Raw genomic sequence first — 57,671 nt, forward strand, 5'->3', positions numbered from 1 at the left:
GCTCGCAGGCATGAAACACTTCGTAAGTCAGGTAGCCGAGGACAAGAAGGCCGCCGACCAATCCGGCGACGTTGGTATTGATGTGCTTGAGCAGCCACCAGAGGGGCAGGGCGACGGCGAGGGTGTGCAGCACGATCAGCCACGCCGGAAACAGAATCACCCGCCAGTCGCGGGCGCTGTCGTAGGTCATGTGGCCGGGGGTGAAAAAGCTGTGGTGGTCGCCTGCGTGACGGGCATAAAACAGCCGGGCGAAGCTCTTTTTATGATGCCCCAGGTGGCGATGCACCATGTACACACCGAGGTTGAACAACAGCAGCGTGACGGGCACCGCCAGCCATTCCGCTGGCCGCACCTGATGTACGTTGCTCCAGAAGACGCTGATCGCCAGTGCCCCGAACACCAGGACAAACGTGCCATGCAGCCAGGGGTTGTAGAGCGGATGAATGTCGGCGCGGTAACGGCCGCGGAATCCTTCGGTGGTCTGCCTCACTGCAATCACCTGTCGTTTTTGTTATCTCTTTCAGATTAGCCGATCCCGGTGATTTGACGGACCGAACCTTAAGGACACAACGGCCATGATCCGGTGCAAACCGGTCTCAGGTCAGCGGATCCCATCGCTGCGACCAGTCTTCGTCGGAGTCGATGACTTTGCGCAGCAGGTCGAAGGCGCGTTGCAGCGTCGGCGAGTCACGATCGCGCGAGTAGACCAGATAGGTCGGATAGTTGAATTCCGGCGCCTTGGGCACCCGTTCCAGGGCGCCGCTTTGCAGATAACTCTGCACGACGCGGGTGCGGAAGTAGCCACTGCCGCCGTTTTCGAGAAGATACTGCAAGCCCAGCGGGCCCAGATTGAAACTCAGCGCAGCCTTGGCCTTCTCCGGCAACGCGGCGTCGTGCTGGCGTCGAAAATCAGCGCCCCAATCGATGTAAACATAAGGATCGGGCTTGTCGGCCAGGCGCACGAGAATCAGTTTTTCTTCGAGAATCTGTTCGACCTGCAGACGCGGCCAATATTCGGGCTGATACACCAGCGCGGCATCCAGAACGCCCAACTCCAGTTGGCGGAGCAGGTTTTCGCCGTCGCGGATTTCCATGCGCAGGGCATGGCTGGGGATATTCTTGCGAATTTCGCCGGCCCAGCCGAGCATCAACGGGTTGCACAGACTCACCTCGCCACCGATGTGCAGCACATCGCGATAACCTTCGGGCAACGGCAAATCACGCCGCGCGGCTTCCCAGGTTTGCACCAGCTGATTGGCGTACACCACGAACGCTTCGCCATTGGGCGTCAGGCGGGCGCCGGCACGATTGCGCACGAAAAGGGTGCTGCCCAGTTGGCTCTCGAGTTTTTGTACCCGTGCGGTGATCGCGGTCTGGGTGACATGGAGTTTTTCCGCGGCGGCAGCCAGGCTGCCATGGCGGACGATTTCGAGGAAGGTGCGGGCGAGGTCGATGTCCATGGGGGGGCCGGTGGTGTAAGTGCCCGCATTGTAAGAGCACCACCTGACCTGTGGCGAGGGGGCTTGCCCCCGTTGGGCGCGAAGCGGCCCTTGAAGTCCTTCCGATAAGTCGAAATCTCTGGTTGTGCGACTGCTTCGCAGTCGAACGGGGGCGAGCCCCCTCGCCACAGGACCAGCAAAAACGACGAATCCCGCCACTAAGGGCGGGATTCGTTTGCAGCAGGCACGCTCCCGAAGTTCGGGAACCAGGTGCTTACGACGGGAACAGCTCGGACAGTTTCATCGCCAGCATCATGTCGCCTTCAGCGCGCAGTTTGCCGCCCATGAACGCTTGCATGCCGTCAGTCGAACCGTCGACGATGCCTTGCAGGGTTTCGCCGTCCATCACCAGGGTCACCTGGGCGTCCGGGTTCTCGCCTTCCTGCAGCTCGCAGGTGCTGTCCTTGACGATCAGCGAGAAGTTCTTGGTGTCGTCGATGCGGAAACCGAAGACCAGGTCCAGACCGGCGGCAGCGGCTGGGTTGAACTTGGCTTTCATTGCTTGTACGGCATCAGCTACGGAGGTCATGGTTCGATCCTTTCTTGGGTAATAAGAGCTGGGTGATTACAGCCAGGGTCACAGTAATCCGGACTCAGCGAAACGTGATGAGTTCCGGGGCCTTCAACAGTTGCAGGTGCGCATGGCTGTTGAAGGAAGCCAGGGACACCTCGCGACCACGAAACTTAAGCTGGTTGAGCGAGGTGTTGACGATTTGCCAGTTCAATTCAAAGGCCTGCCGGGCAGGCATTTGCGTAATCAGGTGGAGCAGGGCGGTGATGGTGCCGCCGGACGTGAACACGGCGATTTTCTGGGTGTTGTCGGCCTGGTCGAGAATGCGGTGCAGACCTGCCCGCACCCGCTCGACAAACCCCAGCCAGCTCTCCAGGCCCGGTGTGTCGTAGGTGCCGGCCAACCAGCGCTCGATGATCAGGGCGAAGATACGCTGGAACTCACCACGGTTTTGCGCGGCGTTGCGCAGGATGTCCAGGGCCTCGGGTTCGTCCGGCAGCATGGCCGGCAACAGCGCGCGGATCACTGCATCGGCGTCGAACTCATTGAAGGCGGAGTCGGTTTCCAGCACCGGCACCGGCAGGCCTGCCGCGGCGAATTGTTCCAGCGCGCTGTTAGCCGTGTGCTGCTGGCGGCGCAGATCCCCCGCCAGGCAGCGGTCGAAGCTGATCCCGAGTTCGGCCAGGTGCCGACCCAGAATTTCAGCCTGACGAATACCGGTCGGCGACAGCACGTCGTAGTCGTCTGCACCGAAGGAGGCCTGGCCATGTCGAATCAAATAGATACTGCCCACGTCCGCGTCTTCCCGGTACGTTGAAGGTTTGGCGAGGTTATGAGGATGGCGGTGTGCTGTCAATGAAAAAACATACGCTTGTTTGAAATGCCCGTTACAGGCCTGTTACCAGAGCTTTCACGGCTGGTAGCAAGGTCGGCGCATGGGTATGCTGGAGGTATCCCGCGCGCGTTCAAGTCGCGCATCGTTTGAGGAGTCCCTGTGGAGTTTTTTTCCGAGTACGCCATTTTTCTGGCCAAGACCGTGACCCTGGTGATCGCCATTCTGGTGGTCCTGGCCAGTTTTGCGGCCTTGCGCAGCAAGGGGCGGCGCAAGTCGTCGGGCCAGTTGCAGGTCAGCAAACTCAATGATTTCTACAAAGGGCTGCGCGAACGTCTGGAGCAGACGTTGCTCGACAAGGATCAGCTCAAGGCCTTGCGCAAGACCCAGGCTAAAACCGACAAGAAACAGAAGAAAAAACCCGAGGCCAAGCCCCGGGTGTTCGTGCTCGATTTCAATGGCGATATCAAGGCTTCGGCCACCGAAAGCCTGCGCCACGAAATCACTGCCTTGCTGACCCTGGCCACACCGAAGGACGAAGTGGTTTTGCGCCTGGAAAGCGGCGGTGGCATGGTTCACAGCTACGGCCTGGCCTCCTCGCAACTGGCGCGTATCCGTGAGGCCGGCGTGCCCTTGACCGTGTGCATCGACAAGGTCGCGGCCAGCGGTGGCTACATGATGGCGTGCATCGGCCAGAAGATCATCAGCGCACCCTTCGCGATCCTCGGCTCGATTGGCGTGGTGGCGCAGTTACCCAACATCAACCGCTTGCTGAAAAAGCACGACATCGACTTCGAAGTGCTGACCGCCGGTGAGTACAAACGCACACTGACCGTGTTTGGCGAAAACACCGAGAAGGGCCGGGAGAAGTTCCAGCAAGACCTGGACATCACCCATCAACTGTTCAAGAACTTCGTGTCGCGCTATCGCCCGCAACTGGCGATCGATGAAGTGGCCACCGGCGAAATCTGGCTCGGCGTGGCGGCGCTGGAAAAACACCTGGTCGACGAACTCAAGACCAGCGACGAGTACCTCGCCGAACGCGCCAGGCAGTCCGAGCTTTATCACCTGCACTATGCCGAGCGTAAAAGCCTGCAAGAGCGCATTGGCATGGCCGCCAGCGGCTCGGTCGATCGTGTGCTGCTGAGCTGGTGGAGCCGTTTGACCCAGCAACGCTTCTGGTAACGGGGCAGGAGATATTGCAAAACATCCAGCCGGGGCATTTGCCCCGGTTTTTTTTGCCTGCGAATACTTGCCTGATGTCCTCCACGACCCGGCGAAATCTCTGTAGGCAGCAGGCGACCGTTCCTGCTTTCGGTAATGCGGCGGTTGGTTATGTTGGTGTTCCGGAATAATTGCCATGGAACGCATATGAATGACCATCAGACACCGCTTCATCCCGATCTTGCGCCGCTGCGCGAAACACTGAAATCCGTGGTGGGCGCGGCTTTGCCGCAGTCTCCCGAGCAGTTCGGTGCCCAGTTGATCAAGGCAAAATGGGGGCAAGACATCGACCCGCAAAAGGCCCTGTTGGTCACCCTGGATTACCGCTATCGCGGGCACCCACCGCAGGACGGTATCGAGCAAGGCCAGGTGGCAAACACGCAAACCCTGGTGCAGGCGTTGCTGGCGAACTACCAGACCGTCGGTGACGGGCGTTTTGCCGAAAGCGCATTTGGCTTGTACACACCGCCCGATGTCGGTCCGTCCGTTCGCATCGTGGAGCATGTCGATGAATTCGCCGATCACGGCAATGGCAATCACCACACCTACGAAGGCATTTATCGCCAGACCACGCCACAGGTGTATGGGCCGGCAACGCAAATTGCCCTGAGGCCAGCGGCGTTCAAACAGTGGGTGTGGGAGCTGGATCTGCAAACCCGCTATCAGGCTTACCTTGATCGCGCGTGGCCCTCCGATAAGCGTATCGTCCAGGCGGCGCCGTACGACCTGAGAACCTCAGCCAAGGCCGCCTTTATCATGAGCGCCTGCCTGCAACATCAGGAGGGCAGTTTGAGTCAGGAAGGCCTGGTCTTGGCCATGCAGGCCGCCGGGTTGCCAGCGCAGCAGACCTGGAATGCGTTGACCATCGGCCAGGTGCAGGCGCCCACCCGCATCAGTGCGCCGATCGAGGTCGGTCGGCTGACGATCTATCGCTATACATCGGACGATATCTGGTGTTACCGCCACCGTCATAGCGGCCGGGTCTTGCTGAACATTCCCGGCAACTCCTCACCCTTGCATGAATTCGCCGACTTCCGGCACCTGCGCCAATGGATCGTGGACCAAGGCAGGGTTGCCGCCACACGGCAAGCGCTGGTCGCGCATTTTGCCGAGGACGATCGTGAAGACGGTACCTTCCATGCGGGGGTGTCGACGGCGTTGGAGGGCATGGCGGTTTACCCGAAGGAACACTGGCTGAAAAAGAACGCAGGGTTGTTCAACAACGACGGTTTCTGGGACCCGCAGGACTATATCGACCTTGAGCGTCCGCCTGCCGACACCGATCCGTTCGCGCAATTGGTGCTGACCATGAAGCAGGCCTCCATGGCCAGCGTCAAAACCATCCGCGACGATGCCCAGGTCAATCGCGACAACCTGAGCGCGGTGGTGGAACCGCTCGTGCAGTGGATCAACCGGCTGGGGCCATTGGCACTGTTCATTCCGGGAGGTGAGGGCGTCCTGGTACTGGCCGGCCTGATCGACGCCGGTTATGGCCTCGATCAGGCCGTCAACGGTAAAACACCGGAGCAACGCTCCGAGGGCGTGACGCGCACGGTGTTCGGCTTGCTCAATGCACTCCCGCTGGCCGGGGCGGTGGCGGCACTCAAGGGCGAAGAAAAAATCGCCGGAACGTTGTACGAACCCCGGGAACCCGGGAGCGAGCCGCATCCCGAAACGCCGACCGAGCCCGCACCCGGATCGGCTCCGGTGCCCGTGTCGACACGTGTGGAGCTGATGCGTGGCGTCTGCACACCCCTTGCTGCCTTCAGTGATGAGGTATTGGCGCAGATCGCCCGGGTCAGTACGGTCGACGACGATATGCTGCGCCTGATGCAGACTGGCCGTCCGCCGACGCCGTTGCTCGCCGACACCATCACACGCTTCAAGCTCGATCAGGAACTCGAAATCGTCGCCGACCCGCAAGCCCGGGCCGGATTGTTCAACGCCCGATATCAGGCGCTCCAGCACTCGGACAAAGAGTGGGTTCGCCTGTTTCAGCGTGAGTACCAAGGTTTGCCGAAAAGCGCCGTGGAGCAGATCCTCGACCGTTCGGGAGTTGACATCAATCGGCCCGTCGATGCTGACGAGGCGCTGCTACTGTTCAAGCGCCTGGACAGCAAGTCGCGGGAGTATCAACAACATGCACGACTCAACCGGGCTTATGAAGGTCTGTACTTGCGTTCGATCGTCCATCCGGAAACCGATGTCCTGGCGTTGCATTCCCTGCCACGCCTGCCCGGTTGGCCGAAAGACTTACGCATCGAAGTGCACGACGGGTCAATCAGTGGCCGGGTCCTGGACCGTTGCGGCCCGCCCGATTCGGCGGATTGCCGGCGCTTGATCAAGACCGGTGATCGCTATCGGTATTCCACGATGGCGGCTACCGACGGCGAGGGTTCGGATCTGTTTACCGCACTGGTCGATCTATTGTCAGGGGAGGAGCGCGCGGCGATGTCGCTGCGCTCCCCAGACGCGGCCAGCCAGTTGCGCCTGCGTATTGGCACACATGCCTTGCCCCGCTCCGAGCTGATACTCGGCTTGAATCGAATGGATTCGCGGTTGTCCTTCGAAGCCACGGGGTTGCGCGGTGGCGGCTTTCCGAATACGCCACAGGCCGCTGCGCTGACCCATGAAATCATGCGACTGCAGGTCAAGAATCTGTATCCGGATTTCACCGATGCCCAGGCGGATGAGCTGCTCCTGATGGCGGGTAACGGCGCTCAAGCGCTGGTGGATCGCCTGATTCTCGAGATGCAGCAGTTGCATGCCGATCTGCGCCAGTGGATCGACCAGGCCGTGCTGGATGTCGATGACATGGACGTGGATTTTCTTGCGGTGGACGATGATGACGCCGCAGGCATGAGCCCTGAGCAGGTGGCGGCACACAATGTCGAACTGCTGCAAACCGTGATTGGCTATGAGCGTGAAACGCGAATTGAATTGGGCGACGAACTGATGGGCATCTGGCAAAAATGCCCGCCCCAGATCAATAGAGTCATGTCCGGTGAGACGTTCTCTGGTTACAGGCTGGATCTGGGTTTCGAGGACTACCATAGGTTGCCAACGATGAACGTGCGCTTCAATGAGGTCGTCGAGCTATCGATGCGGGGCTTGCACCTGGTCGAGCGCGAGAGCCTGAGCGTCTTTCTCGAAAGTTTTCCGAACCTGCGTTCCCTGAACCTGGAACGTGTCGACCTGCGGCGGCTCAACGCAGACGGCGTGCTGGAAGGTGTGTTGCCTCCACCGATTCGGCAAATGACCCACCTCACTACGCTCAACCTGAGTTCCACCTTTTTGCAGCTTCAGGAGCGCACGGCTTCGCAGTTTCGTGAGCTGGTGAGCTTGCAAATGCTGGATCTGAGTGACAACCCGTTGACTGTACCGCCCGTGGTATTGGGGATGAATGAACTGCGTGTGTTGAACCTGAGAAACACCGGAATCAGCCATTGTCCGATAGGCATCGCCGATCAGCCGTACTTCACCTCGCTCGACTTGCGAGGCAACCGGATCGGTCGGGTTCCCTACTCGATACTGATTCAGGCGGTGTCCCGGGACCGGGTGAAATTGTGGGGTAATCCGCTGACGGATGAAGACACGTTGTTGCGCCTGGTGAGTCATCGTGAGCGCACCGGTATCAATTTGTGGTTGAGTGAGCCGGGTGCCGATTACGGCAGTGCGACGCCCTGGCTGGAGGAGGGTGATGAAAGCGTACGCGAGGCGCGGCAACAGATCTGGCAACGATTGGCCGTCAAACCATCGGGCAGTGCGTTGCTCCGGGTCGTGGATGGATTGAGCCTGACGGCGGATTTCCGGGTCGGTTATTGGTCGCTGCAGGCGCGTGTGTGGCGCTTGCTCCACGAAGCGGATGCGTCAGAAGAGTTGTGGGGCTGGTTGCTGCACTGTGTCGAAACGCGGATGGCCGATGCGGACAATCCGTTCAGGCTGTTCGTGGTGCTGGAGGATCGAGTCCGGCTGTACTGCGACTGGGTCGCCATGGGGCGTCCGATTCCGCTGGTGGATAATCCGGTGTTTTAGCGCGAAGGGTAAAACCCCTTGAACCCCGGGTCGGGGTTCAAGGGGTGACGGTCAGCGACGACGGAACAGCGGCAGCGGTTCGTCGGCAGCGGCCTGGTAGGTCACCGAGAAGTCCTTGAGGCCTTCAAGGGCTTCGTGCGGGTCTTTGTCGGCGCGAATGGCGAACGCGTCGAAACCACAGCGATGCATGTAGAACAACTGGTCACGCAGCACGTCGCCAATGGCCCGCAATTCGCCCTTGAAACCGTAACGGTCACGCAGCAGGCGGGCATTGGAGTAGTTGCGGCCATCGGTGAATGCCGGGAAGTTCAGGGCGATGACCTGGAATTGCGCCACGTCTTCACCGATTTCCTCGGCTTCTTCATCGGCGTCCAGCCAGATGCCCAGGCCGCCATCGCGGGCCAGGAGCATGCGGCTATGTTCGCGCCACAGCTGCAACGGCACGATGAGGTCGTCGCAGTTGCTGATCTCGTCGATATTGAAGTCCTTGGGCAGCAGGTGCCAGGTTTCGTCGACGACCTCGTTGTTCTTAATGATTCGCTGCATAGACACGCTCCTTGAAGAGGTCGATACCAATACGCTGATAGGTGTCGATGAAGCGTTCGTCTTCGGTACGTTGTTCGATGTACACGTCGATCAGCTTTTCGATCACGTCAGGCATGGCTTCCTGGGCAAAGGACGGGCCGAGGATCTTGCCCAGGCTGGCGTCACGGCTGGCGCTGCCGCCGAGGGAAACCTGATAGAACTCTTCGCCTTTCTTGTCCACCCCCAGGATGCCGATGTGGCCGACGTGGTGGTGACCACAGGCGTTCATGCAACCGGAGATGTTCAGGTCCAGTTCGCCGATGTCGAACAGGTAGTCCAGGTCGTCGAAGCGGCGCTGGATCGATTCGGCGATCGGGATCGACTTGGCGTTGGCCAGGGAGCAGAAATCACCGCCCGGGCAGCAGATGATGTCGGTCAGCAGACCGATGTTCGGCGTGGCGAAACCTTGCTCGCGCAACTCGCCCCACAGGGCGAACAGCTTCTCCTGCTCGACGTCGGCCAGGATGATGTTCTGCTCGTGGGAGGTGCGCAGTTGACCGAAGCTGTAGCGGTCGGCCAGGTCGGCCACGGCGTCGAGCTGTTTGTCGGTGATGTCGCCCGGTGCAACGCCGGTTGGCTTCAGGGACAAGGTCACGGCCACGTAGCCTGGCTTCTTGTGGGCCAGGGTGTTGCGCACGCGCCAGCGGGCGAAGCCCGGGTGCTGCTGGTCGAGCTCGGCCAGGGCGGCGGTCTGGTTGCCCAGCGCCTTGTAGTCCGGATCGACGAAATGTGTGGCGACGCGCTGCACTTCGGCTTCGGTCAGCGTGGTCTGGCCACCGCGCAGGTGCTCCATTTCCGCATCGACTTTCTGCGCAAAGACTTCAGGCGTCAGCGCTTTGACCAGGATCTTGATTCGCGCCTTGTACTTGTTGTCGCGACGGCCATAGCGGTTGTAGACCCGCAGGATGGCGTCGAGGTAGCTCAACAGGTCTTGCCACGGCAGGAATTCATTGATGAACGCGCCCACCACCGGCGTACGACCCAGGCCACCGCCGACAAGTACGCGAAAGCCCAGTTCGCCGGCTGCGTTGTGCACCGGCTCAAGGCCGATGTCGTGGACTTCGATGGCGGCACGGTCGGAAGTCGAACCGTTGACGGCAATCTTGAATTTGCGCGGCAGGTAGGCGAATTCCGGGTGGAACGTGGTCCACTGGCGGACGATCTCGCACCATGGGCGCGGGTCGATCAGTTCGTCGGCGGCGACACCGGCAAACTGGTCGGTGGTGACGTTGCGCAGGCAGTTGCCGCTGGTCTGGATCGCGTGCATCTGCACGGTGGCCAGTTCAGCGAGAATGTCCGGAATGTCTTCCACGGCCGGCCAGTTGAACTGCACGTTCTGCCGGGTACTGATGTGGGCATAGCCCTTGTCGTAGTCGCGGGCAATCCTGGCCATCATTCGCATCTGGCGCGAAGTCAGTTGGCCGTAAGGCACGGCGACTCGCAGCATAGGCGCGAAACGCTGGATATAAAGGCCATTTTGCAGGCGCAGGGGGCGGAATTCTTCTTCGCTCAGCTCGCCTGCCAGATAGCGTCGGGTCTGATCACGGAACTGCTTGACGCGGTCCTCGATGATCCGCTGATCGTATTCGTCGTATACGTACATATAAGTCCTGTTCTCAGGCTTGGGCCGGTCGGAAACAGCGGCGTTTTTTGGCTTGCTGGCGTCCGATAATACCTCGGCAATTCTGCGCGCACGGCCGCGCACTCCCTACGGAGCCGGGGCACGATACCAGTTTGCAGTTATGCGTAAAAGTGATGTTTGAGCATATGTAAAGAACCAAATCGACTAATGAGGGGCGCTGTTACAAAGACCCTGTTTGTGATGCGGGCAATCGTCGTCTTTACTCTGCTCGAGTCTTTATGCAATCACCGATAAAACCGACAAGAGGCGATGCAATGAGCAACCCAACCAAAGCACGGAAAAGCGATAGCACCGTTGATGCATGGGCCATTTTGTTCCTGATCATTCTGGTCGTGGGGACCGCGGTATTCTGGGTCAGTCATCAGTAAGCGACCCCGTCCGGGCCCGGTTCCGACGATTGTCTGACAAAAACCGGAAAAGTCGCCGTTTTACGGACGTTCGCTGGCTATAATGCGCGGCGAATTTCCGGGGGCTCGGACGACACATGTTGAAGTTTCTAAGTGGTGTATTACTGGCGCTGGGCATGGTCGCGGGACCGTGCGCTCAAGCGGCGTCAGTGCTGTTCCTTAACCCGGGAACCACCAAGGAAGCTTTTTGGGTCAGTTACTCGCAGTTCATGCAGGCCGCCGCCAGGGATCTGGGCATGGACCTGCGGATCCAGTACTCCGACCGGGTGCCTGAAAACATCATCAAGCAGGCGCGCGAAGCCCTCCAGGGACACAATCGTCCCGACTACCTTGTGTTCGTCAACGAACAATCCGTTGCCCCCGAAGTGCTGCGCCTGGCACAAGGCAGCGGGGTGAAGTTGTTTCTGGTCAACAATGCCTTGACTGTGGATCAGGTAAAACTGCTCGGCGCCCGACCCGACAAGTATCCCGACTGGATCGGCAGCCTGGTGCCCAACGATGAGGAGGGCGGCTACCTGATGCTCAAGGAGTTGATTCGGTTGCATCCCCCGGTGGCCCCGGGCCAGATGATTGACCTGCTGGCTTTTTCCGGTTTGAAGGTCACGCCGTCGGCGCAGTTGCGTGAGAAGGGCATGCGTCGGGCGCTGGCCGAACACCCGCAAGTGCGTTTGCGTCAGTTGGTGTATGGCGGCTGGACACGTCAGCGCGCGTATGAGCAAGCCAAGCTGTTGTTCACGCGTTATCCGCAGACTTCACTGGTGTGGGCGGCCAACGACGAAATGGCGTTTGGCGTCATGCAGGCGTATGTCGAATCGGGCGGTGTTCCGGGCAAGGATGCATTGTTCGGCGCCATCAACAATTCACCCGCAGCATTGCAAGCGCTGCTCGACAACCGCCTGAGCGTGTTGCTGGGCGGGCATTTCACCTTGGGTGGCTGGGCACTGGTTGAACTGCATGACTATGACCAAGGGGTCGACATCAGCCAGTACGGCGGTCGGGACCGACAACTTCCGCTGTTGCAACCGATTAACCGAGCGCAAGCCAAACAACTGCTGGCGTTGGGCAGCGCACGGAATTTCGGGGTGGATTTCCACAAGCTGTCGGCGAAGGGGCGACCAGCGTCCTACCGCTATCCGTTCAGCCTGCAAATCCTGATGCACTGAGCCGTTTCAGATCCCTGCCAGCAGCAACACCAGTTTGACGATGCCAAACAGCGTCAGGGCAAACACCGTGGTGAACAAAATCCCCAGGATCACGAAATGACTGGGCTTGCCGTGGGTAAAATCCCGCGCCCGGTTCTTGTTGCTCTGCACTCCGAACGCTGCCGCCATGACACTGTGCAACATCTGCCAGAAGGTTGGCGGCTTGTTGTCGACCGGATCGTCCATAAATCCCTCGCCTGTCAGTAAGTCCTCAGAGCATAGACAATCTGCCGGCCAGTGGTGCGGCCGGCCTGCGAATCGACGCATTTTGAAATCAGTCTGGGCCGATGCGATAACTATCTACCGCAGATACGGTTCACTGAAATGATGTTCTGTCGTTCCATTTTTCAGGAGCGACACAATGTCTACCCATCCCCCCTCTGTGCCCCGTCAACCTCTGGTTGCGGGCCAAACCAGCATTCACCGCGAACTACTTGAACAGCTGACGCCTGATTGGTTGGTCGATGCCACGCCGCAGCGGCGGGCGGCCATAAAAGCCAGCGGCTCGCTCGCGCCGAACTGGTACACGCGAGCCTCCCGCGAGCAACAGCAGGCACTGAAAGACCGTTTCAACGACAGCCTGGTTTGCCAGACCCTGCTCGACAAAACCATGTCGTCGCTGCCAGATGCCGAAAGCTTTGCCGAGCCGATACTGCAAAAGGCGCTGAAGGATCAGTTCGGGGTCGAGGCCGATGTCAACAAAACCCTGGTGTGCCTGAGGCGAGCGCTGGAAGTCAGCGATCTTGAAATCGAGATCAGCACATTCGAGGTGATGAAGCTTTCGTTGTTGCAGGCGGCACTGCATAACTTCGAAGCGTCCGAATGCGAGGCGGGCGCCTTTCATCGCGGGTCGGGCTTTGTAGTCGAGACTTCCACGCCTGGTACGTTCGAGGTCACTGCCCTCAACATGTCGGTCACGCAATTCCTCTCACTCTGCCGCAAGCTGGATATCGGCGCGCAGTATCAAACCCGTGTCGAGGCGTTTTTCCAGGCAACGGCTGCGCAGAAGAAATCGACAGTGTCCGAGCAATTCATTGCCAGTCAGAAAGCGGCAATGAGAGCAGCCGCTGAATTGGCGCTGCTGAAAAAAGACATCGAATCCGACGATTACGCAATGATCCTTTCGGTGGTTAATGGCGAGGTCCATCCCCGTGTAGGCAGCAGGCCAGTCTGGTTTCGTGACCTGAACCTGATGAAGCGCAGGATGACGGGCTGCGTCGTGTTCAGCATCAGTGAACAATATCGCTATACCAGCGACTACATCGTCTACATTCCCCACGATCCCGAGCACCCGCTCAAACGCTATACCTCTGAGCAGCTGCGTGAAGAATTCAAGCGTCAGTTCACCGCCCAGGACGCATTGCCCGCCAGTGGCAGTGGGCCGACCGCCCACCAGCGCTTTTTCAGCCAGTTCGTCGCCTACGCCGACCGCCCTTATTACTTCAGCCAGTTCACCCGCAAGGCCGCCGACTCTCCGACTGATCCTTTGCATTCATTCTGGTTGAAGGTCCTCCAGTACGTGCCCCCGTTGTCGTCCGTCGCCCGCATCAAAGAGCTGCCGCCAGAACCTGCGGGCAAACGTGAGTCGGTCGAAGATCCTTATCTCAATCCATTCGGGATGATTCGCGAAGGCGTGGCGGGCATCTGGTCCGCCAACAGTGATCTGTGGACTTATCTCTACGAGCAAAACCGCAAGAAAGTCATCGCCGACGCACGCAGCCATGCGGTGCCCACGGCGGACGTCGATGCGCGAGTGCGGGCGCAAAAGCTCAATCATCTGCTGGAATTAGGCATGCTGGGCCTGAACATGGTGTCGATGTTCGTGCCGGTGCTGGGGGAGATCATGCTGGCGGTCATGGCGGGTCAGCTGCTGTACGAGTCGTTTGAGGGGGCGATCGAGTGGAGTGAAGGAGATCGAACGGCGGCCAAGGCGCACCTGGTCGATGTGGCCGAGAATCTGGCACTGGCCGCGGTGATGGCCGGTGCGGGCAAAGGCTTGGCCAAGCTGACGGCGGTGAAACCCGAACCGCTGGTCGAGCGCCTGCAATCCATCAAGCGCGACGACGGCAAAACCCGCTTATGGAAACCTGACCTGAGCGGTTACGAACGCAACCTCATCCTGCCTCGCCATTCAGTCCCTGATGCGTCGGGGCTGCACCGGATAAATGGCAAAACCTTCATTCGGCAGGGTGGCAAGGTCTACGAAACAACCTTTGACCCTTCGCTGAAGAAATGGCGCATTCGGCATCCGACGGATACCAGCGCCTGGCAACCCATACTCGAACACAACGGGCACGGCGCCTGGCGCCATGCGCTGGAGCGTCCCCGGACCTGGGATCGGCTGACACTGCTGCGGCGCATCGGCCATATCACCGAGGCTTTTTCCGATGAGCAACTGCTCGACATCGCCGAGGCCTGTGGTGTCGAGGACAATGCCTTGCGCAAGATGCACATGGATCATCTTGCGCCGCCGCCGGAGCTGTCCCACGCCTTGCGGCTGTTCGAAGCCGACCCCGGCATTGGCGGACCACTGCTCGAAAAATTGCAACGCGCCAGCCCGGGGCTGAGTAATGCCGCCGCTCGCAGGGTTCTGCTCGATGCCAATGCCGAAGAGCTCACCCGCCTGAAAACAACGAGTCGAATTCCCCTGAAAATGCTGGAGGAGGCCCGTTGGTATGCACAACAGGGGCGTCAGGCCCGGGCTTTCACTGGCCTGCGCATGGAATCCGCGCTGTCCGCTGACAGCCGGTGGCTCGCACTGCATGCCCTGGAAAAAATGCCGGGGTGGTCCGGCGAGGTGCGGCTGGAGATTCGCGACGGCCACATCGAGGGTCCGCTCATCGACGGCATTGGTAGCGAGGCCGCGACAATCCGTAAGTACGTGGTTAAAAACGGCCCGTCCTATCAGGCATTTGATGAGCGTGGCGAGACGCTCAATGGCGTGCCCGCCACCGGCGATAACTTTTACGCCTCGATCATGCACGCATTGCCCGATGAATCCCGTCGCGCATTGGGCGTTCCACACGTGGGCCAAAGCGTCGATCTGAAGCAGGCTGTCATCGACTCGGCCTTCGAGCATCGGGCGCAATTGTCGCAAATGCTGGAACAGCGCAGCGGTAACGGCAAGGCGTTCAAGCCGCCCGTACGCGTAACGGAGCGTCGGGTGGGCTACTACGCCAGCGGGCGCGGGCAAGGTTTGAATCCCTCTCTGGTGTCGCGGGTACAGGACGTGTATCCGGCGCTGACGGATCAGCAGGCCAATGGGTTTATCCTGGCGCAGCTGCGCACGGGTAAAACCGATGCACAGATTTATAGCCTCCTGCAGGAGCGTATGCGCGAGTGGGAGACCCTCGAGGCGACGCTCGATCAATGGGTCGGCGAGCCGATAGCGGGTTCTGTCCTGGAGTCGATGCTCGGAGGCAAGGCCTCGGTCGCGCAGAGCCTCAAGCAATCCTGGCGTAATTCGCCGCTGGCCGGGGAGCATCCGCGCTACAGATTGCTTGAGTTGGTCTGTGACGACCCGATCCCTGCGCTGTCGGCGGACTTCTCCCATGTGGGTGATCTGTATGTCCGGGGGCGAAGCATCACCGACGCCAATGTCGATGCGTTGTTGGCGAATTTTCCCAAGCTCAAAAGACTGCGGATCAATGCCACGGGCAACGATTTCAGCACCGTGCCCCAAGTGCTGAGCAGCATGCCGGACCTCAGGGGGCTGAGCCTGTATTCAGCCGCGCCCTTCGCCGCAGACATGCCGTCGAGACTGGGTGCGTTGACGGCGCTCGAGGAGCTCAGCGTGTATTCAACCTGGGGCGTTCCCGTGCCGTTGGACGTAAGCCGGCTGCGCAATCTGCGTCTGCTCGACGTGATCGCGCCGTCAATGGATCAGTGGCCAACCGGGGTTCTGGAACTGCCCCGTCTTGAACGTCTGAACCTCACCGGGACAGCCATCAGTACATTCCCCGAAGGCATTTTCGAAGGGCATGAAAAACTCTGGTCCGGGTTGTCGCTGGATTGGTCGAACATGCCGCGCCCAAACTTCAAGCAGGCCTATGAGTATCTCCGGCGTCAGCCCCGGCACCTTGTTGATCTGGAAGAAATGGTCAGGGATTACTGCAAGGGCGAGTTGAAACGTCTTGCTGAAGGCATCAATGACCCGTCCGCGGGATTATTCAATCAATTTGTCGAACAGTGGCAAGACGCAGGGGCGAGATTCGACGCCGTCGAAGCATTGAGTGAGCAGCATCATCAGCTCAACCGGCATCTTGAGGACTGGTCCCAACGCGCGCTGCGAATGCCTGCAGCGGCCAACGAAATCATCGGGCGTACATGGACGGCAGATGCCCTGAGAATCTGCTGGCGCAATGGCGCATTCAAACGCTACGGCTCGACGACCGATGCTTCGGTACTGGATCTGCCGAGCCTGGCGTTGAGCGAGTTTCCAGAATTGCCGGACGGTGCCTTCCCTGAAGTACGAACCTTGTATCTGAAGGGTAATAGTGCCCCCGTCGAGCAGACTCGCAAGTTCGTCCGCGGTTTTCCCGGGCTTGAAAAACTCGACGTGAGTGGCAGCGGTTTGACCGAAGTGCCCTTTGCGCCCGGTGATCTTGAAAAACTGACTGATCTGGATCTTTCCAATAACCGGATTGTTGGCGACGCCGGGGTTCAGCAGGCTTTTGATGGATTGCAGGCACTGCAATACCTGGACTTGAGCAACAACCCGTTGAATACCTTGGATGTCAGTGCAATGACCCGCCTCAAGTCCTTGAATCTAAGTGGCACGGCGCTGCAAGAATGGCCGACCGGGGCACAGGAGCTGCCAGAGCTGTATTGGATGGACTTGCGGGATAGCAAGGTCAACGCGCTGCCGGAGCCGCTTGCGGATGAGATGCTGCTCAAGGCCAACCTCACGGGCACACCTTTAACCTCTCAAGCCGTCGCCATGCGCAACGCAGCCCGGCATCGAATGGAAATGGCCAAAGGTCTTCCGGCCGGCGCGCTGGAACGGTTCGACCTGGAGCAGGTGCCACAGGATTTCCCGCCGTTCGAAAGCGCCAGTTCGATCGCACGTCAATTGTTGCCGCTGTCGGAAGTCCCGGCGGGAGAAGGGGTTGCGGTTTTGACAAAGCGCCTGCAACGGCTGAAACCGACACTCGCCGATGATGACGCCTTGCAAATGATCGAACAGATGCAGGGCAGCGAAGCTGCGAGCGTGAAAATTGGCGAATGGGAGAAAACCTATGAAACGCTCACGCGCCAATTGAATGGCTGGCTGTTTACCCGGGGATCTCGCGGAAACGGCTGGATGACATCTTCCAGCATTCGCAGGCAGGCTGCCTTGCGGATCGTCGAATGCTGGCAAAAAGGTCTGAGCAGCACGGGCGCGGTGGCTGATGCGGTGCTGGATCTGAACGGTCTGCAACTGGGCGACCTGCCTGAGGTGCCGGCATCGTTCGAGCATGTCGGCACGTTGAAACTGACGAGCGTAAAACTTACCCGGCAAGGTTCCGACGGGTTCCTCAAGGCCTTTACCCGCCTGAAAACCCTGGACCTCAATGGCAATGGGCTGGATGGCGTTCCAGAGCCGGTCTGTGACATGGACAGGCTCGAGCGTCTGGAGTTGTCCTCGAACCGGATGGACGATGCCGAGCTGCTGTATGCCGCATTGAGTAATCTGGAGTGTCTGCGCTGGCTGGACTTGAGCTACAACGAACTGGATACCTTTGATATCGGCGTTTTCGAGCTATTGGAGACGCTGGATCTGCGCAACAATAATTTGACCGAATGGCCGGACGGGGTGTTCGACAGCCAGCACCTTGGCACGCTCAATCTCAGTGGCAATGACATCACGTCGATCCCCGAACAGGCCCTGAGTGGCGACCATGACGTTTTGACGGCCGGTACGGATTTGAGCGACAACTTCAACCTGTCGCTTGAGAGCCTTGAACGACTCAGGGATTACCGTGAAGCGGGTTTCCACGACAGGGTGCTGGGGATCTCGCGGGCCGATCTTGACGAGTTGATCGATGACGCCAACGGCGATGGCGACGATAGCAGTGAAGGCATCGATACGGATGAGGAACTGCCTGAGACTGAGCCGGATACCGAACAAAAAACACCCTGGTTAACCCATCTTCCTCCCGAGGAAGTGGCCAGTAAAACCGGGATGTGGAATCAACTCGCGGCGGAACCGGACAATGCGGCGTTCTTTCACCTGCTTTCGCGACTGCAGGATACGCAGGAGTTCAGGGTGGCAAACGCCGATCTGACGCGGCGGGTCTGGACGGTCATTGAAGCCGCCGCCAGCAATACCGAACTACGGGAGATCCTGTTTGCCAGTTCCAGCACCCACGGCACGTGTGTCGACGGTCGAATCCTGACGTTCAGTGGGCTGGAAAGCAGAGTCTTCACCCACAATGCCTTGCTTGATATTCCCGTCGGGCGCCCGAGTGTGAAGGGGCATGCACTGCTGAATTTATCCCGGCAGCTGTTTCGACTGGACAAGGTCGACGACCTCGCGAGGAAAATCGCCGCGCAAACCGGGCAGGATGAGGCCGAAATACGCTTAGGCTATCGAATCGGGCTGACACAAGGATGGGCGGACGGCCTGGAGCTGCCAGGCCAACCGAAACACATGACCTATGGCTCGGGAGTGACCGCTCAACAACTGGCGGACGCGCGCATCGAGATCGTCAACGCAGAGCAGTCCGATGGTTTCTTTGAAGACTTGATCCAGCGCGACTATTGGGAAAGTTATCTCAAGGAAAAACATCCTGACGTGTTCAAGGCGCTGGATGAGATGGATGTTCAGGAGGAAGTTGAAAGCGCTGACGATGCGGCATTACTGACTCAGCTTTTCGAGCAGAGGGCGGCGCGCAACGCGAAGATGATCGAATTGTCCCGACAGGAGGTCGCGGAGCTGACGGTTGCCTCAAACAGGTAAATCACCTGTGGGAGTGAGCTTGCTCGCGATGGGGGCTTGATGTTCAACATCAATGTTGACTGATACGCCGCTATCGCGAGCAAGCTCGCTCCCACAAGGTTTTTTCCAGTTGATCACTCAGTTGTCGTAACCGAGATTCGGCGCCAGCCAGCGCTCGGTAACGCTCAGTTCCTGGCCTTTGCGCGACGTGTAGCTCTGCACCTGGTCCTTATCGATCTTGCCCACGGCGAAGTACTGCGCCTGCGGGTGAGCAAAGTACCAGCCACTGACCGCTGCCGCCGGGAACATCGCGTAGTGCTCGGTGAGGAATACACCACTGCGGCCTGCGCGCATTTCCTGGGCCTCTGGGTCTAGCAGGGCGAACAGCTGAGCTTTCTCGGTGTGATCCGGACAGGCCGGGTAGCCCGGAGCAGGGCGGATACCGCTGTACTGTTCCTTGATCAGTGCCTCGTTATCCAGCGCTTCATCCTTGGCATAACCCCAATAGTCTTTACGCACCTGCTGGTGCAGCCACTCGGCGCAGGCTTCGGCCAGGCGGTCGGCCAGGGCCTTGACCATGATCGAGTTGTAATCGTCGCCGGCGTCCTGGTAGGCCTTGGCCACTTCTTCGGCGCCGATGCCGGCGGTGGTGATGAAACCACCCACGTAGTCAGTCACTTCACTGTCCTTGGGCGCGACGAAGTCGGCCAGGGAGAAGTTCGGTTTGCCGTCGGTCTTGATGATCTGCTGGCGCAGGTGATGCAGCTTGGTCATTGGCTTGCCGTCATCGCCATAGAGCTCGATGTCGTCGTCATGCACCTGGTTGGCCGGCCAGAAGCCGAACACCGCACGAGCGCTGATCAGCTTTTCGTCGATCAATTTGCGCAGCATTTCCCTCGCGTCGTTGTACAGCGAGGTGGCGGCTTCACCGACCACTTCGTCCTGGAGAATGCGCGGGAACTTGCCGGCCAGGTCCCAGGATATGAAAAACGGCGTCCAGTCGATGTATTCGGCCAGCACGTCGAGGTCGATGTTGTCCAGCACCCGCGCTCCGGTGAAGGTCGGTTTGACCGGCGTGTAGGACGCCCAGTCGAATTGCGGCTTCTTGGCGATGGCTGCGCCGTAGCTGAGGCGCTCGGTACGGGCACTGCGGTTGGACGTGCGCTCGCGAACTTCGATGTAATCCTGGCGGGTTTTCTCGACGAAACCGGCCTTGAGCTCCTTGGACAGCAACTGGGTCGCCACGCCCACGGCGCGGGAGGCGTCGGTGACGTAGATCACCGCGTCGTTGCTGTACTTCGGCTCGATCTTGACTGCCGTGTGCGCTTTGGAAGTGGTGGCGCCACCGATCATCAACGGCAGGTGGAAGTCCTGGCGCTGCATTTCGCGGGCGACGTGGACCATCTCATCCAGCGACGGGGTGATCAGGCCGGACAGGCCGATGATGTCGCACTTCTGTTCCTTGGCCACCTGCAGGATTTTTTCCGCCGGCACCATCACGCCCAGGTCGACGATGTCGTAGCCGTTGCAGCCCAGCACCACGCCGACGATGTTCTTGCCGATGTCGTGCACGTCGCCTTTGACGGTCGCCATCAGGATCTTGCCCTTGGCCTCCGGCTTGTCGCCTTTTTCCAGTTCGATGAACGGGATCAGGTGGGCCACGGCCTGTTTCATCACGCGGGCGGATTTAACCACCTGCGGCAGGAACATTTTGCCGGCGCCGAACAGGTCGCCGACGATGTTCATGCCGGCCATCAACGGGCCTTCGATCACTTCGATCGGGCGGGCGAAGGACTGGCGCGATTCTTCGGTGTCTTCGACGATGTGGGTGGTGATGCCTTTGACCAGCGCATGCTCCAGACGCTTGTTGACGTCCCAGTTGCGCCACTCTTCGGTCTCGGCTTCCTTGACGCTGCCGTCGCCCTTGTACTTGTCGGCGATGGCGAGGAGGGCGTCGGTGCCTTCCGGGGTGCGGTTGAGGATCACGTCTTCCACGGCATCGCGCAGTTCCACCGGGATCTGGTCGTAGATCTCCAGTTGCCCGGCGTTGACGATACCCATGGTCAGCCCGGAACGGATCGCGTACAGCAGGAACACCGAGTGGATCGCCTCGCGCACCGGGTTGTTGCCACGGAACGAGAACGACACGTTGGACACGCCACCGGAGGTCAGCGCATACGGCAGCTCGTCACGGATGTAGGCACAGGCATTGATGAAGTCGACGGCGTAGTTGTTGTGTTCTTCGATACCGGTGGCGACGGCGAAGATGTTCGGGTCGAAGATGATGTCTTCCGGCGGGAAGTCCACTTCGTTGACCAGAATGTCGTAGGAGCGTTTGCAGATTTCTTTCTTGCGCGCTTCGGTGTCGGCCTGGCCGGCTTCGTCGAAGGCCATCACCACCACGGCGGCGCCGTAGCGCTTGCACAGTTTGGCGTGGTGAATGAACTGCTCGACGCCTTCTTTCATGCTGATCGAGTTGACGATGCCCTTGCCCTGGATGCACTTGAGGCCGGCTTCGATCACTTCCCACTTGGAGGAGTCGATCATGATCGGTACGCGGGAGATGTCCGGTTCGCCGGCAATCAGATTGAGGAAGGTCACCATGGCCTTCTTCGAATCGAGCATCCCTTCGTCCATGTTGATGTCGATCACCTGGGCGCCGGCTTCGACCTGCTGCAGGGCGACTTCCAGGGCTTCGGTGTAGTTGTCTTCACGGATCAGGCGGGCGAACTTGGCGGAACCGGTGATGTTGGTCCGCTCGCCGACGTTGACGAACAGCGAGTTGCGATCGATGGTGAACGGCTCCAGACCCGAGAGGCGGCAAGCCTTCGGGATGTCCGGAATCTCGCGCGGCGCATAACCGGCCACGGCCTTGGCGATGGCCTCGATGTGGCCCGGCGTGGTGCCGCAGCAGCCGCCGACGATGTTGAGGAAGCCGCTCTGGGCGAACTCTTCGATGACCTTGGCGGTTTCCGACGGCAATTCGTCGTACTCGCCGAATTCGTTCGGCAGGCCGGCGTTCGGGTGCGCGGAAACGTGGGTGCTGGCCTTGTTCGACAGCTCCTCGAGGTACGGGCGCAATTCACGGGCGCCAAGGGCGCAGTTCAGGCCGACGGAAATCGGCTTGGCGTGGGCCACGGAGTTCCAGAATGCTTCGGTGGTCTGGCCCGACAGGGTGCGGCCGGAGGCGTCGGTGATGGTGCCGGAAATCATGATCGGCAGTTCGACGCCCAGTTCCTCGAACACGCCTTGTACGGCGAAGATCGCGGCCTTGGCGTTGAGGGTGTCGAAAATGGTTTCGATCAGGATCAGGTCGGCGCCGCCTTCGATCAGGCCTTTGGTGGCTTCGGTGTAGTTTTCCACCAGTTCATCGAAGGTCACGTTGCGGTAGCCAGGGTTGTTCACGTCCGGCGACAGCGAGCAGGTGCGGCTGGTCGGGCCGAGCACGCCGGCAACGAAGCGCGGCTTGTCCGGTGTTTCCAGGGTCTTGGCATCGGCGACCTTGCGCGCCAGGCGTGCGCCTTCTACGTTTAACTCATACGCCAGGCCTTGCATGCCGTAATCGGCGAGGGATATCTGGGTGGCGTTGAAGGTGTTGGTTTCCAGAATGTCGGCGCCGGCATCCAGGTAGGCTTTTTCAATGCCGCCAATCACGTCCGGGCGAGTCAGTACCAACAGGTCGTTGTTGCCTTTGACATCGCTTGGCCAGTCAGCGAAGCGTTTGCCACGGTAATCCTGCTCTTCGAGCTTGTAGCTCTGGATCATCGTGCCCATACCGCCATCGAGAATCAGGATGCGCTCTTTGAGGGCGTGCTTGAGAGCTTGAAGGCGAACGCTGCGATCGGACATTTGGACTACTCGGTAAGGCCATGACGAAGGGCCGGGATGATAGCAAACCTGTGCGCTTTTGGAGCGTGACTCGAATTTGCATGAATATCGTTCATGTTGGTAAGGGTGACAGACCGGTAGAATCGCGGCGTTTTTTCAGGATTCGGGACCAGGGACATGTCGTATCGCTTCGTCATCGGCACATTGCTGCTGTTTTTAAGCTGGGGCGCCGTGGCGCAAGGCCCGGCGATTTCCTCTGCCATGTCACCTGTTATCTCCTACAGCCGCGACATTCAACCGATCTTCACTGAAAAGTGCGTGGCCTGCCACGCCTGCAATGACGCCGCCTGTCAGCTCAACCTGGGCAGCGGTGAGGGCGCGGCACGTGGCGCAACCAAAGTCCCGGTCTACGACGGTGATCGCCGCCAGGCGGTTGCACCGACCCGACTGTTCTATGACGCCTCAGGCAAACAGGCCTGGCAACAAAAGGGCTTCTATTCGGTGCTTGATGCCCAGGGCAACCAGGCCGCACTGATGGCGCGGATGCTGGAGCTTGGCCACAAGACTCCGTTGCAACCCAACGCGAAGCTGCCGGAAGACATCGTCCTGGGCCTGAACCGGGAAAACATGTGTGCCATGCCCGCGGAGTTCGACGGCTATGCCGCCAAGCATCCGAAGGAGGGCATGCCGCTGGCAGTGACCGGCCTGACCGACCAGCAGTACCAGACGCTGCAACGCTGGCTGGCGGCAGGCGCGCCGATCGATCAGCAGGCGCTGGCGCCCAGCGCCAGGGAAGCCTTGCAGGTGGTGCAATGGGAAAACCTGCTCAATTCGCCGGGAGCCCGGGAAAGCCTGGTGGGGCGCTGGCTGTACGAGCACTGGTTCCTGGCCCATCTCTACTTCAAGGACGGTGAGCCTGGGCATTTCTTCCAGTGGGTGCGTTCGCGCACCCCGACCGGCCAGCCGATCGACCTGATCAACACCCGTCGCCCGAACGATGATCCGGGCACGCAGTTTTACTATCGCCTGTGGCCGGTACAGGGCGTGATCGTGCACAAGACCCACATCACCTATCCGCTGGGTCCGACGAAGCTGGCGCGGGTCAAGAGCCTGTTCTACAGCGGCAACTGGCAGGTCGACGCATTGCCGGGCTATGGACCGCAGAGCCGGGCCAACCCGTTTGCCACTTTCGAAGCGATTCCGGCCCAGGCGCGCTATCAGTTCATGCTCGATAACGCCGAATACTTTGTGCGCACGTTCATTCGTGGGCCAGTGTGTCGCGGCCAGATCGCCACGGACGTGATCCGCGATAATTTCTGGGCGCTGTTCCAGGCGCCCGAGCACGACCTGTATGTCACGGATCCGAACTATCGCGGGCAGGCCACGCCGTTGTTGGCGATGCCGGGGCAGAACGATGATGTCGGCAGCGTCCTCAGCCTGTGGCACGACTACCGCGACAAGCGTAACGAATATGAAGCCTTGCGCCGGGACAGCTACGCCGATGAACCAGCACCGAGCTGGTCGACCCTGTGGGCCGGCAACGACAATGCGTTGCTGAGTATCTTCCGCCATTTCGACAGTGCTTCGGTGACCAAAGGCCTGATCGGCGAGGTGCCGCAAACGATATGGCTGTTCGACTATCCGCTGCTGGAGCGCACCTACTATCAACTGGCAGTGAACTTCGATGTGTTCGGGAACCTGTCCCATCAGGCTCAGACGCGCTTGTATTTCGACTTGATCCGCAACGGTGCCGAACAGAATTTCCTGCGCCTGATGCCCGCCGACTCCCGGGATGACTACCTTGATGACTGGTATCAGAATAGTGGCAAATTCAAGATGTGGCTCGACTACGAGACCATCGACGACGACAAGCCGACCGCGCTGAAGCTTGACGCGCTGGACCCCAAGCGCGACTTTGCCATGCAGTTGCTGGCCCGTTATGGCGATCTCAATGCAAGGCCCGACCCGATCAATCGCTGCGAAGGCGCTTACTGTTCGCGGCCAAACATCGATCCGGACCTGCAAAGTGCCGAGCAGGCATTGAGCCGCCTGACTTCGCGTCCGGCCGCCGGACTGAAGGTCATCGATCAGTTGCCGGAGGCCACGCTGCTGCGTATTGAAACCGGCAGCGGCAAGCGTGAGGTCTACAGCCTGTTGCGTAACCGTGCCCACAGCAACGTGGCGTTTTTGCTCGGTGAATCACTGCGCTATCAACCGGGGCTCGACACTTTGACGATTTTCCCGGGTGTGCTCAGCAGCTACCCGAACTTCATGTTCAACATCCCGGCCGGGCAAGTGCCGGCGTTTGTGGATGCGATGGAGAGCGCCAAGGACACCGACAGCTTCGAGAAAATCGTCGAACGCTGGGGAATACGCCGCAGTCATCCGCAATTCTGGGCTTATTTCCATGACCTGAGCCGCTACATCCACGAAACCGATCCGGTGGAAGAGGGCGTGCTGGACATGAATCGCTACGAGAACCTCTGAACAATTACCGCCCCCCCTGTAGGAGCGAGCTTGCTCGCGATGATGGATCAGTTGCATTGATGTCGACTGACACACCATCGCGAGCAAGCTCGCTCCTACAGGGGGTTTGTGGACAATCTTTCCCGACAAAAATACTAGGACTTTGTCCGGCGCGTTGATTGGCGTAAACTGCGCCCAAGCCTGCGAGGAGTTTCCATGACCGCTATTACCATCACTGACGCCGCCCACGATTATCTGGCTGATCTGCTCTCCAAGCAGAACACCCCGGGCATCGGCATCCGCGTCTTCATCACCCAGCCTGGCACCCAGTACGCCGAAACCTGCATTGCCTACTGCAAGCCGGGCGAAGAAAAACCCGAAGACACCGCTCTGGGGTTGAAAAGCTTCACTGCGTACATCGACCACTTCAGCGAAGCTTTCCTGGACGATGCCGTTGTCGACTACGCCACCGACCGCATGGGCGGCCAGCTGACTATCAAGGCGCCAAACGCCAAGGTACCGATGGTCAACGCCGACAGCCCGATCAACGAGCGCATCAACTACTACCTGCAAACCGAGATCAACCCGGGGCTGGCCAGCCACGGCGGTCAGGTCAGCCTGATCGACGTGGTCGAAGACGGCATCGCCGTCCTGCAGTTCGGTGGTGGTTGCCAGGGCTGCGGCCAGGCCGACGTGACGCTGAAGGAAGGCATCGAGCGCACCTTGCTCGAGCGCATCCCGGAGCTCAAAGGTGTTCGCGACGTGACCGACCACACGCAGAAAGAAAACGCCTACTACTAAGGTGTTCGCTGCGAATTGAAAAAACGGCGCCCCGTGAGCGCCGTTTTTTTATGGGTGATTGGAAACCTGTGGCGAGGGGGCTTGCCCCCGTTGGGCTGCGAAGCGGCCCTGGTTTTTTTACGGGTAAACAGGATTTGCGACGGCTACGCCGCCGAACGGGGGCAAGCCCCCTCGCCACAGGGTTGGTGGTGAATCAGGGCCTGTAAAGATGCGCATGCCCTGCGCGATACAGCGATGACTCGCTGAAGTGGTCACTGCCCAGCACCCGACCCACCAGAATCAACGCCGTACGACGAAATCCCTTCGATTCAACCTTCCCGGCAATATCTGCCAGCGTGCCCACCACCCAATCCTGATCCGGCCAGCTCGCTCGATGCACCACCGCAATCGGACAATCGGCGCCGTAATGGGGCAGCAGTTCCTCGACGATCTTCGCCAGGTGACTGACCCCCAAATGAATCGCCATGGTCGCGCCGTGCTGCGCCAGGCTGGAGAATTCCTCTCCGGGTGGCATGGCGGTTTTGTCGGCGTAGCGCGTCAGGATCACGCTCTGCGAAATGTCCGGCAGGGTCAGTTCCGCGCCCAAGAGCGCTGCGCAAGCGGCTGCGGCAGTCACGCCGGGTACGATTTCGAACGCAATGCCCAGTTCACGCAGATAGCGAATCTGCTCGCCAATGGCGCCATACAGGCTTGGATCGCCAGAGTGCACCCGGGCCACATCCTGGCCTTTGGCGTGGGCGGTCTTGATCAGGTCGATGATCTGTTCCAGGTGCAGTTCGGCGCTGTTGACCACCTGTTCGGCACAGTGACCTTCCAGTACGGCGGCCGGCACCAGTGAGCCGGCATATATGATCACCGGGCAACTGCGAATCAGCCGCTGGCCCTTGACGGTGATCAGTTCGGGGTCGCCGGGACCTGCGCCAATGAAGTAGACGGTCATCGTCGGTTCCTGTGGGAAAAAGGGGCTGAACAGGCCTTCAGATGAAGAATGTTCATGATCAAAGGCGGGGATTATCGGTTTTTACGCAGCACCAGCCAATGCCAGGGTTGCCTGGGCATATTTTTGTCGTGGAATCAGCAGTTTTGCCGGGGCCTGGGCCAGTTGTTCGGCCAGGGCCAGTGCGGCGCTTTCCGCAACGCCGTAGCAACCGGTGCGCTCAAACGCGATTTGCGATTGATGGCTGAGTTGCGGTTCATAAGCGGCCAGTTGCTCACTGCTGAAATACGTCAGTTCCAGGCCGAGTTGCTGAGCCAGTTCGATCAGTGCAGGTTCGTCGCGCTTCGAATCGATGCTGGCCAGCGCCTTGATTTCATGACGAGCTATCTGGTGCGCCTCCAGCGCCTGATCGAGCAGCGCCAGCAACGTGCTGACGGGGCAGCCCCGTTGGCAGCCCAGACCGACCACCAGGGTCGGCGCTGTGCTGACGTCAGTCATGCGTTGTATTGACCATCGCTTTTGCGACGGAACAACCAGGCGCTGATCAGGCCCAGGGCCAGCCAGAATGCCACGTTGGTCAGTTGCGAAGCGATTTTGAACCGGGTTTCCAGTGCCTCTGGAGCAAGCATCGAATGCACCTCCGGTTGCGGCGCGCCAATCACATGGGGGACGGCGAGGATCGCCGCGCCGAGGACTTTCATCAGCCAGTGACGGCTGAACACGATCAGCGCAATACCGACGGCGGTGGAGGCGGCGGTCCCGACCCACCACAGTTGCCGTTGTGCCAGGTCGGCGGCGGCAGTGCCTGGCAATTCAGGTGGCAGGCCGAGGGTCGGCGCGAGCACGAAGGTTGCGTAACCGGCCAGGCCCCAGAGCAGGCCTTGAGAGGTTTTGGTCGGCGCACGCAAGGTGTACAGGCCGGCCAGCATCAGGGCGAAACCGACCGCCACCACCAGGTTGCCACCGGTGGTCGACAGCACGCGCTGCCAGCCGTCTTGCGGCTCCCAGGCTTGTGCATCATGAGTGTGAGCAGCCATCGCACCGTCGGCGTGTTCATGCATTTCAACAGCGGCCGGTTCGGCTTTTTCGTAGGTCTCGGCCTGCAAAATCAGCGGGGCGACCCAGAAACTTTGCAGCAGGGTCAGCAACAGGGCGGCCAGCAGCCCGGTGAAACCTGCGGTTTGCGCAATACGCTTGATCATGTCGACAGCTCTCAATGGCACGGGAACGCGGAGCTGTGGCGGGTATCGTGGGCGGCGTTGTGCACCGCTTCGATGTGCGAGAAGCCGGCGAAATACACAAGGCACGCGCCCAGGATCGACGCGCAGACGGCAGCGGCCAAACGTTGGGTCAGGGTTGAGGTGGTGCTTGCGGCTGTGTGTTCGGCGCTGCTGATGATCGACATGGCGTTTCCCTCTGGTCTGTCAGCGGGGAATAAGAGCGCATGCAAAACCCCGCACGACCAGGCGCGCAAGGTTTCAAACAGCGCCCGCCCACCGCGGGTTTGTTGGTTCAGTGATCGTACTGGTCACTTTGTGTTGCGGGCCGGTCTCCGGGCTCACGAGGGGCAAAGGCTTGCGCCTGGACCTGAAAGCATCACCTTCCCATGCCGCAGTGGCACAGTGGATCTGACGCTTCGCTCGCTTACCGTTGCGGGGGCAGCACCGGACTGACATGGCTTAAGAGTAAAGCACATGATTCACCGGTTTCCCGTTTCACCCTGTGAAGGGCACCCGTAACAAGGTGTGTAGGAGAGCATGGGCGGGGGTTGGGCGTCAATTGGCAGGGGTTCTCAATTCGGAACCGGGTCGACCCGATCGCGAGCGAGCTCGCTCCTACATTTGACCGCATTTTTCTCAAAGAACCCCATCCCCTGTGGGAGCGAGCTTGCTCGCGATGGCGTCGTTACAGGCGCTACAGAACTCAGCATGAACATTGACCCGCCCCAAGACCATGCGTAGCCTTGCGCTTTCGAGGTTCTTCGGCGTTTGTCGAAGCTAAGAAGGGAACGCGGTCAATGCCGCGGCTGCCCCCGCAACTGTGAACGGTGATGTTCGTTGCCACGCCACTGCTGACTCAATTCATGAGGCCGGCGGGAAGGCGCAGCGAATGCCAGGCTCAAGCCCGGCACACCGTCAGCCAGGAGACCTGCCTCGTCACAGATTCTCACTTTCAACCGGGCGGGGTGATCCGGTGGCGAACTCTTCAGGCACGCGCGTGCGCGTTGCCGGTCGTCGTCCCGTATGCCCGCCAGCTTAGCCATAGGGCATCCGATGAAAACACTGGCCAAACTCCCCGTCACCATCGTCACCGGCTTTCTCGGCTCGGGTAAAACCACGCTGCTGCGCCACATGCTCGACAACGCCCAGGGTCGCCGCATCGCGGTGATCGTCAACGAATTTGGCGAGTTGGGCATCGACGGCGAAATCCTCAAGCAATGCTCCATCGGTTGCACCGAAGAAGAAGCCAACGGCCGTGTCTATGAACTGGCCAACGGCTGCCTGTGCTGCACCGTCCAGGAAGAATTCTTCCCGGTGATGCGCGAACTGGTGGCCCGTCGCGGCGATCTGGACCACATTCTCATCGAAACGTCCGGCCTGGCGTTGCCCAAGCCGCTGGTGCAGGCCTTCCAGTGGCCGGAAATCCGCAGTGCCTGCACGGTGGATGCGGTAATCACCGTGGTCGACAGCCCGGCCGTGGCCGCCGGCACCTTCGCCGCGTTCCCGGATCAGGTCGACGCCCAGCGCAAACTCGACCCGAACCTGGACCACGAATCGCCGCTGCACGAACTGTTCGCCGACCAATTGGCCAGCGCTGACCTGGTGATCCTCAACAAAACCGACCTGATCAACCCGACGGACCTGGCCCGCGTGCGCCTGGAAGTCGCCGAGGAATTGCCGCCAGCGGTGAAAATCATCGAAGCCAGCAGTGGTCGCCTGCCGCTGGACGTGCTGATCGGCCTCGGTGTCGGCTCCGAAGAACACATCGACAGCCGCCACAGCCACCACGACCATCATCACGATGGCGACGACGAACATGATGACCACGATCACGACGCCTTCGATTCGATCTCCATCGAACTGCCGCAAGCCGACGAAAGCCTGCTGCTGGACGCGCTGACCCAGTTGGTGGTCCAGCACGGCATCCTGCGCGTCAAGGGCTTTGCGGCGATTCCGAACAAGCCGATGCGCCTGCTGATCCAGGGCGTGGGTACGCGTTTTGACAAGCATTTCGACCGCCAGTGGGGCGTCGAAGAAACGCGAGTCACCCGTCTGGTGCTGATCGGCCAGGAACTGGACGCCACTGTTCTCGAAGCGCAATTGCGCGCCGCGCTCAGCGTGTAAGCCATGCACCTGCTCAGGACCCAGCCCGGCGGTTTCGTGTCGGATGACAACATTGCCGACCTTGGACAAACCCCTGCCGAGCTAGTGGTCCTGTGCAGCGGCGATTCCAGCCTGGCGCTGCTCGCCGAAGCGGCGCAGCAGTTGCCCGACGATTACCCGAGCGTGCGCCTGGCCAACCCGATGCAGGTGCAGAACCATGCCTCGGTTGACCTGTACGTCGATGAAGTCTTGCGCCACGCCAAGGTCATTCTGATCTCGCTGCACGGCGGCATCGCCTATTGGCGTTACGGCATCGAGCGTCTGGTCGAGCTGTCGCAGCGCGGCGTGCAACTGATTCTGGTGCCGGGTGATGATCGCCCGGACCCGGAGCTCAGCGACTTGAGCACCGTCGGTGCCGAGGATCGCGACCGGCTCTGGCAGTTTCTGCGCCAGGGCGGCATGGGCAACGCCCTCGACTTCTTCCGCTGCCTGGCCAACCGCTGGCTGGCGCGTGATTACACCTGGGGCGAACCGCAAACCCTGCCACGCACGGCGATTTACCATCCGCACAAACATTCTGCCGCACTGAGCGACTGGCAGGCCGACTGGCACGCCGATCAACCCGTGGCGGCGGTGCTGTTTTACCGCTCGCATTTGCAGGCGGCGAACACCGCTTTCATTGATGTTTTTTGCCAACGGTTGCAGGCAGCGGGGTTGAATCCGTTGCCGATTGCGCTGGCGAGCCTGAAAGAACCCGGCTGCCTTTGCGTGGTCGAGGACTGGCTCGACGAGGCCTGCGTCTCGGTAATTCTGAACACCACCGGCTTTGCCCAGTCCAGCCCGGAAGCACCGCATCTGCGGCCATTCCGCCGCAATATTCCGGTGATCCAGGCGATTTGCGCCCAAGACAACGAACCGGGCTGGCGCGCCAGCGAACAGGGGCTTGGCCCCCGAGACCTGGCGATGCATATCGCGTTGCCTGAGCTGGACGGGCGCATCATCAGCCGTCCGATCAGCTTCAAGGACCTAGCGTGGCGGAGTGAGCGTAGTCAGTCGGATGTAGTCTGCTACCGGCCACAACCGGAGCGCATGGACTTCGTTGCCGAACTGGCGCGGCGCTGGGTCGATCTGGCGCGGGTGCCCAATGCAGAAAAACGCATTGCCTTGATTCTCGCCAACTACCCGACCCGCGACGGTCGCATCGGCAATGGCGTCGGCCTCGATACCCCGGCAGCGGCGTTGAATATCCTGCGGGCGTTGCATGCCGACGGTTATCCATTACCGGCTGAGTTACCAGACAGCGGCACCGCGCTGATCCAGCAGTTACTGGGCGGCGTCAGCAACGACCTCGATACCCTCGACCTGCGTCCGTGCCAGCAAAGCCTGGGCATGGATGATTATCTCGTGATGTTCAACGCCCTGCCTGAAGCCAATCGCGCGGCGGTGCTCGAACGTTGGGGGGCGCCGGAAAACGACCCGATGTGGCGCAGCGGGCGGATGATGATCGCCGGCCTGCGTTTTGGCCTGACCTTCGTCGGCATTCAGCCGGCCCGGGGTTATCAAGTCGACCCGAGCGCGGTGTATCACGATCCGGACCTGGTGCCGCCCCACGGCTACCTGGCTTTCTACTTCTGGCTGCGCAACACCTATGGCGCCCACGGCGTGATCCACGTCGGCAAACACGGCAACCTCGAATGGCTGCCGGGCAAGGGCGTGGGGCTGTCGGAACATTGCTGGCCAGACGCTTTGCTCGGGCCGCTGCCGAACATCTATCCGTTCATCGTCAACGACCCGGGTGAGGGCGCCCAGGCCAAGCGGCGGACCCAGGCGGTGATCATCGATCACCTGATGCCACCGCTGACCCGCGCCGAAACCTACGGCCCGTTGCGCAACCTCGAACTGTTGGCCGACGAATATTACGAAGCGCAGCTGCTCGATCCGCGCCGCGCCCTAGAGTTGCAGCGCGACATCCTGCAACTGGTGCGTGACACCCACATCGACCGTGAACTGCAACTGGACGAACAACTCGACAGCGATGCCGATGCGGCGATCTGGTTGCCGCGACTCGACACTTACCTGTGCGACTTGAAGGAGTCGCAGATCCGCGACGGCCTGCATGTGTTCGGCGAATCGCCCACCGGGCGATTGCGCATCGATACCTTGCTGGCGCTGTTGCGCATTCCACGGGGCGATGGCCGGGGTGCGCAGTCGAGTCTGCTGCGGGCGCTGGCCAAGGCCTTCGGACTAGGATTCGATCCGCTTGATTGCGCCTTGGCCGAGCCGTGGATTGGACCACGACCGAATGCCTTGTCGTTGATCAGCACTGAACTGTGGCGCACCACCGGCGATACCCGCGAACGCCTCGAACTGTTCGCCACACAACTGATTTCGCAGGCATTAGCTGACCCCTGTGGGAGCGAGCTTGCTCGCGATGGTGTGTCAGTCGACACCAATGTGGCTGACACACCATCGCGAGCAAGCTCGCTCCTACAGGAGGCGGGTTGGTCTGAGGTGCAAGCCATCCTCGACAGCCTGCGCGAAGTGGTCGCGCCAAGGCTGGACGCCTGCGGCCCGGCGGAAATGCGCGGATTGCTCGACGCGCTTGGCGGTCGCTTCGTCCCGGCCGGTCCCAGCGGCGCGCCCAGTCGTGGTCGTCTTGACGTGCTGCCCACCGGGCGCAACTTCTATTCGGTGGATGTACGCAACCTGCCGACCACCACGGCGTGGCGCATCGGGTTCCAGTCGGCCAACCTTATTCTCGAACGGCACCTGCAAGACCACGGCGATCATTTGCGCCAGCTCGGCTTGTCGGTGTGGGGCACCGCAACCATGCGCACCGGTGGCGATGACATCGCCCAGGCGATGGCGTTGATGGGCGTGCGTCCGGTCTGGGCCACCGGCAGCCAGCGGGTCGATGATTTCGAGATTCTGCCGTTGAGTTTGCTCGACCGCCCGCGGGTGGACGTGACCTTGCGTGTGTCCGGTTTCTTCCGTGATGCCTTTGCCAATCTGATTCGTTTGTTCGACGCGGCGGTGCAAGCGGTGGCCGATCTCGATGAGCCGGACGACCTGAACCCGTTGGCGGCCAAGGTACGCGCCGAGCGTGCAGCCTTGCTGCAGGCGGGGCTCGATGAAGACGCAGCGCGACGTCAGGCCGGCTGGCGGATATTCGGGGCCAAACCCGGTGCCTACGGCGCGGGTGTGCAAGGCGCCATCGACGGTCGCCTGTGGCAGAGCCGCGAGGACCTGGCCGAGGTCTACCTCAACTGGGGTGGCTACGCTTACGGCGGTTCCGACGAAGGCACCGCCGCCCGCGAACAGTTCAGCCAGCGCCTGAGCCAGGTACAGGCGGTGCTGCAAAACCAGGATAACCGCGAGCACGATCTGCTCGACTCCAACGATTACTACCAGTTCCAGGGCGGCATGCTCGCGGCGGTGGAGAGCCTGAAAGGCGAGGCGGCGGCCAGCTATCATGGCGACCACAGCCAACCGGACCTGCCGAGGATTCGCACCTTGAAGGAAGAGCTGAACCGGGTGATCCGCTCCCGGGCGGCCAACCCGAAGTGGCTCGAAGGCGTTAAACGTCACGGCTACAAAGGGGCGTTCGAAATGGCTGCGACGGTCGACAACCTTTTCGCCTTCGACGCCACCACGCAATTGATCGACGATCACCAGTACGCGTTGCTGGCCGATGCCTATTTGCTCGATCCGGGCACCCGGGATTTTGTCCGCGAACACAATCCCCATGCCTTGCGCGACATGACCGAGCGCATGCTCGAGGCGCAACAACGGGGAATGTGGAAGGAGCCCGGCGAGTACCGCGAGGCGCTGGAGAATCTGTTGCTGGATATAGAAGAAGATGGCTGACGCACTTAAACCTGTGGGAGCGAGCTTGCTCGCGATGACATGCGTTCAATCGACAAAAATGTTGCCTGACATTCCGCCATCGCGAGCAAGCTCGCTCCCACAGGGATTGGGGCGCCTGTAAGATCACCGACCATGACCGAGATAGAACAATGACCGACACCCCGCATTTCCCGCTCTGCGCCGTGGTCGGCGCCGACGATTTGAAGCTGGCCCTGTGCCTGACCGCCATCGACCCGAAAATCGGCGGCGTCCTGATCGAAGGCCCGCGGGGCATGGCCAAGTCGACGCTGGCCCGCGGTCTGGCGGATCTGCTGGCCAGCGGTCAGTTCGTCACCTTGCCGCTGGGCGCCACTGAGGAGCGGCTGGTCGGCACCCTCGATCTCGATGCGGCACTGGGCGAAGGTCGCGCACAGTTTTCCCCCGGCGTACTGGCCAGGGCTGACGGCGGCGTGCTCTACGTCGACGAGGTCAATCTGTTGCCCGATCACCTCGTTGACCTGCTGCTCGATGTAGCCGCCAGCGGCACCAATCTGGTGGAGCGTGACGGCATTTCCCATAGGCATTCGGCAAAATTCGTGCTGATTGGCACCATGAACCCGGAAGAGGGAGAACTGCGTCCGCAATTGCTTGACCGTTTCGGTTTGAACGTCGCCCTCGTTGGTCACACCGCGCCGGTCGAGCGCGGTCAGATCATCCGTCGTCGCCTGGATTTCGACGCCGACCCGCAAGGTTTCTGCGCCGAATGGGAATCCGCACAGGCGACTCTGCGTGACCGTTGCCAGAACGCACGCAATGCACTGGCAAGCATTCCCCTCGACGACCAGGCGCTGGCACACATCACTGAACGTTGCTTCGCCGCTGGCGTCGATGGTTTGCGCGCCGATCTGGTCTGGCTGCGCGCTGCCCGCGCTCACGCTGCCTGGCGCGGGGCGAACGCCATCGCCGAGGAAGATATCGACGCAGTCGCCGAGTTCGCCTTGCGCCATCGCCGTCGCGAACATTGCGCACCGACGCCTCAGTCATCCCAGGCGACGCAACAATCGGTGCCGCAGCACGCCAACCCGGGCGAAGGGCAGGGCCAGTGGGGCGAGTTGCCTGCCCAGGCGCTGGCGGTCGGTGCTCGACGTGAAGTGCCGAGCTGGCCAAAAAAGCCCTAGGCATTCGCCCACGCTCCGATGCGGGGGCGAATGCCAGACCCCGAGCCGGGCGGCTGGACCACGGCAAACAGGGTAAGCGTCATACGGCCCGTAGCGGCTCGGTCAACTGGCCTGGCACATTGCTCAATGGCCGACCGCGTCAGCGCGACGACCTGTTGTTTCAGCTGCGAACTCGCTCGCCCCACGAACTGTGGCTGGTGATCGTTGATGCCTCCGCATCGACCCGCCGTCATCAGGCATTGAGCGATGCCAAGGGCTTGCTGGCGCAGTTGTTCGACGATGCCTATCGCCAGCGTGCGCGTCTGGCGCTGCTCACAGCCAGCGGTGCTACACCGAAGTGGCAGGTGCAGGGATTGAAGGCCTCGACCGGGTTGCGCCATTGGCTCGATGGCCTTGGCGCCGGGGGCGGCACGCCGTTACTGGCCGCGTTGGGCGAAGCGGGGCGATGGCTTGGTGCACGGCAAAAACGTTTTCCGGCAGAGCAGCAGCGGTTGTTGCTGGTGACCGATGGACGGCTGAAGGACTGGCCGTTGTTGCCCGTGCTGGAGTGCCCGGGGGTGCTGATCGACATCGAGCGCGGGCCGATCCGACTCGGGCGCAGCAGGGTGTTGGCGACGCAGTTGCAGGCCGAGTATCGGCACATTGACGAGCTGCTTCCTGGCTGAAGTTTACTTTGTCTGCACGGGCCTCATCGCGAGCAAGCTCGCTCCCACATTGGTCCGGGTGAACACAAAGTCTGTGAACACCGAATGATCCCTGTGGGAGCGAGCTTGCTCGCGAAAGCGGAGGGTCAGTCAACATCAATTTCGGATTACTTGCCCATCGCCTGCCGATACTGCCGGGTGCGCTTGCCAATGTATAACCGGTCGAGAATCAACGCCCACAACGCCGAGACTTCAGGCCGGGTTTTGCGTCCACGGCTCAAGCGATGCAGCTGGAATTTGACCACCGCCATGCTCGCCAGCGCCGCCAAGGGCTTGCGTTTCCAGCGGATCGGCGGCAGTTGCGGATGTCTGTCCTGGCCTTCGCGCCAGTGCTTGACCAGGTGTGGTTCCACAGCGAGCGCGGTGCCGATGCCGGCCATGGCAAGGCCGCTGTCGAGGACCTGTTCGACGATTGCCAGACGACGGATCCCGCCGGTCACCATCACCGGCATCCGCGCCACGCTGGCCAGTTCGCCGGCCATTTCCAGAAAGTACGCCTCCCGCGCCAGGGTTTGGCCGTCGCGCGCCTCGCCTTGCATGGCAGGTGCTTCGTAACTGCCACCGGAGAGTTCCAGCAGGTCGATCGGTTGTTCGTTGAGCCACTGGATCACTTGCCGCGCATCATCGGCATCGAAACCACCGCGCTGGAAATCTGCTGAGTTGAGTTTTACCGACACACAAAATTGCGGCGACACCGCTTGGCGAACCGCCTCGACGACGGACAACAGCAGTCGCGCACGATTTTCCAGGGATCCGCCCCATTGATCGGTGCGCCGATTGGTCAGCGGCGAAAGGAACTGGCTGATCAGGTAGCCGTGGGCGGCGTGGATCTGCACGCCGGTAAAACCGGCTTTCTCGGCCAGTGCGGCGCTGGTGGCGAAACGTCGGATCACCTCCTGGATGTCGTCCGCGTTCATGGGTTTGGGTTCGGCGAACATCCTCGAGAACGGGCCCAGATCCAGCGCAACCGCCGACGGCGCCAGAGCTTGCTGGCCAAGGTTGGCCATGGTCTGGCGGCCAGGATGGTTGAGCTGCACCCAGAAATGCGCACCGCCGGCCCGACCAGCGCTGGCCCACTGGCGGAAGCGCTCCAGGTGGCGCTCGTCTTCCAGCGCTACTCCGCCGGGACCGGTCATGGCGCGACGGTCGATCATTACATTGCCGGTCAGCAACAAGCCGGCCCCGCCCTCGGCCCAGGCCTGATACAGACGAAGCAGGGCCTTGTCGGGTACTTGATCGGTATTGGCGAGGTTCTCTTCCATCGCGGCTTTGGCAATGCGATTGCCGATGGTCTGGCCGTTGGGCAAATTCAACGCTTGAAAGGGCGACATGCTTGGCTCCTCGTAGTGATGAGCAGAGGCTAACCTTAAAGTTAACTTTAATGTCAAGCAGATAAATGGGCCCGCAATGAAGATCGGTGAATTGGCGCAGTTGAGCGGGTTGACCGCATCGCGGATGACCCATGGCAAGGCGCAGTTGCCGGGTTGGATCGACACCCTCCAGGCCCGGCCCGAAGGGGGATTTTTACTGTTGAGCGGGCAAAACAGTTTGAGTGACAGGGTAGGCAAAAGACTCAGTGTTATCGATAGTCGCAAAAACGGTTTGCTCCTCTCCCGGCTTTATGGGAGCAGAAACGTTTCGTAAGAAGCTGATGTATCGGTCTGGCCTCCAGCGGGTTGTACTTAAACCCATGAAAGACGGGAGCAAGGTAGCCCCAGTATAAAATTCCCCAGGTAAAACAGAGAAAATGGTGGTAACGGAGGTTTTGATTGGAAAAAAGATCGCGCCGGGATAAGTGCCACATAACGGATAGCCCGGAGCTCCTTGTGAACATTTTGACGGTGGCTCCTGGCCGACTACCAGTTTGGTGGGCGGTGAACTTACACCCGTTACCACAACCGAAAATGAAATGCCCTTGCCTGGCAGGTTTTGCAGATTCAATTGTGACATCGTGAAGTTACCGTTAGACAGCGTGGATACCTGCTTCAAAATGACGTCATCGCTGGTTTTCGCCGTTACCATGAACGGGCCTGTAGCCGTGGTCCCAACGATCGTGCCCGAGATGGATGTGGCACTTTTTGAAAGCGGTGTCGTAATGCAAACTTCAGGGCCATTCTGGCCGATGTACTTTCCATTGACCAAGCTGCTGCACTCTTCGCTGACCGTGGAAACAGTCGCGTCCGGATCAATATTGCAACCCGTTAAACCCATCCCCAGCGTCGCGCAAACAAATAAAGTTCTCGCCGTATTCATGTTCGATCCCCTTTGGTTTCGATAGTCAGATGCGGCGCCAGTATTTCCTTGCCTGCTCAGAAGCGTCTACTGTCATATTTGACAGTAGCAAGCAGATTGGTCGGGTTTAAACAGATCTTTTTTCGATGGCACACATCGCTCGGTTAGCGATGAGGAGGCGCTTTGCAGTAGGTGGGATAGATAGCTTTATTGATGAAATGTGTAGCGATCCTTCCCGGTATGTTTTGACTCATACAAGGCCGCATCGGCCTTGATCAGCGCCTGGTTCAGTGTGTCACCGTCGAGCACCCGGGCCAGGCCGATACTGATGGTCACCGGGTGTCGAGTGGGTTGCTCGCGTACCACCCGACACAGGTCGCCGGCCAGCGTCTCGACGTCTTCGCGGCTAACCCCGGCCAGGTAAATCGCGAACTCCTCGCCACCCAATCGCGCATATTCGTGGTGGGCCGTCACCGACTTGATGTCCTGCGCGATGCGCTTGAGCACCTCATCGCCAATGTCGTGGCCGTAGACGTCGTTGACCTTCTTGAAGTTGTCGATGTCGATCATCGCCAGGTAGTGGTCGTTTTCCCGCGGCACGCTGTTCAACTGCAGGCTTGCGCGGGTCATGAACGAACGGCGATTGGGGATTTCGGTGAGGGTGTCGATGTAGGCCTGGTCCAGCAGCAGCCTGGACATGATGAAGTTGTTGAGCTTGGCCTTGTGCAGCGTCAGGAAGCTGTAGAGGGTCAGGCCGCAGATAAATGTCGTGTAACTGAGGGCCATCACGCCCCCCAGTTCAAACTGTTCGATACCGGTGTTGTAGAAGGGATTGAGAAACCACCAGGTCACCAACTGCGCGGCAAAGAATGACCAGCGGCTCAGCGGCAACACCGAGGCTGTGAACAGGGTGGTCGAAGCCGCCAGCAACAGCCAGGCCGGTTGGTGGTCGTTTCCCAGGCCTTCGATGAGCAGCCGCGTGCCGAAGGCAATGGTGAGCACAAACAGCAGGTTGAGTTTCTGGAAGTGCCGGGCGTCGCGGATAAACAGCAGAATGATGACAAGAATCGTGAAGACCCCGAAGAACACCAGCGAGCGCCAGGTGAATGGCTGCCCGCCGATGAAACTCAGGATCAGGTCGTAAGCAACCCAGACCACAATGCTGGCGATGTAGATCAGTACGCAAAATGTGTGCAGCCGATCGAATTCATGTTGGAGGAACTCGGCCTTGAGCTCAGCCGGCGCCGATTTTTTCAGCACTTCGTCTTCAATGGTTTTGTACATCGCCGACCTTGCCCTTGTGCTGGTTGTCGAGAATCACCTTGCCCCAGGGTCGGTAGCGCAGGGAGAAAACCGATGTCGGGTGGCAACCCGGTGAAGAGGTTTGTGGCGGCATCGGTTCGGCACGGAAGGGTTGTCCGGCAGCGCTGACTTGCCGGAAGGCTTCCCTGACGATGCCGATGGAGCAGGGCAGCGCATTGGCGTAGCCATTGCGAATCAATGGTGGCAAGCGTCCGGTGCCGGCACCGTCTTGCCACCACACCTGGATTCCGGCGTTCGCCAATTCCCCCAGCCATTGGCCATTCACTTGTGGCGCGAGTTTGCCGACGTTGAACACGCTGATGTGCAATGGTGCGTCGAGCTTGCCGGAAAAATCCTTGAGCTGGCGTTGCAATCTTTGTCGGCGATCCAGCGCCAGAAAGTGCAGGTCATCCAGTTCCATGGGCAGATACCAGCCGCTGACGGGGAGTTTCCAGTCCTTGCGCAGTTTCTGCTGCCGGGCCAGCGACTGCCCTAGTTGCGTCTGCCAGTACGTTGCCAGCCCGGCACTGTCAAGCTCATTGATACGCTGGTAATAGGCCGGGTCCATGTACAGGCCCAGCACCAGTTTCAGGCCTTGGGCCTGGGCCTGTTTCAGGCTGCGGGCAAGCCAGCCGTCGGCACCGCCGAAGTCCGAATCGCCGTAGGCCGTCCACTGTACGATCACCGTGTGCACGCCCTGGCGGGCGCTGTCCTGCCAGATCCGCTGCCATTGCGCCTGGCTCAGGTTGGCATCGACATTGAGCGGTTGATAGAAAATCTGTTCGTCGGCATGGGTCGCCGCGGCGCCCAGCAACAGGCACAAAGCCAAAAGAAGTCGCTTCATCAGAAATTCAACTCCACGCCCACCAGCACGCCGTTGCCGCCTTCATACAGATTGCCACCCAACGCTTGTTGATACTCGGTGCGCACCGTCAAGTGCGCGCGATAGGCGTTGTAGACATCGTCGTCGAACCACCATTGCCAACGCAGGCCCAGACCGGTGCGCAGATCCTGGCGCCAGTCGTTGCTCGGGTCCTGGGTCGCGAATTCGAGAAAGCCGTACGGCATGATCGTTTGTGCGCCGTTGAACGGAAGTTTCCAGGTGTGCCCTTGCTGGAAGCGCGACAACCATTGATGGTCGCCGGCCTTGGTCCACCACGCCGCGTCGAGGTAGAGGAAGCGCTCCTCCCAGTCGCTTTCATCGACCCGCCAATCGTTGCGGAATCGACCCTGATCAAGGAACGACGCGGTTGTCCGCAGCAGGTAGTCGGTGGTGGTGTGGCCATCATTGCGGTGATCCTCGGCCTGATCGGACACCTTGTCGGGGACCAGCATCTGGCCGAGGCTCAGGCCATGGTTGTCCTGATCATCGAACTGGCTTTGCTTGTAGATCTCACCATAGAAGTTGATGTTGGCGGTGCCCCAGGGCTTGTAGCGCAGGCCGACGCCGGTACCCAGGGATTCGGCATAGCTCGACCGGCCCACGCCGCCAAGCAACACGCGGCCATAGACCGACAGCGTGCTGCCGGCGCGGCTGGGTTCATCGCCCAGTGCGTGGTCCCACATGGCCAGTTGCACGTTCTGTGAACTGGAGCGTCGCTGTGTGCCGATGCTGTCGTCGGGACGCAGGATGTCGTTGGTCGATATCCCGGCCGGTGACCAGGTGCTGGCGATGGTGACTGTGTCGCGACGGGACAGGCTTTCGTGGGCGCGACGCTGGCGATAGCGGCGCGCTTCCATGCTGCCATCCTCGTCATCGGCGGCCACCGGGTTCTGCTCCAGATCGATCACCCGGCGCAGTTCCTTGCGCGCCGAAGCGCTGTCTTCGACCTCGTCATAACGCCAGGCCAGGGTTTCGCCGAGGCGATAGTCTTCCGGGAAATCCTGGGTGGCGCGTTGCAGATACGGGATGGAACCGGCGCGTGCTGCCTTGGTCTCGGCACCGGCCAGGCGCACGCCGTAGTCGGCCCGATAACGGGGATTGTCCGGTTCGCGGCGCGCCGCTTCGGCAAGCCATTCGGTACTTTGTTGCAGGTCGCCGGCCTTTTGCGCCGTGACCGAGGCCGCATAGTAATGCTCGGCATCCGGTACCAGCTGCAGGGCGGACCGCTGGCGTTGCAGCGCGAGGGTGTGATCGCCCTGGGCATCGGCAATCGCCGCGCCCAAGGTCCACTCATTGGCACCACGGGTGCGGCTTAGTTGCCAGTAGCGTTCAGCTGTTTGCGTGTCGCCGATATTCAGGGCGCCGCGGCTGGCGGTGAGGCGGGCATTGTCGCTGAGTTCGGCATCTGGAATGCTGCGCCAGATGGCCAGGGCACCGGCCGAGTCTCCGGCCGCCTCCAGGGCGTAGGCGAGTGGCAGGCGAGTGTTCTGGTCACCCATTTTTTCGGCGGTCTGGTAATACACTACTGCTTCGCCGGGGCGCTCGGGCATTGCACAACGGCCGAGGGCGCGGTAGTCGCCCGCAGCTTGCGGGAGATCACCGATGGCCTGTTGAACCGCGCCGCACTGGCCGTTTTCCGCCAGTTGCGCCAGCAGTTGCCCGCGAGTGGCGGGGTCGACGCGCTTGAGCAGCGAAACAATGCGTTGCTGTTGTGCCGCGGTCGGTGTCGACGCGGCATACAACCCCGCCAACCTTTGCAGCAGGGGCGTCGGCAGCTTGCCGCCGTGGCGGTCGAAGGCGCTCTCGAGCAACTGTTGCGCATGTTCACGATGGCCGGCATTCAGCGCCAGGTAGGTAGCCTGGTTGAGCGAATCGAGGTTGCCGGTCTGCTGGTAATGCCGCTCCCAGAATGCCGTCGCTTCGGTATCGTGATCCGATGCCTGGAGCAGTTCAGCGCGGCGTTTGACCACGTCGGCGGTCTGCGGCTGGCTGGCGAGGTAGGCCATGACTTTGTCGCTGCGGCCTTCCTCCTGCCAGACGTCGAGCAGGTGTTCGCGGCGTCGCGTGTCCCAAGGCTCCGGTAGACGGGTCGTTTGCAGCAGGTCGGTGGCTTGCAGGCGCTGGGCGAGGACCAGCCAGGCCTGCGGGTTTTCTTCGGGTTGGCAACTTTTCAATTGGCTCAGCGCAGCTTGCGGATCACGACGCGACAGCCAGTCGGCGGTCTCCAGGCATGGCCGCTGCAACTCACCACTCAAGCGTTGTACCGTGGCGCTGTCGCCGGTTTGCCGCGCCAGTTCCCACAGACGCTGGCGTTGCGCCGGGTCGGCAAGATCGGCAGGCGGCAGCGATTGCATCCAGCGCTGCGCCTGCTGGACCTGGCCCATGGCAATCGCCCGGTCGACCATGGCCAGCCGGGTCTTGCGCGCGGCTTCCGGGCTTGGCGCTGTTTGCAGCAGTTGCTGCAAGGATTGCTCGTCGAGGCGTTGCACGTAGGCGTTGGCCAGGCGTTGCCAGCTTTGGGCATCGAGTTGTTGGTTAGCGGCCAGTGGCGCCAGTTCCTTGATGGTGCCATCCCAATCGCGCAGTTGCTCGGACCAGTTGGCCCGGGCCTGTTGCAGCGCTTGCTCATCACCCTTGGGTGGCAGTTGCGCCAGCCAGTCATGGGCCGAGGCCGCGCCGCCGCGCTTGGCCAGGCTCGCGCTGTAGGCCTGCCACAGGCGCACGCGATGCTCCAGATTGCTGGAGGCTATCCATTGCTCCACCTGTTTTCTGTCCGGCGGATCCTGTTCGATCCAGGCCAGGCGCAAGTTGAGCAGGCTATCGCTGTTGGACGGGGTATCCGGCAGCGCTTGCAGGGCATCTTCGTAGCGTTGCTGCTTGACCAGCGATTGCACCAGTAACGCCCGTGCTTCATCGTTTTGCGGCACTTTGCTCAGCAGGTGGCGCATCAGCCGTTCGACTTCCTTCCAGTTGCCATTTTTCGCTTCGCGGTAACTGCGGTCCATATAGGGGTAACTGCGGAACTGATCGAAATCGGTCAAGGGTTCGGCTTGCACCCACGCCGTGGTGTTCAGGCAGAGCAACAGGCTACCGGCCATCAAGGTCTGACGATGGACAGGCTTCATGCGGCCTCCCGGGCAATGCAGTACGCTGCGTGCTGCTCGCTCGTCTGATCGACCAGGGCCTGTTCGAGGATTTCCTGTGTGATCATGCCGCGTTCAATCAAGTGTTCACCGAGAGACATTTTTTCCGCATCGAAATCGATCAGCGCCTGATTGAACAGGGTTGGCGGCACCATGCCGCGTACTTGCAACAGATTGCCCAGCAACACTTGGTGATGGCTGACGCGCTCAATCAGGTCTTCGTCGTCCTGATTTTGCTCAAGCACCTCAAGCATCTGATGCACTTCCTCGCTTTGACGAGGGCTGGCGTACCAGTAGCGGATCCCCAGCGTCACCCGGCCTTGTGGTGCAAGGCGGCAACGCACCGGGCGTTTCAGTTGACGGCTGATGGCGCCCAGGGACACTTGGCTCACCGGACCTTCGGAGGCCAGCACCAGGGTTTCGTTCTCCTCGGCGACCGGCAACACGCCGTAGTGTGTAGCGATTTTGCGCGGCACGGCGTCGATCAGGCGTTTGTCGAGCTTGAACGGATTGAGTGGCGCCCATTCCAGGTCCAGTTGTTCGGCCAGGGCCTGCACCAGTTGCGTGGTGTCGATGTGCCCGCGCAGCAGCAGTTCCTGACCCAGGCGTCGGCGTACCGGGTTGGTGATCGCGGCTTCGAGTTGATCTTCAGACAGCAGGCCTTTTTCCACCAGGCGATGGCCCAGCGGGGTGCGCTGGGCTTCAGCCAGGGCCGGAAACTCATGGGTGGTCTTGTCCCAGGCGACGCGACGGGAATCGCCCATTTCCATCACCTGGCGCAACGCCCGAACGTTGGCGAAAAAATTCACGAAATTGCTCCACACCATCCGGGGCGCCGACAGCAGTCCTTCGCCGAGTCCGTAAAAACGGGTGACAAACCAACCGCGCTGGAATAGCCGGTTGAGCAGCATGAAGCCATTGAGCCACAGCAGGCCCGCCAACAACGTGCTGTCAGAGAGGATCGACGGGAACCGCCAGGCGTTCGGCGCGATCACGGTGACCAGCCACATCGCCAGCAACACCACCAGCAGTATGTTCACCAGGAAGCTCAACAGGTACGCAATCAGGCCACGGCGGTCGCGCCACAGAAAATAATTGAGCAGGCCTTTGCTGCTCCAGCCCAGATTCTTGGTGCCCTGGAACACGATGCCGACGATCCAGCGCGACTTCTGCCGGATCGCGTACTGCAAGTCACGGGGAAAGTGCTCGCGCACACAGATCACCTGGGAAAAGGCGCGGTCCATGCCGAACACCCATGGTTGTTCCAGTGCCAGTTTCGGGTCGGTCACCGAATAGCGGGCAAAGATGCACTTCATGCCTTTTTGCTTGAGGCGGAAACCGATGTCGTAGTCTTCGGTGAGGCTCTGCACGTCGAAGGCGATACCGTCACCGTCTTCGAGCAGGGCACTGATGGCCTTACGGCTGAAACAGGTGCCGACCCCGGCGCTGGGCACTTGCCCGGTCAGTGCTTCACGCACGATGACGTCCTTGCCATGGTTCTCGGCGAACTCGTCGACGTAGTGCCCGGCAGTGAAGCCATGCCATTCCGGCGCGTAGGGATAGACCGGAATCTGGATCAGGTCCTTGGCCGGCAGCAGGTAGTTGAACAGGCGCAACTCCATGGGCGAAATCACGTCCTCGGCATCGTGCAGGATGAAGCCGGCGAACTGGATCTTTGCATCGTTTTCAAAGCGCAGGATGGCGTCGATCACGTTGTTCAGGCAGTCAGCCTTGCTGGTAGGACCGGGACGGGCGCACACCACTTTGTGCACGTTGGGATAATGCAGGCACACCGCATCGACGTCGGCCTGGGTCTCGGCGTCGTTGGGGTAGGTGCCGACGAAAATCTGATAGTTCTCGTAGTCGATGGTCGAGGCGGCCAGGCGCGCCATTTCACCGACCACGCCGACTTCGTTCCACGCCGGCACCATGATCGCCAGGGGTTTTTCGCCGATGGAATACAGCCGTTGCTCATCGGCTCGGTCGAATTTTTCATAGATCCGCCAGCGCCGGATCAGCTTGCGGGTCCAGTACACCAGGTCGATGAACAGGTCATCGAGGCCGAGTATGAACATCAGCAGGGCCAGGGTAATCGCGAGGTATTTGAGACCGAACAACACATAGGCAAAGAAGTCGACAAACACCAGGCTCATACGGCTTTACCCGCCGTGCGGTGTTTGAGCCAGATGCCGAGGCGATTGGCGATGCGTTCGCTGGCGTGTCCGTCGCCATAGGGGCTATGGACCCGGCTCATTCGCTGGAAGGTGGCTTCATCATCGAACAACAGGCTCGATTCCCTGACGATGCGGTCGGTGTCGGTGCCCACCAGCACCACGGTTCCGCCTTCGAGCGCCGATGGCCGCTCCGTGACATCGCGCAGCACCAGAAGCGGCTTGCCAATGGCCGGTGCTTCCTCCTGGATGCCACCGGAATCGGTGAGAATGAAATAGGCGCGGTCCATCAGCCAGACGAAATGCTGGTAATCCTGCGGTGCCACCAGATAGATATTGGGTTTGTCCGAGAGGACGCTGTAGACCGCCTTTTGCACCTGCGGATTGAGGTGCACCGGGTAGACGAATTGCGCATCGGGATAACGTTCGGCAAGGGTGGCCAGAGCCAGGCAGATGTTGCGAAAGCCGCCGCCGAAATTCTCCCGGCGATGCCCGGTGATCAGCACCATGCGCCTGTTGTCGTCGAGCACCGCCAGCGGCGAGTCGGCGGCCGGGTGCCAGTGGATTTCCTGCTGGTGTTTGCGCATCCATACCAGCGCATCGATCACCGTGTTACCGGTGACCTCGATGTTGGCCTTGGACACACCTTCGCGCAGCAGGTTGTCCTGGCTGATGGTGGTCGGCGCGAAATGCAGGTCGGCGATGACACCGGTCAGGTGCCGGTTGGCTTCCTCAGGCCAGGGTGCACGCAAGTTACCGGTACGCAAACCTGCCTCGACGTGGCCGATGGGTATCTGGCGATTGAAGGCGGCGAGGGCGGCAATGAAGCTGGTGGTGGTGTCGCCGTGTACCAGCACGATATCCGGATGCACCCGCTCGTAGGCTTTGTCGAGATGCCCCAGCAATTGTTCGGAGAGACCGTTGAGGGTCTGGCCCTGGGTCATCACCTGCAAGTCTTCATCGACCGTCAGCTCGAACGAGTCGAGGACCTGCTTGAGCATTTCCCGGTGCTGGCCTGTGGAGCAGATGTTCAGGGTTATACCTGGCCAATTGCGCAGGACCCGTGCCAGGGGGGCCATCTTGATGGCCTCCGGACGCGTACCGAAAACCATCATGACTTTAAATGACATCAACCCTCCTGGGACCGCGCACGCCGAACACGTCACGGCTGCTAAAACCGGTAATTTCCTGGACATAGAATAAAGCAGTCGGGTGGGCGGTTGTCCAATGAAGCTGCTCTGAGTCGCGGGTGTTGCTTCGAGTGGGGTCATGTGCACCCAATTGAGAACCAGATACCCGTCCCTCTGATTCAAAACAAATTTCAATCCCTCTCACATTCCCTCCACATCCTGTGGCACACTTTCTGCCGCTTATTCCGTTATTGCACAATTAATTCCGCTATAGCGGAACAATAACTTCCAGTCAGGAGAAACACCCATGAGCATTACTCGTTACGGCACCGGCAGCACCGCCGGCGGCGGTCAGCCTCGTCCATTCGCCCGCGCTGTCGAAGCCGATGGCTGGCTGCACGTGTCCGGCCAGGTGCCGGCGCTGGATGGCGAGATCATTGTCGGTGGTATCGTCGAGCAGACTCACCAGACCATGAAGAACCTGATCGCTATCCTTGAAGAGGCCGGTTATGGCCTCGAAGACGTGGTGCGCACCGGCGTGTGGCTGGAAGACCCGCGGGATTTCTGGAGTTTCAACAAGGTGTTCTCCGAGTACTTCAAGCCTGAACATGCCCCGGCGCGGGCCTGCGTGCAGGCGAACATGATGGTCGACTGCAAGGTCGAGATCGACTGCATTGCGTACAAGAAAAAGGCTTGAACCGAGTCGCGCCCATCGCGGGCAAGCCACGCTCCCACAGGTTTTTGTGCTGCCACAGATTGCAGACACACCACCATTGCCTGTGGGAGCGGGCTTGCCCGCGAAGGCGGCCTAACGGTCAGCGCGGCACACTGGGTAAACTCCAGGCGACCATGAATGGGAACCACTGAAATGACCGAAGACACCATCAAGCGCCGGGCACGTGGGCTGGACCGGGCGTTCGATATCCTCGATTTCCTCAAGGAGATCGGCCAGCCCCTGCGTCCGAACGACATCGCCAGCGGCATCGGCAGCCCCAAATCCACGGTCTACGAACTGGTGGCCTCGCTGCTGGAACGACGCATCCTGGAGCCGGTGGGCAAGGACGGTCATGTCTACCTCGGTCGCCAGTTGTACTTTCTCGGGCAGGCACACCTGCGACATTTCGACCTGACTCGCGAGGCCGATCACGCCTTGCAGGAAATCGTCAGCCAGACCCGTGAAACGGCGCAGATGTGTCTGCTCAACGGGCGCAAGTACACCGTTGCGCTGATGAAGGAGGGGGAGCGGCATTTCCGCATTTCCTCGGACATCGGTGAAAACGCGCCCATCCCCTGGACCGCATCCGGGCGCTTGCTGCTGGCGCACCTGAGCGACCAGGCAATCGTCGACCTGATCGACCACGACGACTTCATCCTGCCCAATGGCGAACACTTGCCGCTGGAACAATTTCTCAAGGAAATCCGTCAGGCCGGTATCGATGGTTTCTTTTCCTTCGATAGCGTCGCCGACACCTTTACCCATTGCTTCGCCGCACCGGTCAAAGACCCCAACGGCGTGGCCATCGCGACCCTGTGCATCGTCGCCCCCCGGGCCGATGCCAAGAACAACTACAACGACTACCGCCGGGTGCTGATCGAAAGCGCCAATAGCCTGGCCCGTCGCATCAACGAATAACAGCGGCTGCCTGCGGCCGCGTGAACGAGGAGTTCGACCATGTCTTCTGCCCCCAATACCGCCGCCGTGGAAAAAGGCACCGCACCCAAGGGCGCCAGCCTGGTGCGTGACGTCAGCCTGCCTGCGCTGGTACTGCACCGCGAGGCGCTGGAACACAACATTCGCTGGATGCAGGCGTTCGTCAGCGACAGCGGAGCGGAACTCGCGCCCCATGGCAAAACCAGCATGACCCCGGCGCTGTTCCGGCGCCAACTGGACGCCGGTGCCTGGGGCATCACCCTGGCCAGCGCCACCCAAACCCGTGCGGCCTACGCTCATGGTGTGCGCCGGGTGCTGATGGCCAACCAGTTGGTCGGTACGCCGAACATGGCGCTGATTGCCGACCTGCTGGCCGACCCGACGTTCGACTTCTATTGCATGGTCGATCACCCGGACAACGTCGCCGACCTCGGCGCCTATTTCGCCTCCCGTGGCGTGCGTTTGAACGTCATGATCGAATATGGCGTGGTCGGTGGTCGCTGCGGTTGCCGCAGCGAGCAGCAAGTGCTCGACCTGGCCAAGGCCATCGCCGCGCAACCGGCGCTGGCCCTGACCGGGATCGAAGGCTACGAAGGGGTGATCCACGGCGATCACGCGGTGACCGGTATTCGTGATTTCGCCGCGTCACTGGTGCGCCTGGCGGTGCAGTTGCAGGACAGCGGTGCCTTCGCCATTCCCAAGCCGATCATCACCGCGTCGGGTTCGGCCTGGTATGACCTGATTGCCGAGTCGTTTGAAGCACAGAACGCCGCCGGGCGTTTCCTCAGCGTGCTGCGTCCCGGCAGTTACGTGGCCCATGACCATGGCATCTACAAGGAAGCGCAGTGCTGCGTACTCGACCGTCGCAGCGATCTGCACGAAGGCCTGCGTCCGGCGCTGGAGGTGTGGGCGCACGTGCAGTCGCTGCCGGAGCCGGGGTTTGCGGTGATTGCCCTGGGCAAGCGCGACGTGGCCTACGACGCCGGTTTACCGGTGCCATTGCTGCGTTACAAGGCGGGCGCCGTGCCGGCCAAAGGCGATGATGTGAGCGTCTGCAAGGTGACTGCGGTGATGGACCAGCATGCGTTCATGACCGTGGCACCGGGGGTTGATCTGCGGGTGGGCGACATCATTTCGTTCGGCACTTCGCACCCGTGCCTGACGTTCGACAAGTGGCGTGTCGGTTGCCTGGTGGATGAGCAACTGAACGTCATCGAGACGATGGAAACCTGTTTCTAAGGGTTTGAGATCGAGTTGCGGCCATCGCGAGCAAGCTCGCTCCCACAGGGTTTTGTGTACACCGAAGATCCAATGTGGGAGCGAGCTTGCTCGCGATGAGGTCAAACCAGACAACACTGAAACACCAGAGACCCCACAACAATGAACACCATCAACACCCTGGGCCCCAACACTCCACGCATCGCCCTGATCGGCGAGTGCATGATCGAGTTGCAGCATCGCGCCGACGGCAGCCTGCAACAGAGCTTCGGCGGCGATACATTGAACACGGCCGTGTACCTGTCCCGGGAACTGGGAGAGGACGGCTCCGTGGACTACGTCACCGCCCTGGGCGATGACAGTTTCAGCGACGCGATGTGCCAGAGTTGGGCGGCGGAAAATATCGGGCTCGCCATGGTCCAGCGTCTGTCCGGACGCCTGCCGGGTTTGTATTGCATCCAGACTGACGCCGCCGGTGAGCGACGCTTTCTGTACTGGCGCAACGAAGCGGCCGTCCGCGATTGCTTCACCACCCCGGCCGCCGCGCCGATTCTCGCCGCGCTGCCAGATTATGATGTGCTGTACTTCAGCGGCATCACCCTGGCGGTACTCGGTGCGCAAGGTCGGGAAAAACTGCTGGAAACCCTGATCGAAGCCCGCCAGCGCGATGCGCGAATCGTGTTCGACAACAACTACCGGCCACGGCTGTGGGCATCGGTCGAGGACGCCCGGGCGGCATATCGCAGTGTGCTGGCGTATGTCGACCTGGCGTTGCTGACGGTGGATGACGAACAGGCGTTGTTTGGTTATGCCGATGGTGACGCGGTGTTTGCCGCGTATGAGCAGATCGGTACGCCGGAAGTGGTGCTCAAGCGCGGTGCACAAGCGTGCCTGATTCGTTGTGATGGAAAGTCGTTCGAAGTGCCGGCGCAGAAGGTCGAGCGGGTGGTGGACACCACGGCGGCGGGGGATTCGTTCAGCGCGGCGTATCTGGCTTCGCGGCTCAAGGGCGGCAGCCCTTCGCAAGCCGCCGAGGCCGGGCATCGGTTGGCGAGCCGGGTGATTCAGGTGCCGGGGGCGCTGATTCCCAAGTAAAAGTTGAATGGCCGCTGGCTGCGCCATCGGATCGCGAGCAAGCTCGCTCCCACAGTGGTAGTCGGTGTGGCTGCAACCTATTGCAACTCACAAATCCCTGTGGGAGCGAGCTTGCTCGCGATGGGGCCCGAAAGCCAACAGAGCATCAATCCCGGTAAAACACCTGCACCAGGTGATACCCGAACTTGCTCTTGATCGGCCCATGCACCACCCGCAGCGGTTTCTTGAAGATCACCGCATCAATCACGCCGACCATCTGTCCCGGCCGCACTTCACCGAGATCGCCGCCGCGCTTGCCCGATGGGCAGGTCGAATACTTCTTGGCCAGCACGTCGAACGCTTCGCCCTTGGCGATGCGTTGTTTGAGCTGCTCGGCTTCTTCCGAGGTTTTCACCAGAATATGGCGGGCTTGAGCTTTCATTGGCGGTACCTTGCAACGGTGGTGGCTATGTGGGCGGCAGTGGGGGGGCGCGCGATTATGCCTCAACTCAGTCCGATTGACTGATCATCGTGCGAATCTTGTTGGCCAGCAGATCGATGGAAAACGGCTTGGCTACCATGTCCATGCCCTCTTCGAGAAAACCCTGGCGCTCGGCGGCGATCTCGGCGTAACCGGTCATGAACAGCACTTTCAGTTCGGGACGATGCTGACGGGCGATTTCCGCCAGTTGGCGGCCGTTCATGCCCGGCAACCCGACGTCCGTCACCAGCAGGTCCACCCGCAGGTCCGACTCCAGCAGCGGCAGGGCGCCCTTGGCATCTTCGGCTTCATGGGCTCGGTAACCGAGCTCATTGAGCAGGTCCAATACCAGCATGCGCACCGCCGCATCGTCCTCGACCAGCATCACGGTTTCGCCGGCAATGGCCGCCGGTGCCTCGCCGATGACGGGCGACAAAACTTTTTCCGGCTCGGTCGAATGCAGGCGCGGAAGGTACAAACGCACGCTGGTGCCTCGTCCCGGCAGGCTGAACAGACTGACGTGGCCCCCCGATTGCTGGGCGAAACCGTAAATCATCGACAAGCCCAAACCGGTGCCCTGGCCGATGGGCTTGGTGGTGAAGAAGGGGTCGAATGCCTTGGCCAGCACCGAGGGCGTCATGCCGGTGCCGTTGTCGCTGACGGCAATCATCACGTAGTCACCGGCCTTGACCGGTTCCAGGGTCGTCATGTCACTGCCGTCGAGGTACACGTTGGCCGTTTCAATCTGCAACTCGCCGCCATCGGGCATGGCGTCCCGGGCGTTGATCACCAGGTTGAGCAGGGCGTTTTCCAGCTGGCTGACATCGGTGTTGACCCGCCAGATGTTCTCGGCCAGTTGCAGGTTGAGCTCGATATGGTCGCCCTTGGTACGCCTGAACAAGTCTTCCAGAGAGTGGATCAGCTCGTTGGGGTTGAGCGGCTTGCGATTGAGTGATTGGCGCCGGGAGAACGCCAGCAGGCGATGGGTGAGGGCGGCGGCGCGGTTGGCCGAGGACACGGCCGCTTCGGTGAATCGACCGATCTCGCTGGCGCGGCCGTCGGCAATGTAGCGTTGCATCAGGTCGAGGCTGCCGATGATGCCGGTGAGCATGTTGTTGAAGTCATGGGCGATGCCGCCGGTAAGCTGGCCGACCGCTTCCATTTTCTGCGCATGGCGCAAGGCGTCTTCGGCACGTTCGCGCTCGAACATCTCGTTCTGCAGACGCTCGTTGGCTTCGGCCAGTTGGCGGGTGCGGGCGGCAACCCGTTCTTCAAGGGTTTCGTTGAGGTTACGCAGGGCTTCTTCGGTCTTTTTGCGCTCGGTTTCGTCGATCACGAAGATGTAGAAACCGTTCACGGCGCCATCCGCGCCGTGGCGTGGCAGGTAATTCATCAAGGCCTGGCGGATGCTGCCGTCGCGGTGTGGCGTGCTGATGCTGAAACAGCAGGGCCGGCCAGACAGCGCTTCCTTGATGTGCGGAGCGCGCAGCGCATAGGCTTCTTCGCCGAGCACTTCAAGAATGGTTCGCCCGTAAAGCTCTTGCGGCGTCAGCCCGTACCAGTCGAGGTACGCCGCATTGTTCAGGCGAAAGCGTTCTTCGCGGTCGACGTAGCTGATCAGGACCGGCATGGCGTTGATGATCAGTTGCAGCTCGGTCTGGCTCTGGCGCAGGGCCTGTTCGGTGTGTTTGCGCTCGGTCAGGTCCAGGGCGGCGCCGAGGAAGCGCACCGGCCGGCCATGGTGATCCTTGTAGCAGCGACCGCGGGCAAATACCCAGCGCATCTGGCCGTCGGTTTGCAGCAGGCGATACTCCTCGGCGTATTCGGTGCCATGGGTGATGCAATGCTTGATGCTGCGGGCGATCAGGGCGCGGTCTTCGGGGTGTACGCCGTGCAGGTATTCACTGATCGGCAATTGGCTGGCCATGGCCGGGTCGATGCCATGCAGTTGGGCAAAATGCGCATCGGCGATGAAGCGGTCCTCGCTGATGTCCCAGTCCCAGGTACCGACCGCATCGGTGGCGGCGAGGGCCAGTTGCAGGCGTTCCTCGGTTTCACGCTGGGCCTTGAGGCTGGCCGCCGAGCGCTGTTCGAGTTCGAGGGCGATGCGCCGGCGTTCGTTGGTTTCGATGGCGGTGACCAGGATCCCGGACACCTGGGCACCTTCGTCGCGGATCGGGCTGTAGGTCAGGTCGAGCCAGAAGTCAGACTCCTGGCCCCCGCGTTGCAGGGTAAAGCGCTGCTCGCTGTAGGTGCGCACCTGACCTTGCAGGACGGCGCTGTAGATCGGGTCGGTGAAGTCTTGCAACTCTGGCCAGATCAGGTGTGTCGGTTGTCCGAAAGCGTGCGGATGTTTGCTCCCGGCGAGCAGGGCGAAGCCGTCGTTGTAGATTTGCGTCAGTTGCGGGCCCCATAACAGCAGCATCGGCATCGGTGAATGAATGACGATGTCCACGGCGGTTCGCAGGCTTTGTGGCCAAGTGCTGGCAGCGCCCAGCGGGCTGCTTGCCCAGTCGATTCGGGCGATCAAGGCCTGGGCATCGCTGGCGGTTGGTATTGCGTTCATCTGGGAGTCCTGCACATGAGTCGCTTTGGCTGGGACTATTCTTGCACAGGTGATAGGTGCAGGTTGATTCGAAGGCTTGAGCGGTTACTGTGGGAGCGAGCTTGCTCGCGATGGCGTCGGGTCACGTTGCATTGATGTGAACTGACACTCCGCTATCGCGAGCAAGCTCGCTCCCACAGGTAATCCCATTTCAATCCATCAGTTCGGGCCGGTCACGAAATTGCTCCAGCGCCTCGGGATTGGCCAAGGCATCAGTGTTCTTCACTTTCTGCCCATGCACCACATTGCGCACCGCCAGCTCAACGACCTTGCCGCTGATGGTCCGGGGAATGTCCGTCACTGCCACAATCTTCGCCGGCACATGACGCGGCGTGGTATTGGCGCGAATCAACTGGCGGATCTGCTGTTGCAGGGCCTCGTCCAGTTCGAGCCCGTTACGCAAGCGCACGAACAGCACCACTCGCACGTCATCCTGCCACTGCTGACCGATCGCCACGCAGTCGAGCACCTGGGGAACTTTCTCCACCTGACGGTAGATTTCCGCCGTGCCGATGCGCACGCCGCCGGGGTTGAGCACGGCATCGGAGCGTCCGTGGATCATCATCCCGCCATGGGGCAGTTGTTCGGCGTAATCACCTTGGGCCCAGACGCCGGGGAACAGGCTGAAATAGGATTTGTGCAGTTTTTCGCCATCAGGATCGTTCCACAGGCCAATGGGCATCGCCGGGAAATGCCGGGTGCAGACCAGTTCGCCTTTTTCACCGATCACCGGGTGGCCTTCGTCGTTCCACACTTCAACGGCCATGCCCAGGCTCTTGCCCATGATTTCGCCGCGCCGCACGGGCGACATCGGGTTGCCGTTGACGAAGCACGAGACGATGTCGGTGCCGCCGGACATCGAAGCCAGGCACACGTCAGCCTTGAAGTCGCGATAGACGAAGTCGTAACTGTGCGGCGACAGCGCCGAGCCGGTGCAAAGCAACGTCTTGAGGCTGCTCAGGTCATGACTTTCGCGGGGCTTGATACCGCTGCTTTCCAAGGTTGCGAGGTATTTGGGACTGGTGCCGAAGACGCTGATGCGTTCGTCGTCGATCAGGTCGATCAAGCGTTGTGGCTCGGGCTGGAACGGTGAGCCATCGTACAGCACCACGGAGCTGCCTGTGGCCAGTGCCGACACCAACCAGTTCCACATCATCCAGCCGCAGGTGGTGTAGTAGAACAACCGTTCACCGGGGCCTAGATCGCCATGCAGGCCGTGTTCCTTGACGTGTTGCAGCAACACGCCGCCGGTGCTGTGGATGATGCATTTGGGCACGCCGGTGGTGCCGCTGGAGTAGAGGATGTACAGCGGATGGGCGAAGGGCACGGGGACGAAATCCGGCTCGCCGCCGGGTTCGTAGAAATCGTCCCACAGCGTCACGTTGGCCTGGGTGTGGAATTCTTCGATGTGCGCCTGTGGCCGGGCGTAAGGCACGACGATCAGCTGTTGCAGCGAAGGCAGACGCTGGAGGATCTCGTTGACCTTGGCGGTCTGGTCGATCTCCTTGCCGGCATAGCGGTAGCCGGCGCAGGTCACCAGTACTTTCGGTTCGATCTGACCGAAACGGTCAACCACCCCTTGGGTGCCGAAGTCCGGTGAGGAGCAGGACCAGATAGCGCCAAGGCTGGTGGTGGCGAGCATGGCCACCAGGGTCTGCCAGGTGTTGGGCATGCACGCGGCGACCCGGTCACCCACACCGACGCCGGCGGCGATCAAGCCATTCTGAAAACCGGCGACCTGCTCGGCGAGTTCAGCCCAGGTCAAATGTTCACGCTGACCGTTTTCGCCTACGGCTATCACGGCGATCGCATCGTCGCGACGCTGTAGCAGGTGTTCGGCAAAGTTCAGCGTTGCACCGGGGAACCATTGGGCGCTGGGCATCCGGGGGGCTTCGAGCAGCACGGTGTCGGGCTGCTCGTGGAAGCGGATGTCGAAGAAATCGACGATGGCCTGCCAGAAGTCCGGGCGCTGATCGATGGACCACTGGTGCAGGGCAGGGTAGTCGTCGATCTTGAGGTGGTGTCGCTGATTGATGAAGCGCCGAAAGGCTTCCATGCGGGTCTTGCCAATGCGTTTGGCGTCGGGTTGCCAGAGGATGTCGGACATGGTTTGCCTCTTCTTTTTTATGCCTTCACACAGGCTGATGTGGAGCCGGCTTTTGTGGCGAGGGAGCTTGTGTGGCGAGGGGGCTTGCCCCCGTTCGGCTGCGAAGCAGTCGTGAATCAGACAACCTGAATCGTCTGTGAGTTTTTGGGGCGGCTTCGCCACCCAACGGGGGCAAGCCCCCTCGTCACAAGGGTCTATCAGCCAGTCACTGCGCCAACCACCCACCATCAACATTCCACGCCGCGCCCCGCACCTGGCTGCCGGCTTCGCTGCACAGGAACAAAACCAGTTCCCCCAGTTGCGGCGGTGTCACGAATTCCAGCGATGGCTGCTTTTCAGCGAGCAAATCGTGCTGCGCCTGCTGCGGGTCAACTCCACTGGCGGCACGATCATCAATCTGCTTTTGCACCAGCGGCGTCAATACCCAGCCTGGGCAGATCGCGTTGCAGGTGACCTGGGTGGTTGCGGTTTCCAGCGCGACCACTTTGGTCAAGCCGATCACCCCATGCTTGGCGGCAACATAGGCTGACTTGCCCACCGAACCGACCAGACCATGCACCGAGGCAATGTTGATCACCCGGCCCCAGCCCTTGGCGCGCATCCCCGGCAGGCTCAAGCGGGTGCTGTGGAACACCGACGACAGGTTGATGGCGATGATCGAATCCCAGCGCTCCACCGGAAACTCATCCACTGCTGCCACGTGTTGAATGCCAGCGTTGTTGACCAGGATGTCGACGCCGCCGAACTCGCGCTCGGCGTAGGCGATCATGTCGGCAATTTGTGCCGGATCGCTGACATCGGCCGGGTGATGGCCGACCTTGCCGCCAAACTGTTGCACCTGGGCGATCACTTGGGAGGCATCGCCAAAGCCATTGAGGATCAGGTTGGCCCCGGCCTTGGCCAAGCTGAGGGCGATCCCCAGGCCGATGCCGCTGGTGGATCCGGTGACCAGTGCGGTCTTGCCCGAAAGAGTCGTCATGAATACCTCACACAATGCCAGTGGCGTAGAAAGTGCCGATCACCACAAAAACCGCCAGGGTCTTGATCAGCGTAATACAGAAAATATCTTTGTAAGCCTCGCGGTGGGTCAGCCCGGTGACCGCCAGCAGGGTAATCACCGCGCCGTTGTGTGGCAGGGTGTCCATGCCGCCGCTGGCCATCGCGGCGACCCGGTGCAACACTTCCAGCGGAATGTTCGCCGCGTGGGCTGCGCTGATGAATTGCTCGGACATTGCCGCCAGAGCGATGCTCATGCCGCCCGAGGCGGAACCGGTGATGCCGGCCAGCAGAGTCACGGTAATCGCTTCGTTGACCAGTGGGTTGGGAATGCTCTTGAGCCAGTCGGCCAGTACCAGGAAACCCGGCAGGGACGCGATCACCGCGCCGAAACCGTATTCCGAGGCCGTGTTCATCGCCGCCAGCAAGGCACCGCTGACCGCACTTTTACTGCCTTCGGCCAGCTTGCGGCTGATCGCCTTGTAGCCGAACACCAGCACCATGAGGATGCCGACCAGCAAGGCTGCCTGTACCGCCCAGATCGCCGTGAGCTTGGCGATTTCCGTGGTCACCGGCGTGGCCATGCCCGGCAGCGCGAGGCTGTGGGTCTTGCCGTACACCTGTGGAATCCAGTGGGTGAACAGCAGGTTCATGATGCCCACCGCCAGCAGTGGCGACAGCGCCAGCCACGGGTTGGGCAGCTTCAGGTCGGGGGCAGTTTCCGGCTCGTTGCGCAGGT

38 protein-coding genes and 2 riboswitches (2 of these 40 cut by a window edge) are annotated in these 57,671 nt (G+C 60.8%); of the genes, 14 read left to right on the plus strand and 24 right to left on the minus strand.

What is annotated here, in order from left to right; translation table 11 throughout:
- The 4 genes from PSJE_RS01060 to PSJE_RS01075 all read right to left on the minus strand — a co-directional run.
- A protein-coding gene (locus PSJE_RS01060) for a sterol desaturase/SRPBCC family protein (protein ID WP_090455663.1) crosses the window boundary here: on the minus strand, positions 1–490 show its beginning. The gene continues 656 nt to the left of window position 1, outside the view; 490 of the gene's 1,146 nt are visible here — the first part of the coding sequence; it begins with the start codon at positions 488–490; the stop codon falls past the left edge of the window.
- 106 nt (positions 491–596) lie between these two features.
- Complete coding sequence (locus tag PSJE_RS01065) at positions 597–1,460, minus strand: LysR family transcriptional regulator (RefSeq protein ID WP_057714369.1); 864 nt, start codon at positions 1,458–1,460, stop codon at positions 597–599.
- A 253-nt stretch (positions 1,461–1,713) separates the two neighbouring features.
- On the minus strand, positions 1,714–2,028 hold the full coding sequence (locus PSJE_RS01070) for an SCP2 sterol-binding domain-containing protein (protein WP_007946492.1): 315 nt from the start codon (positions 2,026–2,028) through the stop codon (positions 1,714–1,716).
- A 64-nt stretch (positions 2,029–2,092) separates the two neighbouring features.
- The gene (locus tag PSJE_RS01075) at positions 2,093–2,803 is read right to left on the minus strand and encodes a histidine phosphatase family protein (RefSeq protein WP_057714371.1); all 711 of its coding nucleotides are present in this window, start codon (positions 2,801–2,803) and stop codon (positions 2,093–2,095) included.
- A gap of 201 nt (positions 2,804–3,004) precedes the next feature.
- Here PSJE_RS01075 and sohB point away from each other — a divergent pair, with 201 nt between their 5' ends.
- On the plus strand, positions 3,005–4,027 hold the full coding sequence (gene sohB / locus PSJE_RS01080) for a protease SohB (RefSeq protein ID WP_090455662.1): 1,023 nt from the start codon (positions 3,005–3,007) through the stop codon (positions 4,025–4,027).
- A 186-nt stretch (positions 4,028–4,213) separates the two neighbouring features.
- Positions 4,214–8,101, plus strand: coding sequence for a dermonecrotic toxin domain-containing protein (locus PSJE_RS01085; RefSeq protein ID WP_090455660.1), 3,888 nt, complete (start codon positions 4,214–4,216; stop codon positions 8,099–8,101).
- Positions 8,102–8,152: 51 nt separating this feature from the next.
- Here the strand turns inward: PSJE_RS01085 and PSJE_RS01090 are convergent, their stop codons facing one another.
- Together PSJE_RS01090 and PSJE_RS01095 are read right to left on the minus strand one after the other, a co-directional pair.
- Positions 8,153–8,647 carry a DUF934 domain-containing protein gene (locus PSJE_RS01090; RefSeq protein WP_057714377.1) on the minus strand — a complete coding sequence of 165 codons (495 nt, stop codon included), beginning with the start codon at positions 8,645–8,647 and terminating at the stop codon, positions 8,153–8,155.
- On the minus strand, positions 8,631–10,289 hold the full coding sequence (locus PSJE_RS01095) for a nitrite/sulfite reductase (RefSeq protein ID WP_090455659.1): 1,659 nt from the start codon (positions 10,287–10,289) through the stop codon (positions 8,631–8,633). The genes PSJE_RS01090 and PSJE_RS01095 overlap by 17 nt, the downstream gene beginning before the upstream one ends.
- Positions 10,290–10,812: 523 nt before the next feature.
- On the opposite strand from PSJE_RS01095, the gene PSJE_RS01100 reads away from it, so the two are divergent.
- Positions 10,813–11,898 (plus strand): ABC transporter substrate-binding protein, encoded by a 1,086-nt coding sequence (locus tag PSJE_RS01100; RefSeq protein WP_090455657.1) that lies wholly within the window; start codon positions 10,813–10,815, stop codon positions 11,896–11,898.
- A gap of 6 nt (positions 11,899–11,904) precedes the next feature.
- Here PSJE_RS01100 and PSJE_RS01105 read toward each other — a convergent pair whose 3' ends face one another.
- Positions 11,905–12,123 carry a DUF2970 domain-containing protein gene (locus PSJE_RS01105; protein WP_057714552.1) on the minus strand — a complete coding sequence of 73 codons (219 nt, stop codon included), beginning with the start codon at positions 12,121–12,123 and terminating at the stop codon, positions 11,905–11,907.
- A gap of 175 nt (positions 12,124–12,298) precedes the next feature.
- On the opposite strand from PSJE_RS01105, the gene PSJE_RS01110 reads away from it, so the two are divergent.
- Positions 12,299–18,877, plus strand: coding sequence for an NEL-type E3 ubiquitin ligase domain-containing protein (locus PSJE_RS01110; protein WP_090455655.1), 6,579 nt, complete (start codon positions 12,299–12,301; stop codon positions 18,875–18,877).
- Positions 18,878–18,994: 117 nt separating this feature from the next.
- Here PSJE_RS01110 and metH read toward each other — a convergent pair whose 3' ends face one another.
- Positions 18,995–22,705, minus strand: coding sequence for a methionine synthase (gene metH, locus PSJE_RS01115; RefSeq protein ID WP_090455653.1), 3,711 nt, complete (start codon positions 22,703–22,705; stop codon positions 18,995–18,997).
- A 156-nt stretch (positions 22,706–22,861) separates the two neighbouring features.
- On the opposite strand from metH, the gene PSJE_RS01120 reads away from it, so the two are divergent.
- Both PSJE_RS01120 and nfuA read left to right on the plus strand, forming a co-directional pair.
- Positions 22,862–25,171, plus strand: coding sequence for a fatty acid cis/trans isomerase (locus tag PSJE_RS01120; RefSeq protein ID WP_090455651.1), 2,310 nt, complete (start codon positions 22,862–22,864; stop codon positions 25,169–25,171).
- Between the two features lie 195 nt (positions 25,172–25,366).
- Positions 25,367–25,951: a Fe-S biogenesis protein NfuA gene (gene nfuA, locus PSJE_RS01125; RefSeq protein ID WP_008059275.1), complete on the plus strand. Its 585-nt coding sequence runs from the start codon at positions 25,367–25,369 to the stop codon at positions 25,949–25,951.
- A gap of 193 nt (positions 25,952–26,144) precedes the next feature.
- Here nfuA and cobM read toward each other — a convergent pair whose 3' ends face one another.
- The 4 genes from cobM to PSJE_RS01145 form a co-directional block, all read right to left on the minus strand.
- Positions 26,145–26,891 (minus strand): precorrin-4 C(11)-methyltransferase, encoded by a 747-nt coding sequence (gene cobM, locus PSJE_RS01130; protein ID WP_057714560.1) that lies wholly within the window; start codon positions 26,889–26,891, stop codon positions 26,145–26,147.
- 81 nt (positions 26,892–26,972) lie between these two features.
- A complete protein-coding gene (locus PSJE_RS01135) occupies positions 26,973–27,386 on the minus strand; it encodes a cobalamin biosynthesis protein (protein ID WP_057714561.1) in 414 nt (137 codons plus the stop codon).
- Positions 27,383–28,090 carry a CbtA family protein gene (locus PSJE_RS01140; protein WP_090455650.1) on the minus strand — a complete coding sequence of 236 codons (708 nt, stop codon included), beginning with the start codon at positions 28,088–28,090 and terminating at the stop codon, positions 27,383–27,385. Before PSJE_RS01140 ends, PSJE_RS01135 begins: the two co-directional genes overlap by 4 nt.
- An 11-nt stretch (positions 28,091–28,101) precedes the next feature.
- Positions 28,102–28,293 (minus strand): CbtB domain-containing protein, encoded by a 192-nt coding sequence (locus tag PSJE_RS01145; RefSeq protein ID WP_057714565.1) that lies wholly within the window; start codon positions 28,291–28,293, stop codon positions 28,102–28,104.
- Between the two features lie 121 nt (positions 28,294–28,414).
- Positions 28,415–28,640, minus strand: a riboswitch (cobalamin riboswitch).
- A 205-nt stretch (positions 28,641–28,845) separates the two neighbouring features.
- Positions 28,846–29,058, plus strand: a riboswitch (cobalamin riboswitch).
- Between the two features lie 103 nt (positions 29,059–29,161).
- On the opposite strand from PSJE_RS01145, the gene cobW reads away from it, so the two are divergent.
- From cobW to PSJE_RS01165, 4 genes are all read left to right on the plus strand, one after another.
- Positions 29,162–30,232 carry a cobalamin biosynthesis protein CobW gene (cobW, locus tag PSJE_RS01150; RefSeq protein ID WP_090455648.1) on the plus strand — a complete coding sequence of 357 codons (1,071 nt, stop codon included), beginning with the start codon at positions 29,162–29,164 and terminating at the stop codon, positions 30,230–30,232.
- Positions 30,233–30,235: 3 nt separating this feature from the next.
- A complete protein-coding gene (cobN, locus tag PSJE_RS01155) occupies positions 30,236–34,078 on the plus strand; it encodes a cobaltochelatase subunit CobN (RefSeq protein WP_090455646.1) in 3,843 nt (1,280 codons plus the stop codon).
- 149 nt (positions 34,079–34,227) lie between these two features.
- Entirely contained in the window at positions 34,228–35,235 is a 1,008-nt protein-coding gene (locus tag PSJE_RS01160; protein WP_090455644.1) for a magnesium chelatase ATPase subunit I, read from the plus strand.
- A 119-nt stretch (positions 35,236–35,354) separates the two neighbouring features.
- Positions 35,355–35,900: a vWA domain-containing protein gene (locus tag PSJE_RS01165; protein WP_167362867.1), complete on the plus strand. Its 546-nt coding sequence runs from the start codon at positions 35,355–35,357 to the stop codon at positions 35,898–35,900.
- Positions 35,901–36,046: 146 nt separating this feature from the next.
- Here the strand turns inward: PSJE_RS01165 and PSJE_RS01170 are convergent, their stop codons facing one another.
- The 7 genes from PSJE_RS01170 to wecB all read right to left on the minus strand — a co-directional run bounded on the left by PSJE_RS01170 (position 36,047) and on the right by wecB (position 46,800).
- Positions 36,047–37,270 carry an NADH:flavin oxidoreductase/NADH oxidase family protein gene (locus PSJE_RS01170; protein ID WP_090455640.1) on the minus strand — a complete coding sequence of 408 codons (1,224 nt, stop codon included), beginning with the start codon at positions 37,268–37,270 and terminating at the stop codon, positions 36,047–36,049.
- A 193-nt stretch (positions 37,271–37,463) separates the two neighbouring features.
- The gene (locus PSJE_RS01175; RefSeq protein ID WP_090455638.1) at positions 37,464–38,192 is read right to left on the minus strand and encodes a hypothetical protein; all 729 of its coding nucleotides are present in this window, start codon (positions 38,190–38,192) and stop codon (positions 37,464–37,466) included.
- Between the two features lie 186 nt (positions 38,193–38,378).
- Positions 38,379–39,455 carry a GGDEF domain-containing protein gene (locus PSJE_RS01180; RefSeq protein WP_090455636.1) on the minus strand — a complete coding sequence of 359 codons (1,077 nt, stop codon included), beginning with the start codon at positions 39,453–39,455 and terminating at the stop codon, positions 38,379–38,381.
- Complete coding sequence (locus tag PSJE_RS01185; RefSeq protein WP_090455634.1) at positions 39,439–40,317, minus strand: DUF4434 family protein; 879 nt, start codon at positions 40,315–40,317, stop codon at positions 39,439–39,441. The genes PSJE_RS01180 and PSJE_RS01185 overlap by 17 nt, the downstream gene beginning before the upstream one ends.
- Positions 40,317–43,481 (minus strand): NfrA family protein, encoded by a 3,165-nt coding sequence (locus PSJE_RS01190; protein ID WP_090455632.1) that lies wholly within the window; start codon positions 43,479–43,481, stop codon positions 40,317–40,319. The genes PSJE_RS01185 and PSJE_RS01190 overlap by 1 nt, the downstream gene beginning before the upstream one ends.
- Positions 43,478–45,652, minus strand: a complete 2,175-nt coding sequence (gene nfrB, locus PSJE_RS01195) for a cyclic di-3',5'-guanylate-activated glycosyltransferase NfrB (protein WP_090455630.1) — start codon at positions 45,650–45,652, stop codon at positions 43,478–43,480. The genes PSJE_RS01190 and nfrB overlap by 4 nt, the downstream gene beginning before the upstream one ends.
- Positions 45,649–46,800: a non-hydrolyzing UDP-N-acetylglucosamine 2-epimerase gene (gene wecB, locus PSJE_RS01200; protein WP_057714588.1), complete on the minus strand. Its 1,152-nt coding sequence runs from the start codon at positions 46,798–46,800 to the stop codon at positions 45,649–45,651. Before wecB ends, nfrB begins: the two co-directional genes overlap by 4 nt.
- Before the next feature lie 307 nt (positions 46,801–47,107).
- Here wecB and PSJE_RS01205 point away from each other — a divergent pair, with 307 nt between their 5' ends.
- From PSJE_RS01205 to PSJE_RS01220, 4 genes are all read left to right on the plus strand, one after another.
- The gene (locus PSJE_RS01205) at positions 47,108–47,497 is read left to right on the plus strand and encodes a RidA family protein (protein WP_057714589.1); all 390 of its coding nucleotides are present in this window, start codon (positions 47,108–47,110) and stop codon (positions 47,495–47,497) included.
- 171 nt (positions 47,498–47,668) lie between these two features.
- Positions 47,669–48,433 carry an IclR family transcriptional regulator gene (locus PSJE_RS01210; protein WP_090457890.1) on the plus strand — a complete coding sequence of 255 codons (765 nt, stop codon included), beginning with the start codon at positions 47,669–47,671 and terminating at the stop codon, positions 48,431–48,433.
- A gap of 39 nt (positions 48,434–48,472) precedes the next feature.
- A complete protein-coding gene (locus tag PSJE_RS01215) occupies positions 48,473–49,690 on the plus strand; it encodes an amino acid deaminase (RefSeq protein WP_090455628.1) in 1,218 nt (405 codons plus the stop codon).
- Between the two features lie 141 nt (positions 49,691–49,831).
- Entirely contained in the window at positions 49,832–50,764 is a 933-nt protein-coding gene (locus PSJE_RS01220) for a sugar kinase (RefSeq protein ID WP_090455627.1), read from the plus strand.
- Positions 50,765–50,909: 145 nt separating this feature from the next.
- On the opposite strand, the gene PSJE_RS01225 is transcribed toward PSJE_RS01220, so the two are convergent.
- The 5 genes from PSJE_RS01225 to PSJE_RS01245 form a co-directional block, all read right to left on the minus strand.
- Positions 50,910–51,185 carry a peptidylprolyl isomerase gene (locus tag PSJE_RS01225; protein WP_007898282.1) on the minus strand — a complete coding sequence of 92 codons (276 nt, stop codon included), beginning with the start codon at positions 51,183–51,185 and terminating at the stop codon, positions 50,910–50,912.
- Between the two features lie 67 nt (positions 51,186–51,252).
- Positions 51,253–53,790 (minus strand): PAS domain-containing hybrid sensor histidine kinase/response regulator, encoded by a 2,538-nt coding sequence (locus tag PSJE_RS01230; protein ID WP_090455625.1) that lies wholly within the window; start codon positions 53,788–53,790, stop codon positions 51,253–51,255.
- A 190-nt stretch (positions 53,791–53,980) separates the two neighbouring features.
- Positions 53,981–55,936 carry an acetoacetate--CoA ligase gene (locus tag PSJE_RS01235; RefSeq protein WP_090455623.1) on the minus strand — a complete coding sequence of 652 codons (1,956 nt, stop codon included), beginning with the start codon at positions 55,934–55,936 and terminating at the stop codon, positions 53,981–53,983.
- A 205-nt stretch (positions 55,937–56,141) separates the two neighbouring features.
- Entirely contained in the window at positions 56,142–56,915 is a 774-nt protein-coding gene (locus tag PSJE_RS01240) for a 3-hydroxybutyrate dehydrogenase (protein ID WP_090455621.1), read from the minus strand.
- Between the two features lie 7 nt (positions 56,916–56,922).
- Positions 56,923–57,671 carry the 3' portion of a GntP family permease gene (locus tag PSJE_RS01245; protein WP_090455620.1) on the minus strand. 643 nt of this gene lie beyond the right edge of the window, so the window shows 749 of its 1,392 coding nt (coding positions 644–1,392); the start codon falls outside the window, past its right edge; it ends in the stop codon at positions 56,923–56,925.

The sequence above is a fragment of the Pseudomonas jessenii genome (assembly GCF_002236115.1).
GTDB lineage: Bacteria > Pseudomonadota > Gammaproteobacteria > Pseudomonadales > Pseudomonadaceae > Aquipseudomonas > Aquipseudomonas jessenii.

Excerpts from the sequence above, each read along its gene's own strand:
- cobN (WP_090455646.1), top strand. The coding sequence starts at position 30,236 with ATGCACCTGCTCAGGACCCAGCCCGGCGGTTTCGTGTCGGATGACAAC.
- PSJE_RS01175 (WP_090455638.1), bottom strand. The coding sequence starts at position 38,192 with ATGAATACGGCGAGAACTTTATTTGTTTGCGCGACGCTGGGGATGGGT.
- PSJE_RS01105 (WP_057714552.1), bottom strand. The coding sequence starts at position 12,123 with ATGGACGATCCGGTCGACAACAAGCCGCCAACCTTCTGGCAGATGTTG.
- PSJE_RS01090 (WP_057714377.1), bottom strand. The coding sequence starts at position 8,647 with ATGCAGCGAATCATTAAGAACAACGAGGTCGTCGACGAAACCTGGCAC.
- PSJE_RS01235 (WP_090455623.1), bottom strand. The coding sequence starts at position 55,936 with ATGTCCGACATCCTCTGGCAACCCGACGCCAAACGCATTGGCAAGACC.
- PSJE_RS01205 (WP_057714589.1), top strand. The coding sequence starts at position 47,108 with ATGAGCATTACTCGTTACGGCACCGGCAGCACCGCCGGCGGCGGTCAG.
- PSJE_RS01085 (WP_090455660.1), top strand. The coding sequence starts at position 4,214 with ATGAATGACCATCAGACACCGCTTCATCCCGATCTTGCGCCGCTGCGC.
- PSJE_RS01220 (WP_090455627.1), top strand. The coding sequence starts at position 49,832 with ATGAACACCATCAACACCCTGGGCCCCAACACTCCACGCATCGCCCTG.
- PSJE_RS01095 (WP_090455659.1), bottom strand. The coding sequence starts at position 10,289 with ATGTACGTATACGACGAATACGATCAGCGGATCATCGAGGACCGCGTC.
- nfrB (WP_090455630.1), bottom strand. The coding sequence starts at position 45,652 with ATGAGCCTGGTGTTTGTCGACTTCTTTGCCTATGTGTTGTTCGGTCTC.
- PSJE_RS01185 (WP_090455634.1), bottom strand. The coding sequence starts at position 40,317 with ATGAAGCGACTTCTTTTGGCTTTGTGCCTGTTGCTGGGCGCCGCGGCG.
- PSJE_RS01135 (WP_057714561.1), bottom strand. The coding sequence starts at position 27,386 with ATGACTGACGTCAGCACAGCGCCGACCCTGGTGGTCGGTCTGGGCTGC.
- PSJE_RS01100 (WP_090455657.1), top strand. The coding sequence starts at position 10,813 with ATGTTGAAGTTTCTAAGTGGTGTATTACTGGCGCTGGGCATGGTCGCG.
- PSJE_RS01215 (WP_090455628.1), top strand. The coding sequence starts at position 48,473 with ATGTCTTCTGCCCCCAATACCGCCGCCGTGGAAAAAGGCACCGCACCC.
- PSJE_RS01140 (WP_090455650.1), bottom strand. The coding sequence starts at position 28,090 with ATGATCAAGCGTATTGCGCAAACCGCAGGTTTCACCGGGCTGCTGGCC.
- wecB (WP_057714588.1), bottom strand. The coding sequence starts at position 46,800 with ATGTCATTTAAAGTCATGATGGTTTTCGGTACGCGTCCGGAGGCCATC.
- PSJE_RS01110 (WP_090455655.1), top strand. The coding sequence starts at position 12,299 with ATGTCTACCCATCCCCCCTCTGTGCCCCGTCAACCTCTGGTTGCGGGC.
- PSJE_RS01160 (WP_090455644.1), top strand. The coding sequence starts at position 34,228 with ATGACCGACACCCCGCATTTCCCGCTCTGCGCCGTGGTCGGCGCCGAC.
- PSJE_RS01145 (WP_057714565.1), bottom strand. The coding sequence starts at position 28,293 with ATGTCGATCATCAGCAGCGCCGAACACACAGCCGCAAGCACCACCTCA.
- PSJE_RS01225 (WP_007898282.1), bottom strand. The coding sequence starts at position 51,185 with ATGAAAGCTCAAGCCCGCCATATTCTGGTGAAAACCTCGGAAGAAGCC.
- PSJE_RS01120 (WP_090455651.1), top strand. The coding sequence starts at position 22,862 with ATGTCGTATCGCTTCGTCATCGGCACATTGCTGCTGTTTTTAAGCTGG.
- cobW (WP_090455648.1), top strand. The coding sequence starts at position 29,162 with ATGAAAACACTGGCCAAACTCCCCGTCACCATCGTCACCGGCTTTCTC.
- PSJE_RS01230 (WP_090455625.1), bottom strand. The coding sequence starts at position 53,790 with ATGAACGCAATACCAACCGCCAGCGATGCCCAGGCCTTGATCGCCCGA.
- PSJE_RS01065 (WP_057714369.1), bottom strand. The coding sequence starts at position 1,460 with ATGGACATCGACCTCGCCCGCACCTTCCTCGAAATCGTCCGCCATGGC.
- PSJE_RS01070 (WP_007946492.1), bottom strand. The coding sequence starts at position 2,028 with ATGACCTCCGTAGCTGATGCCGTACAAGCAATGAAAGCCAAGTTCAAC.
- metH (WP_090455653.1), bottom strand. The coding sequence starts at position 22,705 with ATGTCCGATCGCAGCGTTCGCCTTCAAGCTCTCAAGCACGCCCTCAAA.
- PSJE_RS01170 (WP_090455640.1), bottom strand. The coding sequence starts at position 37,270 with ATGTCGCCCTTTCAAGCGTTGAATTTGCCCAACGGCCAGACCATCGGC.
- cobM (WP_057714560.1), bottom strand. The coding sequence starts at position 26,891 with ATGACCGTCTACTTCATTGGCGCAGGTCCCGGCGACCCCGAACTGATC.
- PSJE_RS01210 (WP_090457890.1), top strand. The coding sequence starts at position 47,669 with ATGACCGAAGACACCATCAAGCGCCGGGCACGTGGGCTGGACCGGGCG.
- PSJE_RS01190 (WP_090455632.1), bottom strand. The coding sequence starts at position 43,481 with ATGAAGCCTGTCCATCGTCAGACCTTGATGGCCGGTAGCCTGTTGCTC.
- nfuA (WP_008059275.1), top strand. The coding sequence starts at position 25,367 with ATGACCGCTATTACCATCACTGACGCCGCCCACGATTATCTGGCTGAT.
- PSJE_RS01180 (WP_090455636.1), bottom strand. The coding sequence starts at position 39,455 with ATGTACAAAACCATTGAAGACGAAGTGCTGAAAAAATCGGCGCCGGCT.
- PSJE_RS01240 (WP_090455621.1), bottom strand. The coding sequence starts at position 56,915 with ATGACGACTCTTTCGGGCAAGACCGCACTGGTCACCGGATCCACCAGC.